A 57,671-nucleotide genomic window follows, 5' to 3' on the forward strand; every position below is an offset into this window, starting at 1 on the left:
CTCATTGCCACTCACGACCCCCTCGCCAAAGGTGCATGCCAGCATGAAACGGACATTCTACAGCCGGAAAGTGTCCCTTGTGGACAGATGAACCCAAGTCCGTGAAGGCCTCCTTGAGGGACCCAGAGTCCCTCAAGGAGGCATTCACGGACGGGCACTCAGGGCTTGCGGCCTCATGAGTGGCGGACACCATCGCGGGGAAAGCGCCCTTCAGCTCCCAGCTACGAAAGGGTTTCGGCGACCTTCGTGAGTGTCGCGGCATCGCCCCGCAGAAGCAGCGTGGTCACCACGGTCTCCTCCCACGCGGCCAGTTCGTCACGGATCTTCTCCGCCGGTCCGATCAGCGACGTGTCCTCCACCAGCGACGTCGGGATCGCGGCGGTCGCCTCGTCCTTCCGGCCCGCCAGGTACAGCTCCTGAACCTTGTCGGCGACGTCCTCGTACCCCATCCGGGCGAAGACGTCGTGATGGAAGTTGACCGATTTCGCGCCCATGCCGCCGATGTAGAGCGCGAGCGACGGCTTGATCCAGCTCGCGGCCTCCTCGACGTCGTCGTGGACGAGCACCGGCACGGACGCGGCGACCTCGAAGTCGTCGAAGCCGTGCCTGGCACCGGGGCGCGAGAAGCCTTCTTGCAGCGCTGTCCGGTAGAAACCGTCGCTCTTGGGCGAAAAGAACAGCGGGAGCCAGCCGTCGCAGATCTCCGCCGAAAGCGCCACGTTCTTCGGCCCTTCCGCGGCGAGGAAGATCGGGATCTCCTTGCGGAACGGGTGCACCGTGGACTTCAGCGCCTTCCCCAGCCCCGTCCCACCTTGCAGCGGCAACTGGAAATGCCGACCGTCGTGGGTCACCGGCGCCTCCCGCGCGACGACCTTCCGCACGATGTCGACGTACTCGCGGGTGCGCGCCAGCGGCTTCGGATACGGCTGCCCGTACCACCCCTCGACCACCTGCGGTCCGGACGCGCCGAGCCCGAGCACGAACCGGCCGCCGGACAGGTGGTCCAGCGTCAGCGCGTGCATGCCCGTCGCCGTCGGGGTGCGCGCCGACATCTGGACGATGTTGGTGCCGAGCTTGATCCGGCTCGTGGACGCGCCCCACCAGGCGAGCGGGGTGAACGCGTCCGAGCCGTAGCCCTCGGCGGTCCACACGGAATCGAAGCCGAGTTCTTCGGCCCGCAACACCGCGTCCAGCGCGCCTTCCGGCGGGGCGGAGGACCAGTAACCGAGGTGGTAACCAAGCTTCATCGAGGCTCCTAATCAGACGTTCGGTGAGTAGTGCTCGGGTTTGCCCCGCTCCGAAAGCGGCGGAAGGTTCCTCGCCGGAGTCTCGACCAACGGCGCGTCCGGGGCCAGTTCGCCACGCTCACGACGCCAGCCCGCCCTGGCCCGAGGGTGGTAGCGGCGGTCTCGCGGGACCAGCTTGAACGCCGCGTTGATCAGCTTCCCGACCCGCCGGTGCCGTCGCTCGTCGCGATCGGTCCAGGTGTAGCCGAGCAGTTCGCGGATCGGCGGGTCGTACAACCCGACCGTCAGCCAGACGAAGTTCCGCGCCACCTGCCCGCCCACGAGGTTCCACGCGAAATCCGGCAGCCACGGCAGGAAATGCGGCTTCGCGAGGTCCTTGATCTCCAGCACGTCGCGCGTGGCCTTGTTGTCCTCCAGGACGTCCTCGCACATCCGCTTCCAGTACAGCTGGAAGTCCTCCCACGTCCGGGGCACCGGGCGCATGCTCATGCCGTACATCTCGTACCACTGCACGTGCTCGTCGAACAGCTTCCGCTTCTCGGCCTCGCCGATGCCGCCGACGAAGTTGTCGGCGATGAGGATGGCGCTCATGAAGAACGTCGAATGCGCCCAGTAGAAGGTGTCCGGGTTGAGCGCGTGGTAGCGCCGCCCGTGTTTGTCGACGCCCTTGATCCGATCGTGGTAGCCGCGCACCTCCAACGCCGTCTGTTGGGCGCGCGGGCCGTCGTAGATGACTCCCCCGATCGGGTACAGCGAGCGGAACAGCCGCTGCCAGCGCTCCTCGAAGAACCGCGAGTGTTCCTCCACGCCCGCGCCCAGTTCGGGGTGCATGTTCTGCATGGACCCGGCCCAGAGCGCGATGAGCAGCCCTCGCCAATCGCCGAAGTACTTCCAGGTCAGCGAATCCGGTCCCAGCGGCCGCGGCTGTGTCATCCCCGGTCTCCTCAATGAGCTGGTTAAATTGACCACAACTGTTGTCAGGTTAAAGTTGACAACAGCCGTAGTCAACTGTTGCATTCAGGACGAGGAGCCGATCATGGCCGGCCGGAGCTGGGCAGGCACGACCCTGGACGACCGCAAGGCCGCGCGACGGGAACAGCTCGTCGAGGCGGGACTCGACCTGCTCGGCACCCAGGGCAGTGCCGGGGTGAGCGTCCGCGCGGTCTGCCGTCACGCCAAGCTGACCGAGCGGTACTTCTACGAGAGTTTCACCGACCGCGAGGAACTGGTCGTCGCGGTCTACGAGCACATCGGCGAGCAGGCGCGGCAAGCGCTGGTCGACGCCGTCAGCCACACGGCCGAACCCGCCGAACGGGCGAAGGCCGCCGTCCGCGCCTTCGTCGGATTGATGCTCGACGACCCGCGCAAGGGCCGCGTGCTGCTGCTCGCGCCGATCACCGATCCCGCGCTGACCACCCGCGGGATCGCGCTCCTCCCCTCCTTCGCCGAACTGGTCAGCGGGCAGTTGTCCCACGGTGACGCGGCGGAACGGCAGATGACGTCGATCGGGCTGGTCGGCGCGCTGAGCAACGTCTTCATCGCCTACCTCGACGGCTCGCTCAAGGTGAGCCGCGACCGCCTGATCGACCATTGCGTCCGCCTCGTGCTCGGGGCCGACCGTCAACCCTGATCGCGTTCGGCGACCAGCTGAAGAGCGATGTCGATGATCATGTCCTCCTGTCCGCCCACGTACTTCGCGGCGCCGACGCGGTAGAGGATTTCGTGCGCCGGGACGTCGTAGCGCTCGGCGGCACGCTCCGCGTGCAGCAGGAAACTCGAGTACACGCCCGCGAAACCCTGCACGATCGACGACCGGTCCATCACCGGCAGCCGGGTGATGTAGGGCTTCACGACGTTCTCGGCGGCGTCCATCAGCACGTCCTTGTCGACGCCGGTGCGGATCCCGAGCCGTTCGAACGTCGCCGCGAGGACCTCGGTCGGCGAGTTGCCCGCACCGGCCCCGAGCGCCACCAGCGAACCGTCGATCTGCCGGGCACCGGCCCGATACGCGAGCACCGAGTTCGCGACGCCGAAGCTCAGGTTCTGGTGCCCGTGGTAGCCGACCTGCGCCTCGTCGCCGAATTCCGCCACGAGCGCGGCGACGCGTTCGCCCGCGTCCTCCAGGATCAACGCCCCGGCGGAATCGACGACGTACACGCACTGGCATCCGGCGTCGACCATGATCCTGCCCTGCTTCGCCAGCGCTTCCGGCGTAGACATGTGGGACAGCATCAGGAATCCGACCGTCTCCAGCCCGAGCTCCCGCGCCGCGCCGAAGTGCTGGACGGAGACGTCGGCCTCGGTGCAGTGGGTCGCGATCCGGACCGCGCCCGCGCCGAGATCGGCCGCCACCTTCAGGTCGCCGACCGTGCCGAGGCCGGGCAGGAGCAGTACCGCGATCTTCGCCCGTCGTGCCTCGTCGACCGCCGCGGCGATCAGCTTCCGCTCGTCGACCAGGGAGAACCCGTAGTTGAACGTCGAGCCGCCGAGCCCGTCGCCGTGACTGACCTCGATCAGCGAGACCCCGCCGTCGTCCAGCGCCCGGACGGTGTCGCGCACGTTCTTCTCGGTGAACTGGTGCGCCATGGCGTGGCTGCCGTCGCGCAGGCTGGTGTCGACCAGCCGGACCTCACGGTCGATCCCGTCCCACTTCACGCCGCCACCTCCTGGGTCGCCAGCAGCTCGCCGACGCGGGCGGCCGCGGCCGTCATGATGTCGAGGTTCCCGGCGTACTTCGGCAGGAAGTCCCCGTTCCCGGCGACCTCGAGGAACACCGCGACCCGTGCCTGCCCGCTCCAGCCCGGCCGGGGCGGGTCGTACTGCGGATCCGCTTTGAGCGTGTAGCCCGGCACGTAGGCCTGGACGGTCTCGACCATCCGGTGGACGGATTCGGTCACCGCGGCGAAGTCCGCGTCCGGGTCGATCGCGCAGAACACCGTGTCGCGCATGATCATCGGCGGTTCGACGGGGTTGATGATGATGATCGCCTTGCCGCGGCTCGCTCCCCCGACCAGTTCGATCCCGCGCGCCGTCGTCGCGGTGAACTCGTCGATGTTCGCCCGCGTGCCCGGCCCGGCCGACCGCGACGAGACGGACGCGACGATCTCGGCGTAGGGCACCGGCGTCACCCGGGACACCGCGTGCACGATCGGGATCGTGGCCTGGCCGCCGCAGGTGATGAGGTTGACGTTCGGCACGTCCAGCCGTTCCGGCAGGCCGACGGCGGGGCAGGTGAACGGGCCGACCGCGGCCGGGGTCAGGTCGATCGCGCGGATCCCCGCGGCGGCGTAGCGCGGCGCGTTCGCCAGATGCGCCTTCGCCGAAGTGGCTTCGAAGACCAGGTCCGGCAGCTCGTCGCGGGACAGCAGCCAGTCGACGCCGCCGGCGGAGGTCTCCAGCCCCAGCTCGGCCGCCTTCGCCAGCCCGTCCGACTCGGGGTCCACGCCGACCATGTACCGCACCTCGACGTGATCGCTGCGCCTCAGCTTCGCGAGCAGGTCGGTGCCGATGTTCCCGGGACCGACGATCGCGGCCACCGCTTTCCGTTGCGCCATGTCAGGTGACGCTCCCCGAGCGGATAGGGCACACTCAACCCATGCGTGCCGCTGGGCGGAACGACGACCCGGAACGAACCGGAGCGGACGGCCTCGTGGCCGCCCGCGTCACCGCGCTGCTCTCCGCCTTCCGTCCGGGCGACGACGCGCTCGGCGTCTCCGAGCTCTCGCGGCGGACCGGGCTGGCGAAGTCGACCGTCCACCGGCTCACCGGGCACCTGGTCGCGACCGGACTGCTCGAACGCGAGGGCGCGGCACTGCGGCTCGGGCTGAAACTGTTCGAGATCGGCCAACTGGCGGTGCGGCGCCGCGGACTGGTCGAAGCGGCGCGTCCGTATCTCGCCGATCTCCGCGAGGCGACCCGGAACACCGTGCATCTCGCGGTGCTGGAAGGCACCGAGGTCGTCTATCTCGACATTCTCCGGGGACCCGACGCGCCGTCGTTGCCGTCCCGGATCGGCGGCCGTTTTCCCGCGCACGCCACCGGTGTCGGAAAGGCCATTCTCGCGTTTTCCCCGGATTCCGTGGTGACAGAGGTGATCGACGCGGGATTGCCCAGGGTCAGCGTCCGGACGATCACCGCCGCCGGCCTGTTGCGGCGCCAGCTCGCGAAGGTCCGCGACGAGGGAATCGCGTTGGAGCGCGAGGAATCCGGTGTCGGCGTCGTCTGCGCCGCGAGCCCTTTGCTCGACTCACAAGGCGTCGCGGTGGCGGCCTTGTCGATCTCCGGCTGGGCGAATCGCATGCACACCAACCGGGTCGCGCCCGCGGTCCGGACCGCCGCATTGGCGCTCTCTCGTACCCTGTAAGAAACTATCCGTTGATTTTCACGTGATCGAAAGAATGTCGTCAATTCAGCCGTGTCCACCGCGAATTTCCGGGGCTACGCTTCGCGAGTGGTTCCCGTCGATGTCAACGGACGCCGCCTGGTAGGGACGGCCGCCATCCGGCTGCTGTCGATCGACGTCGTGCTCACGCTTCTCGTGATCACCGGTGGCGCGCGCGTGCTCAACCTGGCCTCACCGACGCCGTCTCCCGCCACCGAGCCGGCGACGGTCGCGCATGTCTTCGCCTTGAGTCACCTCACTTCCTTCACTGACACCGGCGTCACCGGGACGTCGCCGTTCGGCTGGGCGCAGCTGGCCGGGTACGCGCTGCTCTCGCGGACGTTCGACCGGACCACCGTCCCGGTCATGGCGGTCCGCGAGACGACGGTGCTCGCGGCCGTGCTGTGCGCGGTCCTGCTGTGGCTCCTCGCGCGACGGCTGGGGCTGCCGTTCTGGGCGGCCACCATGGCGGTCGTGCTGATGGCGGTGTCGCCGCTCGCGATCGGGATGCAGCGGGTGGTGCTCGTCGAGCATCTCGCGGTCGCCTGGATCCTCGCCGCGCTCGTCCTCGCCGCGACACGGCGTGATCGGGCGCGGCCGTGGCACGACGTCCTCGTCGCGGTGTGCCTTCTCGCGGGTGTCCTCACGTCGCCACTGGCCCTGCTCGCGCTGCCGGCGGCGGGCTGGCTGCTCGCCCGGCGGCGGGAGGCGTCCCGCGTCGCGTTCACCGCCGTGGTGTTCACGCTCGGGCTCGGTATTGCTTTCGGCCCGGCCGGTCCGGTGCTGCGTCCGGAGCTGCCCGGGCCGCGTCCGCCGGGCATCGCCGACTGGGTCGTGCTGGACCCCGTGTTCGTCGTGCTGTCGATGGTCGCGATCGTCGCCGGGATGGTCCTGCCCCGGACACGGCCGCTCGCCGTTTCGGCGTTGCTGATCGCCGCCGTCCTCGCTTTCCCCGCGATCCCCGTCGAACTCCCGCTCGCGCTGTTGATCCCGCTGACGCCGCTGCTCGTCGCCGAAGTCGCGGCCACGGTCGCGGCGGGCGCCCCGGCCGCCGGTCATCGCCTGGTCCCGGCTCGCCGTCCCCTGCCCGCCATCGTGCTGGCGACGGTGCTGACCCTCGTCTCCGTGGCGGGCTGGGCGCACGGATTCGGCAGGCTGGCGCCGGGACCGTCCGCCGAGGCCTCGCTCACCCAGGCGCGGGAATGGTTACAGGACAACGCTTCCGGCGCCGTCGTCCTGGTCGACGACGCGAGCTGGACCGAACTCGCCGCGGACGGCTGGCCGACCGGTTCCCTGATCCCGGTCGGCTCGTGCGCGGTCACCTGCGCTGTCCCGGAATGGGCGGTACTGACCGCTTCCGGACAGCGCGAACAGGCGCGTTTCCCCGCCGCGGCCGCGGTTCTCGTCGGTGGCACCAAAGTCGCCGTCTTCGGTTTCGGTGAGGACACCGTCACCGTCTCCCGCTTCGGCGAGCCTCCGGATTCACCCGGTGAGACCGAGGAATCCGGAGCACGTTCGCGTGCCGGTGCGGCCTTGGCGGCCTCGGAGCGGATCCAGTGCGAAGGGCGCACCCGGGACGCGCTGATCGCGGGCGAGGCCGATCCCCGGCTGATCGCCACCGCCGCCGCGCTCGCCACCCTCCATCCGATCCGGCTGGTCGATTTTCCCTCCGTGCCAAGCGAAGCCGCCGCCGGTCAGCCGCTGCGCCGGCTGGTCGTCTCCGGTAACGACGAAGCCGCCATCGCCGACTTCTTCACCGGTCAGCGCGCCACGTTCCAGCCCGCGTCCGTCACCCGGGTGCCGGGCGGAGTGCTGGTGACGTACCCGTTGTTCCCACCGTCCGGACTGCTCACGCCGTTCTCGTCACCCTGATCCCCGGCAAGAAAGGTCCTCACCATGCGTCTCGTCACGGCCCTGATGAGACCCGCCGGCGTCGTCGCCGCCGCTTTGGTCCTGTTCGGCGGCCTGTCGCTTCCCGCACACGCGGCGCCCGGCCCCGGCGTCGGCTGGATCCGCGTCGGGCACCTCTCCCCCAAGGTCCCGCCGGTCGACATCTACTTCGCCACCTTCGGCAAGCCCGAAAAGGTCGTCATCCGCAAGGCCGGCTACGGCGCGGTGACGCCCTACTCCTCGGTGACCCCCGGCGCGTACACGGTTTCGATGCGGCCCGCCGACGCGGCCGCGTCCTCGCCGCCCGCGCTGAGCGCGACGATCGAGATCAAGGAGGAGAGCGCGTACTCACTGCTGGTGTTCGCGAACGGGCCCGGCGCGGGTTTGCGGGGTGAACTGGTCCAGGACGATCTGACCGCGCCCGCGGCCGGGAACGGACGGGTCCGCGTCGTCCAGGGCTCGGCCGCGCTGACCCCGGTGAGCGTCACCGGGCAGGACGGGAAATCCGTGGTGAACGGCGCCACGTATGGTTCGACGACGCCGTACACGGAACTCCCCGAAGGACGCTGGTCGCTGAAGATGACCTCCGGCGGCACGACTTCGGAGTCCACAGTGGACATCAAAGCCGGATCGACGACCAGCCTGCTGGTGACCGAGAACGGCACCGGGTTGAAGACCGAGGCGATCGCCGACGGCGCCACCCTGCCGAACCCGCCGAAACTCGGGGTCGAGACCGGTGGCGGCGGGACCACCCCGAAGTCCCTGCCGTGGTGGCCTTTCGCCGCTTTGCCCGCGCTGGTCCTGATCGCGGTGCTGGTGGGCAGACGACGTCCGGCGCATGATCGCTGACCGCGCCGCGTTCGTCCTTTCAGGACTTCTGGCGCTCACCGCTTGCGCGCCCGCTCCGGCGCCTCTCGCCCCGGCGGGAGCGGTCGCGCCGGCCGTGCCCGGTCCGCTTCCGCTTCCCGCCAGGGCGAAGGCGGCGCCGAACCGGCTGACCATCCCGGCGATCGGCCTCGATCAGGCGGGACTAGTCCCGCTCACGCTCGGAGCGGCAGGCGAACTCCAGGCACCCGGCCGGTTCTCCGACGTCGGCTGGTACGAGGACGGGCCGGTGCCGGGCGACCCCGGCCCCGCCGTCCTCGCCGCGCACGTCGACTCGCGCTCGGGACCGGCGCCGTTCTTCCGGCTGCGCGAACTGCGGCCCGGCGACGAGGTACGCGTCGCGCGATCCGACGGCGCCGACGTCGTGTTCCGTGTCGACTCCGTCCGGCGTTACCCGAAGGACGAATTCCCGACGCAGGCTGTCTACGGTCCCGCGCCGGGCAGCGCGCTCAGGTTGATCACCTGCGGCGGAAGCTTCGACGCGGCGAAACGGTCCTATCGGGACAACGTCGTCGTGTACGCCTCACAGCGCTGGGACTAGAACGCGGCAGGATTAGAGGACAGGCGCAACGGGTAGCACCAGGTATGGCCGCTCAGAAGATCTTGATCATCGTCACCAACGTCCGGGAGTACGAGAAGGCCGGGATGCGAACCGGGCTGTGGCTGGGCGAGTTGACTCACTTCTACGACTACGCCGAGGAGCACGGCTTCGAGCTCGACATCGCCAGTCCGGCGGGTGGCTACGTGCCGATCGACCCCGAAAGTCTGGCGCACGACGTGCTCGGAGAGTTGGGCACGGACCGGCGTTACCGCGACCGCGACTTCATGGACCTGCTGAAGGACACCAAAAAGGCAAGCGACGTGAAAGCCGAGGACTACGACGCGATCTATTTCACCGGTGGCCACGGGGTGATGTTCGACTTCCGCGACCAGGCTCTGGCCGGGTTGACGGCCCGGTTCCACGACAGCGGGCGGATCGTTTCCGCGGTTTGCCACGGCCCCGCCGGCCTGCTGGAAGTCACCCTGGAGAACGGCGACCCGCTGCTCAAGGGCAAGAACGTCACCGGGTTCTCCTGGCCGGAGGAGGAAGCCGCCCAGCGCGCCGACGTGGTCCCGTTCAGCCTTCAGGATGAACTGAAGAGCCGCGGAGGGAATTACACCGTCGCCGACCAACCCTTCGATCCGTACGTGGTCACCGACGGACGGCTCATCACCGGGCAGAATCCCGCCAGCGCTCGCGCTGTCGCCGAGGCCGTGGTCGCGGCCGTGAAGAATCGGTGACCAGGACCGCCTAGACGTGCAGGCCGCGGCGGATCAGCTCCGGCCGGACACCTTCGCCGAACCAGTACGCCTCCTCCAGATGCGGGTATCCGGAGAGGACGAACTCCTCGATGCCGTGCGCGTGATACTCCTCGATGAGATCGGCGACCTCCTGGTGGCTGCCGACCAGAGCCGTGCCCGCGCCGCCGCGCACCAGGCCGATACCCGCCCACAGGTTCGGGTGGATCTCCAGCCCGCGCACGCCACCGTCGGTTTTCCCGCCGTGCAGTGCGGCCATCCTTTGCTGGCCGACGGATTCACTGGCGGACAGCTGCTTCTGGGTGTGGGCGATCCGCTCGGGGTCGATCGCTTCCAGCAGTTTCGCCGCCTCCGCCCAGGCTTCGGCCGACGTGTCACGGGACAGGGTGTGCAGCCGGATGCCGAAGCGGACCTTCCGGCCCTGTTCCTCGGCGAGCTCGCGGACCTTGGCGATCTTCTCGGCGACCTGCGCGGGCGGCTCGCCCCAGGTCAGGTAGACGTCGGCGTGTTTCGCCGCGATCGGCAGCGCCGCCGGCGAGGAACCTCCGAAGTAGATCGGCGGTACCGGATCGGGCGCCGCGCGCGTGGTCGCGCCCTCGACCTTGAGATGCTCGCCGTCGTAGTCGAACGGCTTGCCGCTCCACACCCCGCGCACGATTTCGAGGAACTCGCCGGTGCGGGCATAGCGCTGGTCGTGGTCGTGCCGGTCACCGAACCGGCGCTGCTCGACAGCGTCGCCGCCGGTGACGACGTTGAGCAGCACGCGCCCTTGAGAGAGCCGCTGGAAGGTCCCGGCCATCTGAGCGGCCAGCGTCGGCGAGATCGTCCCGGGCCGGAACGCGACCAGGAACTTGAGGCTTCTCGTCTCCCGGATCAGCGCCGCCGTCGTCAGCCAGGCGTCCTCGCACCAGGTCCCGGTCGGTGTCAGTACGCCTTCGAAACCGTTGGCTTCGGCGGCGCGGGCGACCTGGGCGAGGTAGTCGAGGCTCGGCTCACGGGCGGCGGACGCCCCGGCGGCGCGACTGGCGTGGAAGTGCTCCACGATCGTGCGGCCGTCGCCGGTGGTGGGCAGGAACCAATGCAGCTTGAGCGTCACGCTTCCGAGCTTCGGCTTCCCGGGCGGGGCGGGTCAATCGGCGGGCTCCGCGTCCCGCGATCTGGACGCCTCCCCCGCGTTCAGAGGACTGAACGCGGAGGGGTCCGGCGCTGCGGGCACAACGCGGGGTGGCTCGCCGGGTCGGTCCCTGCGCCCTCACGCAAGGTGTGAAACGCGGTCAGCCGCCGAACATCAGCCGCCATTGGTCCAGCGACTTCGGCTGGAACACGAAGTTCGTGTCCTTCACGCGCGAGAGGTTCGCCGACGGCTCGGCCGAGTACTGGTGCCCCGGGTAGACGACCGGATCCCCGTCCAGCCCGGCCAGCCACTGCAGGCTCCGGTAGATCGCGTCCGCGTCACCGCCCGGGAAATCGGTGCGGCCACAGCCTTCGAGGAACAGCGTGTCGCCCGAGACGAGCTTTCCGTCGACCAGGAAGCACTGGCTGCCCGGGGTGTGCCCCGGCGTGTGCAGCAGCCGGATCGGCACCGCGCCGACCTCGAGGACGTCGTCGTGTTCGTGCGAGCGCAGGTCGGTCCCGGAGACGCCGGTGATGCGACGGACCCATTCGGCCTCGGCGCCGTTGACGTGGATCGGCACCTGCTCGCGCTCCAGCAGTTCCGCGATCCCCGGCAGCGAGAAGCCCATCATCTCGCCGCCGACGTGGTCCGGATGGTGGTGCGTCGCGAGGACACCGGTCAGCCGCATGCCGTCGGCTTCCAGCAGGTCGAGCAGATCGCCGACGGCGTACGCCGGGTCGACGACGACCGCCTCGTTCGTCTCCCTGTCGCCGATCAGATAGGCGAAGTTGACCATCTGCGTCGCGACCGGATCCCCCACCGCGAAGTCACGGCCCGCGAGCAACTGCCGGAAGTACAGCCTGTCAGCCATGCGGACACCTTACGGCCCTACTCTCCCGTGGCGCCGTCGGCCAGCTCCCGCAGGATGTCCAGATGCCCGGTGTGCCGCGCGGTCTCCTGGAGCACGTGCGCGAACACCCACCGGACGGTGAACTTTCCCGACCGGCGCGCACGATCGTCCGGCGAGACCCCGGCCAGCGACGACTCCGACAACGCCCACTCCGCGCGGTACGCCGCCACGACCGAACGCGGGTCGTCGTCCTCGGTCAGGTCCCAGCTCGGATCCGGTGAGCCTTCCCACAGCGACGGCAAGTCGGCGCCGCCCGCTTCGATCGAGAGCCACCAGCGTTCGACCGCGGTCAGATGCTTCAGCAGCCCCAGCGCGCTCATCCGCGGCGACGATGGCATCGGCGTCGCGACCGCCTGTTCCCTGGTCAGCCCGGCGACCTTGTTCACCGCGGTGGCCCGGAGGAAGCGCAGGAAGTCCCACTGGATCCCGGCTTCGTCCTCGGCGATCCCGGCGGGCCAGGCCCGGTCCACCGGCTCGGCGGCACTCGAACTCGTGTTCGACATCCCGCCACCTTACACATCGGGCAGGACTAGGCTGACGCTTCATGTGGTGGGGACTGATTTGCGCGCTCTTCGCGGCGTGTGCGTACGGCGTCGCTTCGGTGATGCAAGCGATAGCCGCGAAGGCGACTTCAGGCACTGAAGACCGTGTCGATCCCCGGCTTCTCGTGCGGGTGCTGCGGCAGTGGAAGTTCGTCGCGGGCCTGGCGCTGGACGTCGTCGGGTTCGTCGCCCAGGTCGCCGCCCTGCGCGTGCTGCCGCTGTTCATGGTCCAGGCGGCGCTGGCGGGAAGCCTCGCCGTCACCGCGGTCGCGGCGCGGGTGCTCGGTGTCCGGTTGGGACGTCGCGAGTGGACGGCGGTCGCGGTCGTCTGCGCCGGGCTCGCCCTGCTCGGGATGTCCGCCGAAAGCGAGGGCTCGGACGCGACCGGGCTGGGCTTCCGGCTCGTGCTGGTCTGCGCGGTGGTCGTCCTCGGCACGGCCGGGATGTTCGCCGGCCGCGCGTCGCGGCGGATCCGGACACCGGCGCTGGGCCTGATCGCCGGGCTGTGCTTCGGCGTGGTCGCCCTGTCCGGCCGTGTGCTCACCAGCCTCGCCCCGCTGGACCTGTTGACGGACCCGGCCACGTACACCCTCGGCGTGGCGGGCGCGCTGGCGATGTTGTTCTACGCCACCGCGCTGCAACGCGGCAGTGTCACCACCTCGACCGCGATGATGGTGATCGGCGAGACCGTCTTCCCTTCCCTGATCGGGGTTCTCGTGCTGGGCGACACCACCCGGCCCGGGTTCGCGGCCGTGGCGGCGGTCGGTTTCGCGCTCGCGGTCTCGGCGGCGCTGGCGCTGGCCCGTTTCGGCGAGCCCGCGCCGATCGAGCCGGTCAGCGCGCAGCCCGGCTGACCCCGCGCCGGGAAACCAGCAGCCAGGCCAGGTACAGCCCGCCGATGGCGCCGGTCACGAGACCGACCGGCAGACCGGCCAGGAACCGCTGGGTGACCAGATCACTCACCACCAGCAGGAGCATGCCCATCAGCGCGGCCGCGGCGAGCCCGGGCCCGGAAGACCGCGTGAGCCGTTTCGCCAGCTGAGGCGCGGCGAGGGCCAGGAACGCGATCGGTCCGGCGGCCGCGGTCGCGATCGAGCACAGTCCGACGCTGACACCGAGAAGCACGACCCGGCTCCGCTGGACGGGCACGCCGAGTCCCATGGCCGAGTCGTCGCCCATCTCCAGCAGGGAAAGCCTCCGGCCGTAGACGAAGGCCGGCGGGACCAGGACGGCGATGGCGATCGCGACCGGGACGACGTGCTCCCATCCGCGCCCGTTGAGGCCACCGACCAGCCAAGCCTGTGCGGCGAGGCCGTCCTGCTGGGCGGCCCGGGTGATCAGGTACGAATTGAACGCGATGAGCATCGCGTTGACGCCGATGCCGACCAGGATCAGCCGGAAGGTGTGCACGCCGCCCTTGAACGCGAGCAGCGCGATCAGCGCCGCTGTCGCGACGCCGCCGACGAGCGCGCCGAACGAGACCTGGAGCATCCCGCCGTGCACCACGATGATCGTCAGCAGCGCGCCGGCGGCCGCGCCTTCGGTGAAGCCGATGAAATCGGGGCTGCCCAAGGGATTCCCGGACAGGCTTTGCAGGATCGCGCCACTGACCGCGAGCGCGCCGCCGACCAGCAGCGCGGTCAGCAGCCGCGGCAGCCGCAGCGTGGTCACGATGAACTCGGTGGCCCGGTCGCCGAAGCCGAACAACGTCTGGATGACCTCGCCGACGCTCAGCGGGTAGTCGCCGGTGGTCATGCTGACCGCGCCGGCGAAGAACACGGCGACGGCCAGCAGCACGACGACGATCGCCGCCCGAGGGGTGACGCGCAGCGACAGCCCCCCGCCCGGGGTGCGCAGGACGCGGGTGGTCATCGGTGGGCGCTCCTTGATCGCGGTCCCCTTGTCGCCTGATGTCACAGCCGGGCCAGCTTCCTGCGCCGGCACAGCGCGATGAACACCGGCGCACCGAGAAACGCGACGACGATGCCCGCCTGCAGTTCCTCCGGCGGGTTCAGCACGCGGCCGACGATGTCGGCGCCGATCAGCGCGATCGGCGCGAGCAGCATCGAATATGGGAGCACCCAGCGCTGATCCGGGCCGACCAGCAGGCGCGCGGCGTGCGGCACGGCGAGCCCGAGGAACAGGACCGGCCCGATCGCCGCGGTGCCCGCGCCGCAGAGGAGCATCACCACGATCGCGCCCAGCACCCGGGTGCGGCCCACGTGGGCACCGAGCGCCTTGCCGGTCTGGTCGCCGAGCGCGAGGACGTTGAGCGGCCGGGCGAGCAGCAGCGCGATGATCACGCCGATCACGACGAACGGCGAGATCTGCAGGAACACGTCCCATTTCCGGCCGCTGAGCGAGCCGACGTTCCAGAACCGGAACTGGTTGAACGTCTCGGGCATCAGCAGCAGCACGCCGACGATGTAGGCCTGGAGCACCGCCATGACCGCGGAACCGGCGAGCACGAGACGGTCCGGCGTGGCGCTGCGGCCCGCCGAGCCGAGGACGTACACCACGACCGAGGCGATCGCCGCTCCGGCGAACGCGAACCAGATGTAGCCGAGCACGCTCGTGACACCGGCGAACGCGATCCCCGAGACGACCGCCGCCGCGGCGCCGGTGTTGACCCCGAGCAGACCGGGATCGGCGAGCGGGTTCCGGGTGAGTGCCTGCATCACCGCGCCCGCGAGGCCCAGCGCCGCACCGACGACGAGTCCCAGCAGGGTCCGCGGGATACGGAGGTCGTGGATGATCACCGCGTCGGTCGAGCCGTCGTTGTGCCACAGCACCGACCAGGTGGAGGTGAACGGGATGCTCTTCGACCCCACCCAGATGCTGAGCAGGAACACGAGCCCCAGCAGGGCGAGCCCGAGCACCAGACCGCCGGCGCGGAACGTCCGTGCCGCCGCGCTCGGCGGGGACGCCGCGGCGGGCGCGCGTTCGGTGACGACCACGAAACCTCCTTCGAGTGAGGCGAGGCTAACCGAACGCCGGAGTTCACCTCAACGAGCTACCTACTTAGACTAGCCTTACCTTCCCCACTTTCGAACGGAGGCGCCGGTGCCCGCAACGGCCACCACCAGCCGGAGCGTCCTGCGCCAGGCGATCTCCGGACAGCGACGCCAAGTCACCCTCGCGTCCGTGCTCGCCGCCGGTCATCAGGGCGGTGAAGCACTCGTCCCGGTGATCATCGGCGTGGTCATCGACCAGGCCGTCGACGGCGGTTCGGCGGGCACGCTCGCGTTCTGGCTCGCCGTGCTCGGCGTGGTCTTCGCGGGACTGTCCTACAGCTACCGGTTCGCCGCGCGCGCGGCCGAAGGCGCCTCTCTCCGTGCCGCGCACGACCTGCGCATCGCGATCAGCAGGCGCGTCCTGCATCCCGGTGGCGGAGCCGAAAACGGCAAGCTGGCCGGCGAACTGGTCAACATCGGCACCAGCGACGCGCAACGGGTCGGCGTCGTGAACGCGGCACTGCCGTTCGGGATCGCCGCGCTGGCCGGGGTCCTGGTCAGCGCGGTCGCCCTGCTGCGCATCTCGCTGCCGCTGGGTCTTCTCGTCCTCCTGGGCACACCGCCGCTGCTGTATCTCGCCCACCTCATCGGCAAGCCACTGGAGCGCCGCAGCGAAGCCGAACAGGAACGTTCAGCGCACGCTTCGGGCGTCGCCACGGATCTCGTCTCCGGCCTGCGGGTGCTGAAAGGAATCGGCGCCGAACCGGCCGCGGTCGCCCGCTACCGCGACACGAGCCAGAACTCGCTCAAGGCGACCTTGCGCGCCGCGCGAGCCAAGGCCTGGCACGACGGCGCGGTGCTCGCGCTCACCGGGATCTTCATCGCGATCGTCGCCCTCGTCGGCGGAAACCTCGCGGCGTCGGGATCGATCAGCGTCGGCGATCTCGTCGCGGCCGTCGGGCTGGCGCAATTCCTGCTCACGCCGTTCCTGATCTTCTCTTGGGTCAACGGCGAGCTGGCACAGGGCCGCGCGTCGGCGTCCCGGGTCGCCGATCTGCTGACCACGCCGCCGTCGGTCGAAGCGGGCGACGGCGAACTCCCGTCCCCCGCCGCCGGGACCGTCCGGCTGACCGGGGTCTCGTACGGCAGTCTCCGCGGTGTCGACCTTGAAATCCCCGCCGGGCAGCTGATCGGCGTCGTCGCCGCCGATCCGGCTGCGGCGACCGACCTGCTCGATTGCCTCGGCCGGGCGGTCGACCCCACCGAAGGCGGGGTGCACGTCGACGGCGTCGATCTGTCCACTGTGGACCCGGACCGGGTGCGGGAGGTCGTCCTGGTCGCCGCGCACGACGCGGATCTGTTCGAAGGGACGCTGGCGGAGAACGTGGGGCCCGCTCCCGACGAGGCGCTGGCCGCGGCGGCGGCGGACGAGGTCGCGGCGGCGCTTCCGGACGGCACCGGGACCGCGGTCACCGAACGCGGCCGCTCCCTTTCCGGCGGTCAGCGACAGCGCGTCGCCCTCGCCCGCGCCCTCGCCGCGGACGCGCCGGTGCTCGTCGTCCACGACCCGACGACGGCGGTGGACACCGTGACCGAAGCGAAGATCGCCACCGGGCTCGCCCGGCTACGACAAGGACGGACCACGATCCTGGTGACCACGAGTCCCGCGCTGCTCGCCGTGACCGACCGCGTCGTCGTCCTAGACGGCGGCCGAGTCACCGGTGAAGGCGGCCACGCCGAACTTGCCCGCGATCGCGCCGACTACCGCGCGGCGGTGCTGTCATGACCCGGGAACTCCTCCCCACCGCCGACGGCAAGCGGATCCGCGCCGTCCTCGGCGAACTGCTCAGTACCTCGAAAGCCCGCGCGGCCGGAGCGCTCGTGACGCTCGTCGGCGCGACCGCGATCGGGCTGCTCACCGCCCGTCTGCTCGGCCACATCGTCGACCTCGTCATCGAGAAGAGGCCCGCGACCGAACTGACCACCCCCGTGGTGGGGCTGGTCCTGGTCGCCGTCACGCAGGCGATCGCGACGGCGGTGGGTGTCTCGCTGACCGCGAGGCTCGGCGAGACACTGCTGGCCGAACTGCGCGAACGGTTCGTCGACCGGGCGCTGAGCCTCCCGCTGGAACAGGTCGAACGCGCGGGCTCCGGCGACCTGACCGCCCGGGTCACCAACGACGTCACGGTGGTCGCGCGGGCGGTCCGCGACGCCTTGCCCGAACTGGGCCGCTCGGCGCTCACCATCGTGCTGACCCTCGGCGCACTCGCCGTCATCGACTGGCGGTTCCTCCTGGCGGCGCTGCTGGCGACGCCGATCCAGCTCCACACCGTGCGCTGGTACGTCCGCAACGCCGTCCCGTTGTACGCGAAGCAGCGAATCGCGACGGGTTCGCAGCAGCAGCAACTGCTCGACACGATCGGCGGCGCGAAGACCGTCCGCGCTTTCCGGCTCGCCGACGCGCACGTGGAGCGGGTCCGGCAGCGGTCCGAGGGCGCCATGGACCTGATGCTGCGCGGGGTCCGGCTGATGACGAGATTCTTCGCCAGGCTCAACCTCGCTGAGTTCGTCGGCCTCTCGGCCGTGCTCGCGGCAGGCTTCCTGCTGGTGGGCGCCGACGCGGTGACCGTCGGCGCGGCGACGGCGGCGGCGTTGTACTTCCACAGCCTGTTCGGTCCGATCAACACCGCGCTGGCGCTGGTGGACGACGCGCAAGCCGCCACCGCGAGCCTCGCCCGGCTGATCGGGGTCGCCGATCTGCCCGCGCCGCGTGAACCCGAACGGCCCGCGAAACCCCTTGACGCCTCGGTGAAGGCGGCCGGGATCTCCCATTCCTATGTGGACGGACACCCGGTACTGCGCGACGTCGAGCTGAGCCTCTCCCCCGGCGAGCGGGTCGCGCTGGTCGGCGCGAGCGGGGCGGGGAAGACGACGCTGGCGAAGCTGATCGCCGGGATCCACACCCCGGGCTCCGGCACGATCTCCGTCGGCGGGGTGCCACTCGACGAACTCGGGCCGTCCGGCACCCGGCAGGCGGTCGCGCTGATCAGCCAGGAGGTGCACGTCTTCGCCGGTTCGCTGGCGGACGACCTCCGGCTCGCCCAGCCTGGCGCGTCCGACGCGGAACTGCTCGCGGCACTGGAAAAGGTCGGCGCGCGCGGCTGGGCGGAGGCGCTGGGCGAAGGGCTCGCGACCGTCGTCGGCGAAGGCGGCCATCAGCTGACCGTCACCCAGTCCCAGCAGCTGGCCCTGGCCAGGCTGGTGCTGGCGGATCCGCCGATCGCGATCCTCGACGAAGCCACCGCGGAGGCCGGGAGCGCGGGCGCGAAAACCCTCGAAGCCGCCGCGGCAGCCGCCCTCGAAGGCCGGACCGGCCTGGTGGTCGCGCATCGGCTGACGCAGGCGGCGGCCTCGGACCGCGTCGTCGTGCTCGACGCGGGCGTCGTCGTCGAGAGCGGGACTCACGACGAACTCGTGGCCTCGGGTGGTCGCTACGCGACGCTTTGGGCGGCCTGGTCGGACAACCGTTCACGGACGTGACCCGGGACGCAGCGTCGCCGGTTGCAATCGGCCGTTCGGCGTCTTAGGTTAGGCAAACCTGAATCTCGATTAATCCGGCATTTCACCGGATCGCCGATCAAGAAGGACGGACGATGGCCCGAATCCCCACTCTCTCCGCCGTGCGCGGGCGCCTGAAGACCGCCGGCGTGCTGGCGTCCACCCTGGTGCTGGCCGCCTCGCTCACCGCGTGCGGAGGAGGCGGCGAGTCGGCCACCCCGGCCGCGCAGAACTCCGCCGGTTCGGCGGTCGACGCGAACGCGTTCCCGACGACCATCGAGCACAAGTACGGCAGCACCACCATCACCCAGGAGCCCAAGCGGGTCGTCACGGTCGGCCTGACCGAGCAGGACGCGTTGCTCGCGCTCGGCGTGGTCCCGGTCGGCGTCACCGAATGGCTCGGCAAGTTCCCCGGCACCATCGCCCCGTGGGCGACCGACAAGCTCGGCGGCGCCGCGCTGCCCGAGGTCCTCAAGGATGTCGACGGGCCGCAGTACGAGAAGATCGCCGCGCTGAAGCCGGACCTGATCATCGCGCTGTATTCGGGGCTCACCAAGGAGCAGTACGACAAACTGGGCCAGATCGGCGTCCCGGTCGTCGCGCAGCCCAAGGAGTACAACGACTACGGCATCCCGTGGCAGGAGGCGACCAAGAAGGTCGGCCAGGCCGTCGGGCGCGCGACCAAGGCCGACGAACTGGTCAAGGGCGTCGAGGACAAGTTCGCCCAGGTCCGCAAGGAGCACCCGGAATTCGAAGGCAAGTCGGCCCTGATGGCGTCGACCTACGAGGGCTACTTCGTTTACGGCAGCCAGGACCCGCGCTCGCGGATCCTCGAATCGCTCGGCTTCAAGCTGCCGGCCGACCTCGACGCCGCCATCGGTGACAAGTTCGGCAAGAGCCTCAGCGCGGAGCGGACCGACCTGCTCGACCGCGACGCGCTCGTCTGGCTGATCGACACCCCGGCCAAGGCGCAGGAGATCCTCGGCAAGGACGCGCTCTACACCGGTTTGAAGGTGGCGAAGGAAAAGCGCGAGGTCTTCATCGAGAACGAAGGCACCTATGGCAGCGCGGTGTCCTTCGTGACCGTGCTGAGCCTGCCTTACGTGCTGGAGCGGATCGTCCCGCAGCTCACCGCGGCGGTCGACGGCGACCCGAAGACCGAGGTCAAACCGGCCGGCTGAGCCGTTTTGGGAAAGGAACGGGGTCGCGGGCTTTTGCTCGCGGCCCCGTTTTCGTCTCGGGGGCAGCGCGACTCCGGCCGGTACGTCGCGAAAGCCACTTTCGGGCACGGTTCTGAGCGCCGGGTCCGTGAAGGCCTCCTTTCCTACCCTGAAGGTAGGAAAGGAGGCCTTCACGGACACTCAGCCCAGGAACTCGACCTCCGCACCCCGCCGTTCGGTCCGGGTGATCGCGAGTTGGCGATTCGGGCTATTCGAGGGTAAGGCGAAGGTGCCTTGTTCGCTTACCGGCGTGTCTGCTTGGGATGTTGCGAAAGTGGCTTTCGCAACACCGCCGACCCGGCAGGCCGCACCGAGCCAAGGTACGCAGCCTGCCGGGCCGTCTGTTCCCAATGTGGCATTGGAGACGCTGAGCGTCTCCAATGCCACATTGGGGAACAAACCGCCACCGCGCGCGGGGCAAATACCGCTCCGGTCAGAACCCCGGGTCACCACTCACGGCCCGCCGCACCGACGCGGGACCGGACTCGTGGTCAGTGCGGGAATCCCCAGGAGTCGTGCAAGGGAACGGTGATCTGCTTCAGCCAGGTCTTGCTGGTGAAGTCACGGGCCTTGATGACCACCGAGCCGGGCGAGACCTCGACCTGCAGCCCCTGGTTGAACGCGCCGCCGAGCGACACTTCCCCGCCCTTGCCGTCGTCCGTCCAGCCGGTCTGGACGGCGGCGGTGTTGACCACGGTGAAGCCTTCGAGGTTGCCGGTGCCCGGAACGACCCGGCGCACCACCCAGTCCGAAAGGTTCAGGTCCCAGTGCGTGTGCCCGGAGAACAGGAACACGTCCCGGTAGCGGCCGAGGATCGAGAGCAGCCTGTCGGGCTGGAGGTAGTCGGACCGGTAAAGCTTGTTGTGCGTACCGGAAACGGTGTTGGGCAGCGGGTGATGGGTCAGCACCATCACCGGGCTGCGCCGGATCGACCAGTACTTCAGGCGCTGTTCGAGCCAGGTGAACTGCCGGTCGCTCATCCAGACCTCGTCCCACAGCTTGAGGTCGTGGTACTTGGCGTACCGCTCGGTTCCGAGACACAGCACCGGAACCCCGCCGAACGACGTCTCGTTGTAGACGGTGTTGCGGCCCGCGAACCGGTAGAAACTGCGGAACAGCGAGTCCTCGGTCGTGCCGTTGGGCCAGGTCTCCTGGGCGAGCGTGTCGGGATCCCGCCATTTCGGGACGTAGAACTCGTGGTTGCCGATGGCCCAGGCGACCTCGCGCGGATGCCGGTGCTTGTCGAAGGTCTGGCGAAGCTGGGCGTACTCGAAGTCGTATCCGCGCGGGGTGAGGTCACCCGCGATACCGAGTCCCGCACTGCCCGGGTTGATCGCGTGCAGATCGTCGAGCGCGCTGCCGAAGTCGGTGAGATCGCCCTGGATGTCACTGAGGATGTTGAACCGGACGACCGGCCACTGTGGACCCCACTTCGCCTGCGCCTGGGGCTGCGCCTCCGCCTGACCCGGCAGCATCGCCACCCCTGCCGCCGCGGCAGGGGCGGTCACCATAAATGCTCTTCGATCCATAATGTGAACGCTACTCACGTTTTATGGCCGAATCCGGTCGCGAAGCTGAACAACGCAAGTCCGTGAAGGACTCCTTGAGGGACTTGAATCCACGCAGTGGCGCGCAGCGCCTCCGTTGAGGGTGGCGGCGGGGGCATGGATGGACTCTCAAGGAGTCCTTCACGGACTTGACGAGAAGCGGGTCAGGACTCCATGGCCTTGACCAGCGAGGCCGGCCTCAGGTCCGTCCAGTTCGTCTCGACGTATTCGAGGCACTCAGGACGCGAGGCCGGGCCGAACTTCGTGGTCCAGCCCGCCGGGACCTCGACGAACTCGGGCCACAGGCTGTGCTGGTTCTCGCCGTTGACCAGCACCAGGTACGTGCCGTCGGGGTTCTCGAACGGGTTCGTCATGCCTTGTTCTCCTTTGGTGTATCCGGTGTATCAGCCCGGCGCGTCAGCGCGTCGAGCGCGGCGAACCAGTCCTCCGCCAAGTCCCGTACCGACTCTTCGGTCAGTACCGCGTCCGGCCAGGACCACTGCGCGCCCAGCTCGGGGCCGCCGGGGCGGTCCTCCGTCCGGGCGTTGATCGTCAGCGCGTGCGAGACCGGCATGTCTTCGTCCGCCCCGATTTCGGCCGCCTCGGCCTCGGCCGCGTACGACCAGTCGGTCGCTTCGGGGACGCCGATCCGGCCGAGGTAGTTGAACTCGATCTGCGGCTTCGCGAACTTCGCGAGTTCAGGGCCGGTCCGAGGGTCGAGATACCGGAGCAGACCGTGCCCGATCCCACCGTCCGGCAGCCCGTCCAGGTGCGCCTTGACCCGCCCGAGCGCGACGCCGGCGGCGGCCCCACCGGCGAACGCGTCGTCCAGATCGAGATCGCCCAGGTCCAGGCACACCGGCACGACACTGGTGAACCAGCCGACCGTCCGCGAAAGGTCCGCACCACCGGCCAGGTCCTCTTCACGGCCATGCCCCTCGACGTCGACCAGCACCGCCTGCCCCCCATCACGGCGCCATCGGGCGACGGCCAGCGCGAGCCCGGTGAGCAGGACGTCGTTGATCGTCGCCCCGTACGCCGACGGCACCCGGGACAGCAGCGGCGCCGTCCGGGAGGCGGGCAGCGTCAGCGTCAGCTTCTTGACCGTTCCCAGGACGTCCCGAGCCGGGTCGAGCGGCCGGTCCAGCACAAGCGGATCCGCACCGCCCAGCACCGTCTTCCACCGGTCCAGCTCGCCACCACGGTCCTGAGTGGACAGGGCTCGCGACCATCGCCGGAACGACGTCGGCACCGAGGGCAGCTCCGGCGTCTCTCCGCCGGCGACGGATTCCCACGCGGAAGCGAGGTCCGGCAACAGGATCCGCCACGAGACACCGTCGACGGCCAGGTGATGGATCATCAGCAGCAACCGTCCCGGCCCGGCCGATCCCGCGTCGAACCACGTCGCGCTCAGCATCACACCGGCGTCCGGGTCCAGACGGGACCGCGTCGGCTCCGCGTGCAGCTCGATCATCGCGAGCAAGTCGCCGGCCGAAACATCGACGCGTTCGATCACGACCTCGACGGATCCGGGCACCCGCAACACCCAGCCATCCGCCGGTCGATCGAGCCGCGCACGCAGCATGTCGTGCCGGTCGACGACGGCGCCGAGCACCGTCTCCAGCTGCTCGCCGGTCATCCCGGACGGCGTCCGGAGCAGCGCCGCCTGGTGGTAACCCGCGATCGGCCCGCCGAGTTCGCGGAGCGCGTGCATGATCGGCGTGAGCGCGATGGCCCCGTCGTCCTCCAGGCTCTCGGCGACCTCGGCCAACGCGGCGACCGTCCGGCGCGCGAACACCTCGTGCGGCGTGATCTTCAGCCCGGCCGCGCGTGCCCGGCCGACCAGCCGCATCGCGACGATGCTGTCCCCGCCGAGGGCGAAGAAGTCGTCGTCGGCACCGAGTTCCGGCACGTCGAGCACCTCCGCGAAGAGCGCGCACAACGTCCTCTCGAGAGCGGTCTCGGGCGCCCGGCCGCCGGTCAGCTCGGCGTAGTCCGGAGCGGGCAGCGCCTTGCGGTCCAGCTTCCCGTTGGACAACACGGGAAGCGCGTCGAGCGTGACGAACGCCGCCGGGACCATGTACTCCGGCAACGTCTCGGCCGCGAACCGCCGCAGCTCCGCGCGATCCACAGTGGACACCACGTACGCCACCAGCTGTTTGACCCGCGGCCGGTCCTCACGCACCAGGACGACCGCCTGCGCGACGCCGTCGTGCCGTTCGAGCACGGCTTCGATCTCGCCCGGCTCGACCCGGAAACCGCGGATCTTCGCCTGGTCGTCGGCGCGACCGCCGAAGTCCAGCCGACCGTCCGCGGTCCAGCGGGCGAGGTCGCCGGTCCGGTACATCCGGGCACCCGCCGGGCCGAACGGATCCGCCACGAATCGTTCCGACGTCAGCGCCGCCCGACCGAGGTAACCCCGGGCGAGTCCGGAACCGGCGAGGTACAGCTCACCGGTGACCCCGGGCGGCACCGGCCGCAGTGACGCGTCCAGCACATAGGCGCGGGTGTTCGCGACCGGACGGCCGACGAGCGGCTTGTCGCTGTCACCGATCCGCGCCACCAGGGCGTCCACTGTGGATTCCGTCGGCCCGTACAGGTTGAAGGCCTCGGTTCCGTCCAAAGTCGCCAGAAGTCGCCAGAGACTCTCGGGCACCGCCTCCCCGCCGACGCCGATCACGGCGAGCGGGCACCGGTCGCCGTCGAGCAGACCCGCCTCCGCCATCTGCGCGAAGAACGACGGCGTGACCTCGATGAAGTCGAAGCCGTCCCGTTCGATCATCGCGGCCAGGAGCTCGGGATCCCGCCGGGTCTCCTCGTCCACGATGTGCACGGCGTGCCCGTCGAGCAGCCACAACTGCGGCTGCCAGGACGCGTCGAAGGAGAACGACCACGCGTGCCCCACCCGCAGATGCGGCTTGCCGGTGGCCTCGACCGCGGGCCGGTGCAGCGTGGTGCGATGGCTGTGGAACAGGTTCACCACACCGCGATGCGGGACCACGACCCCCTTGGGCGTCCCGGTCGAACCCGACGTGTAGATCACGTACGCCGGATGCTCCGGGCCGAGCGGGCGGACACGGTCCCGGTCGGTGAGGTCGTGCACCGGCCGGTCTTCGGTGACGAGCGCGCACAACGCCAGCGTCTCGATCTCGGTCCGCGGCAACGACTCCAGCAGCTCGGGCTCGGTCAGGATCACCTTGGGCCACGCGTCGGCCAGCATCGCGGCCAGCCGGTCCGCCGGGTAGTCCGGGTCGAGCGGCAGGTACGCCGCCCCCGCCTTGTGGACCGCGAGGATCGCCAGCAGGACGTCCGCCGAACGCGGCAGTGCCAAGGCGACGAAGTCCTCCGGACCGATCCCGTGCGCGACCAGCGCCCTGGCCAGCCGGTTGGCGCGCTCGTTCAGCTCGGTGAACGACCAGGCGACCTCGCCGGACACCACCGCCGTCGCGCCGGGCGAACGCCGGACCTGCTCATCGAACAGACCGGCCACAGTGGACGGTTCGACGTCGAGCGCCGTCCCGTTCCACTCGCGCAAGATCAGGTCGAGATCGGCGTCGGCCAGGATGCCGATCCTGCCGACCCGAATGTCCACATCGGACACCATCGCGGCCAGCACCCGTTCCATCGCCGGGAGAAGCCTTTCCGGCAGTCCGGCGTCGAACAGGTCGACGCGGTACTCCGCGGTGAGTTTCAGCCGCGTTCCCGGTTCCACCGCCCACGTGAGCGGATAATGCGTGGAGTCCTCGTGGCGCACGATCTCCCCGCGCAGCCCCGCCCCGGTCTCGTCCTCGTCAGCGCCCGGATAGCTCTCGAACACCATCAGCGTGTCGAACAGCTCCCCCAGCCCGGCGCCGCGCTGGATGTCGGCGAGCCCGAAGTGCTGATGCGCCAGCAAACCGGACTGCTCGTCCTGGACCCGGTCGAGGAGCGCGCCCAGTTTCTCGGCGGGGTCGACCGCGATCCGCACCGGGATCGTGTTGATGAACAGGCCGATCATCCGCTCGACCCCGGCCAGCTCGGGCGGGCGCCCGGCGACCGTCGCGCCGAACACGACGTCCGAGCGGCCGGTCAGCCTGCCGAGCACGATGCTCCACGCGGTCTGGACGAGGGTGTTCAACGTCAGCCCGCGTGAGCGCGCGAGTTCGGACAGCGCGCCGGTCGCCTGTTCCGACAGCTCCAGCGACAGGCGTTCCGGCAGCGCCGGGACCCGCTGGGGGTCGTGCGGGACGAGGTGCGTCGGCTCGCTCAGCCCGTCGAGCGCCTGCCGCCAAGCGGCTTCCGCCGCCTCACGATCCTGCTCCCCGAGCCAGCCGAGATGGTCGCGGTACTGGCGGGCCGGCGCCAAGTCGGCACCGGCGTACAGCTGCGACAGCTCCGCGAACAGTTGCGGCACGGACCAGCCGTCGAGCAGGACGTGCTGGTGGGTGAACACCAGCCGGTGCCGCCCATCGGGCAGAGCCACCAGCAGGAACCGCGACACCGGCGCGGACGCCGGATCGAACCGGCGCCGGTCGTGGGCCAGCTCCGCCTCGACGTCCGTGGAGCCTGTGGAGCCTGTGGAGTCCACGAAGCGCCAGGGGACGGTGACCGAGCGCGCCACCAGCGCGACCGGACGGCCGGAGGCGAGGTAGCGGTAGCCCGTCCTCAGGACGGCGTGCCGGTCGACGAGTGCCTGTGCGGCATCGCGCAAGCGGGCCGGGTCGAGCGGTCCTTCGAGGTCGAAGGACACCTGCACGGTGTAGACGTCGGGCCCGTCGCCGTCCATCGTCGCGTGGAAGAGCAAACCTGCCTGCAACGGCGTCAGCGGCCACACTTCCACCGTGTCCGGCGCGAGGTCGAGGATCTCGGCGCGTTCGCCCGCGTCGAGCTCCACCAACGGCTTCCCGCTCTCCGGCGTGGGCGCGTCGAGCCGCACCGAACTGACCTCGGCGAGCGCCGCGACGGTCCGGTGCCGGAAGACGTCCCGCGGGCTGAGCAGCAGCCCGGCCCGCCGCACGCGCCCGACCAGCTGCATCGCGACGATGCTGTCCCCGCCGAGACGGAAGAAGTCGTCGTGGACGCCGACCTTCTCCAGCCCGAGCACGCCGGCGACGAGCGACGCGAGCAATTCTTCTCGTGGTGTCCTCGGAGCGTCGTCGGAGACCGTGAACTCCGGGGCTGGCAACGCCTTGCGGTCGAGCTTCCCGTTGGGAGTCACCGGGAACGCGTCCAAAACCACGAACGCCGACGGCACCATGTACTCCGGCAAGGCCGCCTCGGCCAGCCGCCGCGCTTCCTCGACGTCGGCTTCCCCTGCCAGGTACGCGACGAGCCTGCCTTCCCGCAGGACCACCCGCGCCGAGAGCACGGCCTCGATCTCGCCCAGCTCGATCCGGAACCCGCGCAGTTTGACCTGGTCGTCGGCACGGCCGAGGTAGTCGAGCGCGCCGTCGGCACGCCACCGCGCGAGGTCGCCCGTGCGGTACATCCGCTCCCCCGTCGCGAACGGGTTCGCCACGAACCGCTCGGCGGTCAGCCCGGCACGGCCGAGGTAGCCACGCGCGAGTTGCGCCCCCGCCAGGTACAGCTCGCCCGTCACCCCCGGCGGGACCTGCCGGAGCCGGGCGTCCAGCACGTGGACCCGGGTGTTCCACACCGGACGTCCGATGGGGACGGTGTCGTCGACGACCGCCCAGGAAGTCACGTCCACCGAGGCCTCGGTCGGGCCGTAGAGGTTGTGCAGCGGGACGTCCACGCGCGCGGCCAGTTCCGGCGGCAGCGCCTCACCACTGCACAGGACCCGGCGGACGTCGTGCCACCCGGGTTCTTCGGCGAGGAACGCTTCCAGCATCGACGGGACGAAGTGCAGGGTGGTGATCCGCTGCTCACGGATCAGCTCTTCGAGGTACCGCGGATCGCGGTGACCGTCCGGTTTGGCGACGACCAGGGTCGCGCCGGTGATCAACGGCCAGAAGAACTCCCACACCGACACATCGAAACTCGATGGCGTCTTCTGCAAAACCCGGTCATCGGCCGCGAGGTCGTACTCGTCCTGCATCCACAACAGCCGGTTCACGATGCCCGCGTGAGGAACCACAACGCCCTTGGGACGCCCGGTCGAACCGGACGTGTAGATCACGTACGCCGACGACGACGGATCCACCGCCGTGCCCAGGTTCTCGGCCGAGTAGCCCTTCAGCGCAGGCAGCTCGTCGAGAACGACCACGGGTGAAGCGTCTTCGAGCATGAAGGCCAGGCGGTCGGCCGGATAGTCCGTGTCGAGCGGCAGATACGCCGCTCCCGCCTTGTGCACCGCGTAGAGCGCGACGACCAGGTCAAGCGATCGCGGCAGTGAAACCGCCACCACCGATTCCGCGCCCACACCCTGCTCGACCAGCCATCGCGCCAAACGATTCGCCCGCCCGTTGAACTCGGCATACGACAACTCCGAGCTCTCGAACACCACAGCGGACGCGTCCGGAGTCCGCGCCACCTGCGCCTCGAACAACTCCGGCAACGTCGCCGCCGGGACGTCGTGCGCCGTGTCGTTCCACCGGACGAGTAACGCGCGCTCGTCTTCGCCGAGGATGTCGAACGCGCCGACCGGGATCGCGGGGTCGGCGGCGACCTGCTCCAGCACGGCGACCAGGCGCCGTGCGAACCCCTCGGCCGTGCTGTGGTCGAACAGGTCCGCGCTGTACTCGATCGCGCCCGAGATCCCGCCGTCGTTCTCCAGGAACCCGAATTCGAGGTCGAACTTGGCGACGCCCTGCGCGAAGTCCTCCTGCTCCGCGCGCAGACCGGGCAGCACCGGCCCGTCGCCGGATTCGGGCAGGTAGACCACCATCACCTGGAACAACGGGTGCCTGGCCAGCGAACGCTCCGGATTGACCGCGTCGACCAGCCGCTCGAACGGCAGGTCCTGGTGCTCGAAAGCGGCGAGGTCCGTCGCCCGCACTCGCGCCAGCAGGTCGGTGAACACCGGATCGCCGGACAGATCGGTACGCAGGACGAGCGAGTTCACGAAGAACCCGACAAGCGGCTCCAAACGTTCGTCGGTACGGCCGGAACTCGGCGCGCCGAGCGGGATGTCGTCCCCGGCGCCGAGCCGGTGCAACAGGACCGCGACCGCGGCCTGCGCCAGCATGAACATGCTGACGTCGTGCCGCCGCGCCGTCTCGCGCAGCCGTTCGGTGAGTACGGCGTCGACCGGGAAGGTGACGAGACCGCCGCGGTGGCTCGACTCGGCCGGACGCGGCCGGTCCGAGGGCAGCGCCAGCTCGTCCGGCAGGCCCGCCAGGGCCTCTTGCCAGAACTCGAGGTGCCCGGAGGCCGTCGAGCCGAGCAGTTCCCGCTGCCACAGGGCGTAGTCCGCGTACTGGACGGGCAATTCCGTCCATTGTGGACCATGACCGGCCAGGCGAGCCTCGTACGCCGTGGCGAGGTCGGCCATCAGCGGTCCCTGCGAACCCTCGTCCGTGGCGACGTGATGCAGCACCAGCAGCAGGACGTGTTCACGCGGCGACACGGCGAAGACCGCGGCCCGGATCGGGAGTTCCTCGTCGAGGGCGAACCCACGGCCGGCTTCGGCGGACAGCTGCGAGGGCAGATCCACGGCCTCGGCGAACACCACGTCCGGGCGCGCGTCGGTGAGGATCCGCTGCGCGACGACGTCGCCTTCCTCGGTGAACACGGTCCTGAGCGTTTCGTGCCGATCGACGACGTCGCCGATCGCCGCACGGAGCGCGTCCGCGTCCAGCTCACCGTGCAGACGCCAGGCGAGCGGGATGTTGTAGGTGGGCGTGACCCCTTCGAGCCGGTACAGGAACCACAACCGTTGCTGCGCCGGTGAAAGCGGCAGCAAGTCCGGCCGGTTCCCGGCGCTCAAGACCGGGAGGGCCGACGGTTCCGCGAGCCTCTCGGCCAGCGCCGCGACGGTCGGCGCGTCGAAGACGTCGCGGACCGACACGGTGGCGTCCAGGCTCGCCGAGATCCGGCTGACCAGGCGCATCACCAGCAGCGAATGCCCGCCGAGGGTGAAGAAGCCGTCGTCGATCCCGACCCGCTCGACGCCGAGCACGTCGGCGAACAGCGCGCACAGGGTTTCTTCCCGGGCGTTCCGCGGCTCGCGGCCGTTGGTGGTCGCGAACTCGGGAGCGGGCAGTGCCTTGCGATCGAGTTTGCCGTTCGGGGTCAGCGGGATCTCGTCGAGCACGACGAAGGCCGACGGCACCATGTGCTCGGGCAGCTTCGCGGCCAGCGCGTCCCGCAGTCCGTCATCCGAACCGACGACATAGGCGACCAGCCGGTCCTCACGAGCGACGACCACGGCACGAGTGACCGACGCCGACGCGATCAACGCTGCCTCGACCTCGCCGAGTTCGACCCGGAAGCCACGGATCTTGACCTGGTCGTCGACGCGGCCCAGGAACTCCAGCACGCCGTCGTCCGACCAGCGGGCGAGGTCCCCGGTGCGGTACATCCGCTCCCCCGGTTCGCCGAACGGGTCGGCGACGAAGCGCTCGGCGGTCAGCCCCGGCCGGGCCAGGTATCCGCGCGCGAGCTGCGTACCCGCGAGGTAGAGCTCACCCGGGACCCCCGGCGGGACCGGGTTCAACCCGGCGTCCAGCACGTAGGTCCGGGTGTTCCACACCGGACGACCGATCGGGACGGACGGCGTCGTTTCGGCACCGGCCTGCCAGGCCGTGACGTCGACGGACGCTTCGGTCGGGCCATAAAGGTTGTACAGCGGCACGTCCACACGGGCGGCCAGTTCGGACGGCAGTGCCTCACCGCTGCAGATCACTCGGCGCAATCCCGTGCACTCCGCGGTCTCCAGGAACAGCGCGAGCATCGACGGGACGAAGTGGACGGTGGTGATCCCGGCCGTGCGGATCAGTTCGGCGAGGTACGCCGGATCCTTGTGCCCCTCGGGTTTGGCGACCACCAGGGTCGCACCGGTGATCAACGGCCAGAAGAACTCCCACACCGACACATCGAAACTCGACGGCGTCTTCTGCAAAACCCGGTCATCGGCCGCGAGGTCGTACTCGTCCTGCATCCACAACAACCGGTTCACGATGCCCGCGTGAGGCACGACAACACCCTTGGGACGACCAGTCGAACCGGACGTGTAGATCACGTACGCCGGTGACGACGGATCCACGGTCCGCCCCAGATTCTCCCCGGAGTAGCCGTCCAGATCGGGCAACTCGTCGAGAACGACGGCGGGCGAGGCGTCTTCCAGCATGAACGCGACGCGATCGGCCGGGTAGTCGCGATCGACCGGCAGGTAAGCCCCACCGGCCTTGTGCACCGCGTACAACGCGACGACCAGATCGAGCGATCGCGGCAGCGAAACCGCCACCACCGACTCCGCCCCCACGCCCCGCTCGACCAGCCACCGCGCCAGCCGATTCGCACGCGCGTTGAACTCGGCATACGACAACTCCGAGCCCTCGAACACCACAGCGGACGCGTCCGGAGTCCGCGCCACCTGCGCCTCGAACAACTCCGGCAACGTCGTGGCCGGGACTTCACGGGCGGTGCGGTTCCATTCGGTCACCCGCGCGAGCTCGTCGCCGACGAGGACTTCGAGCAGGGCGACCGGCCGGTCCGGTTCGTCGGTGACCTGCTCCAGCAGCGACGTGAGCCGGGCCAGCAACCGCCCGGCCGTCGCCTCGTCCGCGAGGTCCTCGGCGTACTCCAGCATCAGCGTGGCGGTGTCGCCGTCGTCGACCATCGTGAAATGCAGGTCGAACTTCGCCATGCCGGTGTCCATCTCGAACCACTCGGCGGGCAGGCCGAGCACTTCGGACGCGTCCGCCTGCCGGTGGTAGCCGACCATCACCTGGAACAGCGGGTTGCGCCCCGGCACCCGGGGCGGGTTCAGCTCCTCGACGACGCGCTCGAACGGCAGGTCGCCGTGGGAGAACGCGGCGAGATCGGCCTCGCGCACCCTGTCCAGCAGCGCGGTGAACGTCGGGTCGCCGGACAGATCGGTCCGCAGCACCAGCGTGTTCACGAAGAACCCGACGAGATCGTCGAGCGCCGCGTCGGTCCGTCCCGCGATCGGGGCACCCAGCGGGATGTCGTCCCCGGCGCCGGTCCGGTGCAGCAACGCGGCCACCGCCGCCTGGAGCACCATGAACGGGCTCGCACCGGCTTTCGCCGCCAGGTCGCGCACGGCGGCCGAGAGCTCTCCGGACAGCGGGAACCTCACCTTTCCGCCCCTGCCGGTCGGCCGGAGCGGACGCGGGCGGTCCAGCGGCAACGTCAGCTCGTCCGGCGCGCCGCGCAAGGCGTCGGCCCAGAACGCGACTTGAGCGGCGCCGCGCTGATCGAGGAAGTCCTTCTGCCACAACGCGAAGTCGGCGTACTGCACCGGGAGGTCCGTCCACAAGGGACTTTCACCGGCGATCCGGGCTTGATACGCGGAGGTCAGATCGCCCAGGAACGGGCGGTCGGACCATTCGTCGGTCGCGCTGTGATGCAGGACCAGCGAGATCACCTGATCGCTCTCGCCGATCCGCAGCACCCGCAGCCGGACCGGGATCTCGCGCGAAAGGTCGAACGGTGTCCGTGAGAGCGTCGCGATCCGGGCATCCAGCCCGGCTTCGTCGCACTCTTCGACCCCGAATGGGACCTCCGGCGTATCGAGGACGCGCTGGTACGGCTCGCCGTCGTGCTCGTCGAAAACGGTCCGCAGGACGTCGTGCCTGCCGAGTACGTCTCCCAGGGCGGCACGCAGGGCTTCGAGGTCCAGCTGCCCGAGGAGCCGGAAGGTCAGCGGGAAGTTGTACGCGACCGCGTTCGCGTCCATCCGATCGACGAGCCACAGGCTGCGCTGGGCGGCCGAAAGCGGGATCCGTTCAGGACGTTCGACGCGGACCACCGGCGGCCGCGCCGGTTCGCCGCCGCCCGCACGCGCGGCCAGCTCGGCGACCGTGGGCGCCTCGAACAGGTCACGGATGGCCAGTTCGGCGCCGAGTTCGGTCCGGGCCCGGCTGATGAGCCTGGTGGCGAGCAGCGAATGCCCGCCGAGATCGAAGAAGTTGTCCTCGACGCCGACGTCGTCCAGTCCGAGTACCTCGGCGAAGAGCGCGCACAGCGTCTCCTCTTCGGCGGTCTCGGCAGGACGGCTTTCGGCGAGCCGCACCGCCTGATCGGCCTCCGGCAGCGCCCGCGTGTTGAGCTTGCCGTTGTCGGTCAGCGGCAGGGCGCCCAGTGTCACGAACGCGGCCGGGACCATGTAATCCGGCAGTTCCGTCTTGAGCCTGTCGCGCAGGCGTTGCACCAGTTCACCGCCACCGCGGGCGGCGGTCGGGCTTGTGGCGTACTTGGCCAGGTTCGCGCTGAGCGAGACCGGCTGGTGCACACCGGTGACCAGCGCGTCCATTTGTCCCTTGTGGACGAACACCGCCTCGAAGGCGCCGTCGGCGGACCAGGTGCAGTACACCCGGAAGCCGAGCCGCTCCCCGAGTTCGTGCACGTCCTCCGGCTCGATCCCGGTGGGGGCGCGGAACAGGTCCAGCACGTCGATGAGCGGCGCGCCGGCGTCCAGCGCGCGGGTCGCCTCGACCTCGGGGGCCTGCCGGGCGTCCGGGATCCGGCTCACCCGCAGCGTTTCCGCACCGGTGAGCTGCTCCTCCAGCACGGTCAGAGAACCGACTTCCTCCCAGCTCAGGCGTGGCGCCTGCGCGACGGCCAGGGTTCCGGCCGGTTCCTTGACCAGGACCGCGTCGTAGCGGTACCGGCTCAGCTCGTTGTGCAGCCGGGCCCGTTTGATCCGGACCTGCGCGGCGACCTCGGGAAGCTGCCGCGCGAGCGCGGTGAAGTAGTCCGGGTCGATCAGGAGTTCCTTCTCCAGCGCGGCACCGCGTTCGATCGCCCGCCGTACCTGGGCGACGTCGGAGGTCGCGTCGGCGCGGGTCAGCTGGATCGCGGTGTGGAAGGCCCTGGCTAGCCGCAGGTCCCGGACGTCGCCGACGAACAGCGCTCCGCCGGGCGCGAGCAGGCCGATCGCCTTCGTGATGACGTCGGTCAGGTAGTCGACGCTCGGGAAGTACTGGATGACGGAGTTGATCACGATGGTGTCGAACCGCCCGGCGGGCAGGCCGTCGAACACGTGCGCCGGCTGGGCGCGCAGGTTCACCTTGGCCGCCAGCTCCGGGTCCTGTTCCAGCTCGCGGTTCAGTTTCGCGATCACCGGGGCGGCGAGGTCGGTGCCCCAGTACTCCCGCGCGAGCGGCGCGATCTGACCCATCAGCAGACCGGTGCCGACGCCGATCTCCAGCACTCGTTCCGGCTTCAGCTCGGCGATCCGGTCGACCGTCGCCTGCCGCCATTCCCGCATGTGCTCCAGCGGGATCGGGTCGCCGTCGTAGCTGGAGTCCCAGCCCGCGAAGTCCTCGGTGAACAACGCCGTCGGGATCTCGGTGTACTCGTCGGAGTAGATCTGCCGCCACTCGCCGACCTGGTCGGCCTCCGCCTCGGCGCGCGCGTCCCCGCTCAGTTCGGCCGGGACGACGTAGCCGATGAGCCGTTGCAGCCCGGGCGCCGACGGGTCCGGCCGCGCGATGACGGCGGCCTGCGCGACCTCCGGGTACCGGCTGAGCGCGGTCTCGATCTCGCCGAGTTCGACGCGGTAGCCGCGGATCTTGACCTGGTCGTCGGTGCGGCCGAGGAAGTCGAGGTTCCCGTCCGCGCGACGGCGCACCAGGTCACCGGTCCGGTACATCCTCCCGCCACCGGGGACGAACGGGTCGGCGACGAACCGTTCCGCGGTCAGGCCGGGACGACCGAGGTAACCCCGGGCCAGCCCTTCACCCGCGATGTAGAGCTCTCCCGCCACACCGTCGCGGACCGGCCGGAGCCAGGCGTCCACGATGTAGGCGCGGGTGTTCCAGATCGGCTTGCCGACGGTGGGGGTGTCGCTGTCGGTCGTGCCGCCGCCGAGGGTGTTGATCGTGTACTCGGTGGGGCCGTACAGGTTGTAGCCGTAGGTGCCGTCGGTGTCCCGCAGCCGGCTCCACACCGACTCCGAAACCGCCTCCCCACCGAGCAGCACGAGCGCGGGCCGGTGACCCTCCAGCAGCCCTTCCTCGATCAGCAGGTGCGCGTACGTCGGCGTCACGTTGACGACGTCGACCTCGTGCTCGTCGCAGTACGCCACCAGCGCCCGCGCGTCACGCCGCAGTTCCTCGTCGCAGACGTGGACCTCGTGCCCTTCGACGAGCCACAGCAGCTCTTCCCAGGACATGTCGAAGGCGAACGACACGGTGTGCGCGATCCGCAGCCGCCGTCCGCCCGCCGACGCGATGGCCGGGGCGAAGATCGCGCCCTGATGGTTGAGCTGCATGTTCGTCAGGCCGCGGTACGGCGTGACGACGCCCTTGGGCTTGCCCGTCGAGCCCGACGTGTAGATGACGTAGGCCGGGTGTTCCAGGCGGTCCGCGCGACCTCGCGCGAACAACGGGCGTTCGGCGTCGGAGATCGGGCCGTCGCCGAACGCCCTGTCTTCGTGATCGTCGACGAAGACCCGCGGCGTGGCGTCGGGCAGCGTCGCCGAAACGTCCTTTGTGGTGACCAGGCACAACGGCCCGGCGTCCTCCAGCATCACCGCGAGCCGGTCGGCCGGGTAGTCGAGCTCCAGCGGGAGGTACGCGGCGCCGGTCCGCAGCACGGCGAACAGCGCGACGACCATCTCGATCGACCGCGGCAGGCCGAGCGCGATCACCTGCTCCGGCGCGGCCCCCTTCGCCAGCAGCAGCCGGGCCATCCGGTTGATCCGCGCGTCGAGTTCGGCGTAGGTCAGTTGCTCTTCGCCGAAGACCACGGCGGTCGCGCCGGGAGTCCGCTCGGCCTGGGCGGCGAGCAGGTCGGCGATCGTGTCTTCGACGACCGGGTGCTCGGCCTCGGCCCAGCCAGCCTCCAGCGCGGCTCGGTCCTCAGTGGACACCGTCGCGAGCGAGGCGACCGGTTTCGCCGGGTCGTCGATGATCTGCGTGACCAGCGAGGTGAACCGCCCCAGCACCGACGCGGCCTCGTCCGCGTCGATCACGTCGTCCCGGTACGACAGGGTGATCCGGATTTCCTCGCCCGGCGTCACCACCAGCGTCAACGGGTAGTGCGTCGCGTCGATGTTGAGCAGATCGGTGATGCCGTGCCGGTGGCGGAGACCGTCACGTCGTTCGTCGCCGTCCGCGTTGCGCAGCACGAACAGCGTGTCGAACAGGACGCGATGCCCGGCCTCCCGTTGCAGGACACCGAGGCTCATGAACTCGTACGGAGTCAGGTCCATCCGCTCGGACTGCAGGCGCCGCACCAGATCCAGGACGGACTCGGCCGCGTCGAGCCGCACCCGCGTGGGCACGGTGTTGAGGAACAGCCCGATGGTGTTCTCGATCTCGGGCACGGCGGCGGGCCTGCCCGCGACAGCGGCACCGAAGACGACGTCGTGGCGTCCGGTCATGGTCGACAGGACCAGACCCCAGGCCGCGTTGAGCACGGAGTTGACGGTCAGGCCGTGGCGGCGGGCCTGTTCACGCAGGCCGCGGCTGAGGTCGCCGGGCAGGACGGTGTCCAGGTTGACCGGGGTGGCGGGGACCAGGTCCCGGCCTTCCGGTCCGATGACGGTCGGTTCCGCGAGGCCGGACAGCGCCTCGCGCCACGCTTCCGTGGCCGCCTCGATGTCCTGCCGGTCCAGCCAGCGCAGGAAGTCCACATAGGACCCGGCGGCGGGCAGCGTCCGGTCGTCCCCGCCGAGGTCGTACAGCGCGAACAGCTGCTCGATGAACAGCCAGGCCGACCACCCGTCCCAGAGCAGCAGGTGCCGGTTCAGCACGACGCGGTCGCGCCCGTCCCCGAGCCGCACCAGCTTCAGCCGGAACAAGGGCGGGGCACCGAGGTCGAACCGTGTGGCGCGGTCCTCGGCCATCAGCTCGTCGAGCCTGACCCGACGTTCGTCTTCGGGCAGCGCCGAAAGGTCCACTTCGGACAGTGGGGGTTCGACCTCGGTCGCCACGAACTGGACCGGTCCTCGCAGGCCTTCGCTGGTGAACCCGGCCCCGAGGCTGGGAATCCGGCGGAGCAGCGCGGACACCGCCGCCTCGAGTCGTGCGGCGTCCAGGCGGTGATCGAAGTCGATCGCCTCCTGGATGGTGTAGATGTCGACCCGGTCGGAGTTGTAGCTGGAGTGGAAGAACAAGCCTTCCTGGAGCGGCGACAGCGGCCAGACATCGGCGACCGGCGCCGGGCTGGACCGCTCGACGCGGACGATCTCCTCCTGGGTCAGCGACACCAGTTCGAGGTCGGACGGCGTGAGCCCGATCCGCGCGCCGGTGCCCGCCGCCGCGAGGTCGCCCAACGCGGTGGCCCAGCGGTCGGCCAGTCCTCCGGCCGGGCCCGCCAACGTCGCCGTCAGCCTCGGCCCGTCCTCGGTGTCCTCGCAGGCGACGCCGATCCGCAGGACGTGGTCGCCCGCCGGGGGCACCGCCGCGTACCCGGCGACCTGCCACTCCCCCGCGCCGGCCGGGATCCGGCCGTCGTACCGGAGAGCGATCCGCGATTTCGCGAGCCCGGCCAGCAGCGGTCCGGCCTGGGCGTTGAGATAGCGCAGCGGACCGTAGCCCGCGGGCGTCCTCCGGACGGTCTCCTTGACCGCCTTGAGCATCGCGAGCGGTTCGCCGGTCGCGGTGATCCGCACCGGGCGGATCGACGTCAGCGCGCCGACGGTGTCCGCGGGATCCACTCGCTCGTGGAGGTCGACGAGGAGGTCGCCGTCGACAGCGGTCTTCAGCGCCGTCAGGAGGACGTCGGTCACTTCGCCGTGGACGGCGAGGAGCTTCCGGGTGTCATCGACGGACAGGGTGATCCTGCGTAGGACTTCGCCGTCGGCCGGGATCTCGAAAGCACCGGGCGCCAACGTGTCGGCCCAATGCTCGATCTCGCCGAGCAGCGCGGGATCCTGCGCCGTTTCGGTGACGCGGCGCGCGATGGTCCGCAGCGAGGTCCGCACCGGTGTGAACACCGGCGGGTGGCCGCCGGCCACGGCTTCCCACGCGATCGCGAGGTCGGCCGCCAGGATCGTCAGGCTCCGCGCGTCCAGCAGGACCGGATGCGCGACCAGGAGCAGCCTGCCCGGTTCGTCGAACCAGACGGCTTGCAGCAGCTTGTCCGTCAGCCTGTCCACCGCGGCCCGGTGTTCGGCCTCGACGGACCCGGTCGCGTGCCGGAGCAGGTCAGCGGCCTGGACGGTCCCTTGTGGACGGATTTCGAGCGACCACAGCACCGAGGCGACCCGTGTCAGGTCGAGCCGCAGGCCGTCGTGGTGGTCGAGCACGAGTTGCAGGGCGGCGGCGAGGGTCTCCACGTCGGCCCCGGACGGCACGGTCAGCAGCACGGACTCCGGCTGTACCGCGTCGCCCAGTTCCCGAAGCCGGAGCATTTCGGGCAGGAGCGGGAGCGCGCCGATGCCGTCGGCGTCGGCCACCGGCTCCGCCGGGGTGGCGGAAGCGGCGAGCGCGGCCGGGGTCCGGAGTTCGAACACGTCCTTGGGGCTCAGTTCGAACCCCGCGCGCCGGGCACGGCTCGACACGGCGATCGACGAGATGCTGTCGCCGCCCAGCAGGAAGAAGTCGCCGTGCGCACCGACGGTGTCCAGACCGAGGACGTCCGCGAAGATCCGCGCGAGGGCGCGCTCCCGGTCGTTCCCCGGCATCGCGGCAGACCGCTCGATCGAGGGCGCGGGCAGCGCCCGGACGTCGAGCTTTCCGCTGGGCGTCAACGGGAACTCGTCGAGGACCACGAACGACGACGGGATCATCGGAGCGGGCAACGCCTCGCTCACCGCGGCTCGCAGCCGCTCAAGGTCCGCGCCACCGGCCACGTAGCCGACGAGCGCGCCGTCCTTCGCCACGACAGCGGCGGCCGTGACCTCCGGCTGCGCGGCGAGGACCGCTTCGATCTCGCCGAGCTCGATCCGGTTGCCGCGGATCTTCACCTGCCGGTCGGTGCGGCCGAGGTACTCGATCTCGCCGTCGGCGCGGCGCCGGACGAGGTCACCGGTGCGGTACAGCCGCTGTCCCGGTTCGCCGAACGGGTCCGCGACGAACCGCTCGGCGGTCAGCCCTGGCCGACCGTGATAGCCACGGGCCAGCTGGACACCGGCGAGGTACAACTCGCCCGCAACACCGTCGGGCACCGGGCGGAGACAGGCGTCGAGGACGTGCGTCCGGGTGTTCCACACCGGACGTCCGATGGGGACTCCCCCGCCCTCGGCCGCGGTGGTGTCGAAGAAGGTCACGTCCACGGCGGCCTCGGTGGGGCCGTAGAGGTTGTGCAGCGGGACACCGGTGAGCGAACGCCAGCGCGCGACGGTCTCGCCGGTCAAAGCCTCGCCGCTGGAGAAGACCCGGCGCAACGACCCGAGATCATCGGGAGCGGGCTCGCTGCCGAGGAACGCGGCCAGCATGGACGGGACGAAGTGCAGCGTGGTGATCTCGCGCTCCCGGATGAGCCGCGCGAGGTACGCCGGATCGCGATGGCCGTCCGGTTCGGCCAGCACCACCGTGGCGCCTTCGCAGAGCGCCCAGAAAAACTCCCAGACGGACACGTCGAAGCTCGACGGCGTCTTCTGGAGAACCCGGTCCGAGGCCGTGAGCCGGTACTCGTGCTGCATCCACGCGAGCCGGTTGACGATCGCGCGATGCGAGACGGCCACGCCCTTCGGCCGTCCGGTCGATCCGGAAGTGTAGATCAGGTAGGCGGCGTTGTCCGGCCCGGCGGCCACGCCCGGGACGTCGTCGGTGGCGGACTCGCCGGTCACGGAGACCTGGGTCAGCCCGGCGACGGAGGGGATCCGCGAAGCCGTACCGGGTTCGGAGAGCACAAGACGCGCGCCGGAGTCGGCGAGCATGAATTCGAGCCGCTCGGCCGGATAGTCGAGGTCGATCGGCAGGTACGCGGCCCCGGCCTTGAGGACGGCCAGGAGCGCGACCATCAGTTCGGCCGACCTCGGCACGGCGACGGCCACGATCCCGTCGGGACCGGCACCGAGGGAACGCAGCCTTCGGGCCAGCCGCTCCGCGCGGTCGTCGAGGTCCGCATAGGACAGTTCGGTGTCTTCGAACACCACGGCCGTGGCGGACGGCGTCTTGCGGACCTGTTCGGCGAAGGCCCCGGCGAGTGTCCGCTCCGGCACCGGATGCGACGTCGCGTTGAGCTCGGCGAGGCGGCCGCGTTCGGCGGGCGAGAGCAGGTCGACGGCGGCGACCGGCAGGCCGGGGTTCGCGGTGACCGTCTCCAGAAGCCGCGCGAACCGTTCCGCGACATGCCCGGCCGCGACCGCGTCGATCCGGGCGGCGTCGAACTTGAGGCTGAACGCCAGGTCCTCCCCAGGTGTCGCGATCATCGCGACGGGGAAGTGCACCGCGTCGGTGACCTCGACGCCGGTGAGCCGGATGGCTCCGGAAGCGCGCTCGTCGTCACGCGGGAAGTTCTCGACGACCACGAGGGTGTCGAACAGGTCTTCCTGCCCGGCGCCGGCGAGGCGCTGGAGTTCGCCGAGGCCGAGATGCCGGTGGTCCAGCAAGGTCGCTTGCTCGTCCTGCAGCCGCCGCAGCACGGCGGCGACGGTTTCGGACGGGGTCCAGCGCAGCCGCACCGGCACGGTGTTGATGTACAGGCCGACCGCCGATTCGAGGCCGTCGGCGCCGGTGTCGCGGCCGGAGACCGTGCTGCCGAACAGGACGTCGTCCCGGCCGATGAGCCCGCCGAGGAGCAGCCCCCAGGCGCCGTGCAGGACGGTGCCGAGGGTGAGTCCGTGCGCTCGCGCCATGGCGGACAGCTCCGCCGTGGCCCCCGCGCCGAGGTTCAGGTGAACTCGCGACGGCCGCCTTTCGGCCGCGAGCCCTCCCTCGATCAGCCGGGTGGGTTCGTCCACTCCGGACAGCGCGTTCCGCCAGGCTTTCCGGGACGCCTCGTGATCGCGCGAAGCGAGCCGCCGCAGGTGGTCCGCGCGGGTGGCCGGTTCCGGCAGCGGCGCGCCCGCTCCCGCGTATCCCGCCAGCAGCTCGCGGAGCAGCACCACGACCGACCAGCCGTCGGCGATGATGTGGTGGAACGTGAGCGCCAGCCTGGCACGATTCTCTCCGGCCCGGACGAAGGTGGCTCGCAGCAAAGGCGGCCGGGCGAAGTCGAACCGGCGCGCGCGATCGGCCTCGAAGGCGTTCGCGGCGTCTTCGGCGGCCACTTCGCGCCAGGGCAGTTCGGCGTGCCGGGGCACCGTCTGGACGACCTGGCCGCCGTCGAGCTGCCGGAACCCGGACCGCAGCGACGAGTACCGGTCCAGCAGCGCCTGCACCGACTGGCGCAGCGCGTCGGCGTCGACGTCGCCTTCGAGGTCCAGGATCTCCTGGACCGTGTAGATGTCGGCGGCCTGGCCGCCTTCGAACTCCGCGTGGAAGAAGAAGCCTTCCTGCAACGGCGTCACGGGCAGGACGTCGGCGTATTCGGCGAGCGACGCGCGTTCGGCGCCGGTCAGCTCCAGCAGCGGCCGGTCGTCCACAGTGGACTCGGCGATGACAGTCTCCGCGCAGGCGGCGAGAGCCTCGGGAGTCCGGTGCTGGAACACCTGCCGTGGCGTGATGGCGAGCCCGTTTTCCGCGGCGCCGAGCACCAGCCTGATGGACAGGATGCTGTCGCCGCCGAGGGTGAAGAAGTCGTCGTCGGCACCGGCCGAGGCCAGCCCGAGGACCCGCGCGACGACGTCGCACAGAATCCGTTCCCGCTCGGTGCGCGGCGCGCGGCCGGTGGCGGCGGCACCGAAATCGGGCAGGGGTAACGCCGTGCGGTCCAGTTTGCCGTTCGGCATGATCGGCAGCCGGTCGAGCGCGAGGAACGCCGACGGCACCATGTAGTGCGGCAGCGCCGTTTCCGCGTGGGCGCGCAGGTCCTTCAGCAGCGACGGCGATCCGTCCGTCTCCGGGACGACGTACGCCACCAGGCGCCGGTCCCCCGCCTTGACCTCACGCGGCACGACGGCGATCCGCTCGACCCCGGGATACGCGGCGAGCGCGGATTCGATCTCGCCCGGTTCGATCCGGAACCCGCGGATCTTGACCTGGTGATCGGTGCGGCCGAGGAAGTCGAGGTTCCCGTCCGCGCGCCAGCGGACCCGGTCACCGGTGCGGTACATGCGCTCGCCACCGCCGGTGAAGGGATCGGCGACGAACCGCTCCGCCGAGAGCCCCGGACGTCCGGCGTAACCCCGGGCGAGGCCTCGGCCGCCGACGTACAGCTCACCTTCGACGCCGACCGGGACCGGCCGCAGGGCGGTGTCGAGGACGTAGCATCGGGTGTTCGGATCCGGCCTGCCGATCGGGATGGGCCCGGTCCAGCCGGGCTCCGCCGCCCAGAGCGTCGAGTTCACCGTCGCTTCGGTGAGGCCGTACGCGGCGACGACCCTCAGGTCCTCGGCCCAGCGCGCGATCAGTTCCGGTGGGACGGTCTCGGTGCCGACGATCAGCACCGCGCCCTTCGGCAGTTCGCAGTCCTCCGGCAGGGCCGCGACCAGTGACGGCGGCAGGATCATGTGCGTCGCCGCGTTGCCGGCGATGTAGCCGGTGAGTTCGACGCCCGCGACCCGGCGGTGCGACGGCACCACGATCAGCGTCCCGCCGACGCACAGGGACATGACCAGATCCCAGACCGTCACGTCGAACCCGGTCGAGGCGAACTGCACCACCCGGCTGTCCTCGCCGATGCCGATCCGCTCGGTCGCCGTGCTGATCAGGCTGCCGATCCCGTCGTGGGTCAGGACGACGCCCTTCGGCTTGCCCGTCGAACCCGATGTGTAGATGACGTACGCGGCCCGGTTCAGCGCTATCCCGCTGACGTCCACAGGGGACGCGCCGAGCTCCGCGAGTTCGGCCACGACGGCCGGATCGTCGAGAAGGACCCGGTCGACGCCCGCGCCGGACGGCAGCTGCGCGGCTTCGTCCTCTGTGGACACCACGATTCCCGCGCCCGCGTGGGAAAGCATGTACGCGAGGCGATCCTCGGGGTGGTCGAGGTCGAGCGGGAGGTACGCGGCCCCGGCCTTCATGACGGCCAGGAGCGCGACGACGAGATCCGCCGAGCGCGGCATGGCCACGGCGACGACGTCCTCGTCACCGACACCGCGCTGTCGCAACAGGCGGGCGAGACGGTTGGCGGCGGCGTCGAGCTCGGCGTAGGTCAGCCGGACGTCCTCGCAGACGACGGCCTCGGCGTCCGGTTTCCGCGCCACGATCCGGTCGAACGCCTCGGGCCAGGACACCTCGGGCGAATCCGCCACCGCGGTCCCGAGCTCCAGCATCCGGGCCCGTTCGCCGGCCGGGAGCAGGTCGATCGCGGCCAGCGGCAGTTCGGCCCCCTCCACCAGCGCGTCCAGCACCGCGGCGAACCGGTCGCGGTGCTCGGCGAGCTCGTCGTCGGTGGAAACGGCCGCGTCGGCGTCGAAGTCGAGGCGGAGGCCCCTGCCCTCACCGGCGTCGTACACGGCGATGGCGACGTCGCTGATCGGCCCGAGTTCGAGGTTGTGCACCGTGGCGCTCGCGTCGCCGAACGCGAGTTCGCCGTCCACGGCCATGAAGTTGACGCTCAGCCCGACGAGTTCGTGCACCCCGCCACTCGCGCCGAGTTCGCGCGCGAGATCCTCGCCGCGATACCGGCTGTGTTCCAGCAGCGCGGAAACCTTCTCCGCCACCTGGGCGACGAGCAGCGCCGGTGTCGTCTCGGGCCGCACTGTCAGCCGTAGCGGCAGGACGTTGGAGACCATGCCAGGCTGTTCGCGCAGGGCGCGGGTGGCGCGCGCGGTGACCGGCAGGCCGAGCACGAGGTCTTCGGCGCCGGTCACGCGGTGGGCGTACGCCGCCACGGCGGCGATCGCGACGCGGGACAGCCGCGTTCCCGAGTCCAGCGCGAACTTCCGCAGACGGCCGGTCTTCGCCGCGGGCAGCTCCCACGAGTGCCGCCGCAGCCGGATCAGGCCGGACGACGCGCGGCCGAGCAGCCGCACCGGATTCGGCCTGCCCTCGAGTTCACCCAGCCAGTACTCGCGGTCGGCTTCATCGGCTTCCGCGGCCTCGACCAATCCGGAGAGCGGCCAGGAGACTTCCTCTTCGGTACCCGAGTACAGCGCTGCCGCGCGACGGGTCAGGACGGCCTGTCCGTGCGCGTCCATCACCAGGTGGTGGTAGCGCTGGAACCAGCGGACCCTGTCCTCGGCGAGGATCAGCAAGGCTTGCCCGGTGAGGGGGCCCCGGCCGAGGTCGGCCACCACGGCCAGTTCGGCCCGCGCCCACTCGTCGGCCGCGCGCTCCGGATCCGGCTCACCGGTGAAGTCGAGAACGGCGACCTCGCCGGGAGTGACCGGGCGCTGGACCGGCGTGTCGCCGTCCAGCCCGACCGTCACGTGCAGGCATTCGGCCTCGGCGACCGCCCTCCGAACGGCGTCACCCAGCCGGGTGACATCGATGTCGCCACGCAGCTCCGCGACCCAGCCGATCGTGTAGACCGGATCGGCCGGGTCGAGCTGCTGCGCGAGCCAGATCCCCTGCTGTGCCGGGGTCAGGGGAAAGCCGCGGTTCATCGGGGTTGCCTCCACCGTTCGCAAGCGCTGGGATCGTCAGGCCGGTCCGGTACCGCTCACGGCGTACTCCGGCCGGGACGCGCCGGCGGCGCGGCGGTCCACAACGGACTGGAGGATCTCGCCGACCCGGACCGCGGTGTTGGACAGCAGTGACGACGTGATGCCGTGGGTGTGCTCGGTGCCGCCCTGGAGGTAGACCCCGCCGTCCAGCGGCGGTTCGGTGACGATCCGGTAGTCGCGTTCGACGCGGAGCCTGCCCTCGTCGTCGCGTTTGCAGGCGGACGCGAGCTCGCCGAGCAGCGGCGTCGGGTCCGCCGGGCCGTACCCGGTGGCGTACACGACGAAATCGGCGTCGAGCGTGGTCCGCTCCCCGGTCTCCAGCGCCTCGATGGTGACCCGGACCTCGGATCCGGTGTCGGTGACTTCGGTGGGGCGGGAGACGTTGATCAGCTTCAGCCGCTCGACCCCCTGCACCTTCTCGCGGTAGACGCGCCGGTACAGCTCGTCGATCAGGTCGATGTCCACGGCCGAGTAGTTGGTCGCGCCGTGGTAGCGCATCAGCCGGTCCTTGACCTCTTCCGGCGCCTCGTAGAACCGCCCGACCGCCTCGGGGTCGAAGATCCGGTTGGCGAACGCGCTGTCGTCGGCGGGGCTGTAGCCGTATCGCGCGAAGACCGCGCACACCTCGGCCCGCGGGAAGCGATCGTGCAGCAGCGCGCTGACCTCCGCCGCGCTCTGCCCGGCACCGACGACGACGAACCGGCGGGGCTCCTCGGCGGCCATGCCCTCCACGCGATGCAGCAGTTCGCTGTTGTGCCAGATACGCGCGCCCGGCGTCACGCCTTCGGGGAGGTTCGGCCGCAGTCCGGTGCCCATCACCAGATTGCGGGCACGCAGGTTCACCAGTTCACCGTCGGTACGGGCGTGGACGTCGAAGAACACGATCTCGTCACCGTCGAAGACCGGCGTGACCGAAAGCACTTCGGTGCCATACGAAACCAGGTCGTCGACCTTTTCCGCCGCCCATTCGAAGTAGTCGTGGAACTCGATCCGCAACGGGAACAGGTTCTTGTGGTTGATGAAGTCGACCAGCCGGTCCTTGCTGTGCAGATACGAAAGGAAGCTGAAGGAGCTCGTCGGGTTCCGCATCGTCGCCAGGTCCTTGAGGAAGGAGACCTGCATGGTGGCATTGTCGATCAGCATCCCGCGGTGCCAGCCGAACCGGGGCTGGCGCTCGAGGAAGTGGGCGGTGACGGTCTCGGCTCCGGGCGCGGCGTTGTGCTCGGTGACCGCGATGGCGAGCGCCAGGTTCGAGGGACCGAACCCGACCCCGACCACGTCGTAGACCGGAACCCGTTCACCGACCACTGCTCGTGCCATCTTGAACCCCTAGCGCGGCTCAGCCGCATCTCGGTACTTCGTTACAAAGACCAGGGAACCCTAACCTAAGTTAGGTGAGGCTCAACTAGTACTTTCAGTGGTGATGTTCATCCCTCGACCAGGAGGAGGCCGGTCCCATGCGGGTCGCCATGTTCGGATACCAGACCTGGGGACACCGCACCCTGCGGGCCTTGATCGACGCGGGCCACGACGTCGCCCTCGTCGTCACCCACCCGAAAAGTGACCACGCCTACGAGAAGATCTGGGCCGACTCGGTCGCGGATCTCGCCGAGGCCAACGGGATCCGCACCCTGCTGCGCCAGCGTCCCGACGACGCGGAACTGCTGGCGGAGCTGAAGGAAGCCGATCTCGACCTGATCGTCGCGAACAACTGGCGCACCTGGCTGCCGCCCGAGATCTTCGAGATGCCGCGCCACGGCACGCTGAACGTCCACGACTCGCTGCTGCCCGCCTACGCCGGGTTCTCGCCGCTGATCTGGGCGCTCATCAACGGCGAGAAGGAAGTCGGGCTCACCGCCCACATGATGGACGCCGACCTCGACGCGGGCGACATCGTCCTCCAGCGTTCGGTCGAGGTCGGCCCGAAGGACACGACCACCGATCTCTTCCACCGGACGGTCGATCTCATCGCGCCGATCACCACCGACGCCATCGAGCTGATCGCGAAGGGGAACTTCACCCCGGTCAAACAGGACAGGTCGAAGGCCAGCTTCTTCCACAAGCGTGCCCTCGAAGACAGTCTCATCGACTGGTCCTGGCCCGCCGACGAGATCGAGCGGCTGGTGCGCGCGCAGTCCGACCCGTACCCCAACGCCTTCACCCACCACCGCGGGAAGCAGCTGCGCGTCGTCCGCTCCTCGGTGTCGGACGGTCTCTACGGCGGCACCCCCGGCCGGATCTTCATCCGGGAGGGTGAGGGCGTCGTGATCGTCGCCGGTCCCGAGGCCCGCCGCGGGCGTTCGCACGGGCTCGTCATCGAGCGCGTCCGGACCGAGGACGGTACCGAACTCGCCGCCACCGAATACTTCCGGACCATGGGCGGCTACCTCACCGCCCGCCCCTGACCTGCGGTTTCAGGGTCCCGCGAAAAAACTCGTCGCGGGACCGATGAGTTCTCGCGAAGGGCGCCGTTACATCGGGTAAGAACACTCGATGGGAGGCGCCATGACCGAAACGATCGCCGCAGCGAAGGCGGGAGACCAAACCGCCTTCGCCGCGCTCACCGGACGGCACCGGCGGGAGCTGCACGTCCACTGCTACCGGATGCTGGGCTCGTTCGACGAGGCGGAAGACGTCGTCCAGGAGGCACTGCTCAACGCCTGGCGGGGGCTGGACACCTTCGACGGCGGGAACTTCCGCGCGTGGCTGTACCGGATCGCCACCAACGCCTGTCTCGACGCGATCCGCAAGAACGAGCGGCGGGTGCCGTCGCTGCGCTCGTTCGCCGAAGTCCCTTGGATCCAGCCGTATCCGGACCGCCTGCTCGACGAGATCGCGCCGTCCGAAGCCGAACCGCACGCGCTCGCCGTCGCCAGGGAGACCATCGAACTCGCCTTCCTCGCGGTCTTGCAGATGCTGCCGCCGCAGCAGCGCGCGGTGCTGATCCTGCGCGACGTGCTCGGCTGGCAGGCCGCCGAGGCCGCGTCCCTGCTCGACCTCTCGGTCGCCGCCGCCAACAGCGCCTTGCAGCGCGGCCGCGCGACCCTGCGTGAACGCCTTCCGCAGCAGCGCGGCGAATGGTCGGTCGCGGAGGCACCGTCCGAAGAGGAGCGGGCACTGGTGCGCCGGCTCATCGAAGCCCACGACAACGGCGACTTCAGCACGATGAGCAGCCTGGTCCGCGACGACGTCCGCCACACCATGCCGCCGGAGCCGAACTGCTACGTCGGTCTCGAACACCTCGCCCGGCACGGCAGGATCGCCGAGGAGATGGGCGAATGGCGCGCGGTCGCGGTCGACGCCAACCGGATGCCCGCGTTCGCCTCGTACCTGCGCCGCCCCGGCGACACCGTCTTCCGCGCCTTCAAGCTCGACGTCCTCCGTGTCGTCGAGGGCAAGGCCGCGGAGTTCACCACGTTCGACAGTCACCTGTTCCCGGCCTTCGGCCTGGACGCCGTTCTGGAGGGAAAGTAATGCCGGAGAAGATGACCGACGAGCAGCGCCGCGCGTTTCTCGCCGAAGGCACCCGCACCGCCGTCTTCGCGACGGTCCGCCCGGACGGGCGGCCGCACGCTGTCCCGGTCTGGTTCGCCGTCGACGGGGACGACATCCTGGTCAACCTGGGCGCGGACACCGTCAAAGGCAGGGCCCTCAAGGAGAATCCCCGCGTTTCGGTGGTCGCCGACGATCCGCGTCCGCCGTTCTCGTTCGTGAGCGTCGAAGGCGTCGCGGAGATCGTTTCCGACCCCGACGGGGTGCGGGCGGGTTCGTCGCTGATCGCCGAGCGTTACCTGGGGGAGGCCGGACCGGAGGCGACCGAGGGCTGGATGGCTTACGCGACGTCACCGGGGAAGGTGATCGTGCGGGTGCGGCCGGAGAACATCGTGGCGATCGCGAAGGTCGGCGGTTGACCGGCGATCCGTGACTCGCGTGCTCGGGGCCGGAACTCGCGTGACTGGACCCGGAACTCGCGTGCTTGGGGCCGGAACTCGGGTGTGCGGCCTCTGATCACGCGAGTTCCGTCTCCAAGCACGCGAGTCCCGTGCTCACGCACGCGAGTCCCGTCTCTGATCACCACCCGATGTACCGCCGAGCGGGAGCCACTTGGCCGCCGCCGGGATTCGACGTCAGGATGGCGGCGTGGCAGAGATCGTTCACGACGCGAGCACCCGGTCCTGGCTCATCCGCACCGCGGCCACGAGCTACGCGCTACGGCTGACCGAAGACGACACGCCCTCCCACGTCTACTGGGGCCCGGCGCTCACCACGGACCAGCTCGCCGACGTCCTCCCCAGCACCAAGGAACGCTGGGACGCGTTCAACGACCCCAACGAGGGTCTCGACGAACTCGCCGCGGACGGCGGCACCCGCTACTGGACCCCCGCCCTCCAGCTCCGGTTCGCCGACGGGACCCGCGCCCTCGAATGGCGCCACCTCTCCCACGACATCGACGGCGGACGGCTGCTCGTCCACTTCCGCGATCGCCACTACCCTCTGCGGATCACGCTGGGCTACCGCGTCCCGGCCGGCACCGACGTCATCGAACGGTGGACCGAGCTCACCCACGACGGCCCGGACGGCCCGATCGAGGTCATCCGCGCCGACTCGGCGACCTGGGTCGTGCCGCCCCGGCCGGACTACCGCGTCAGCCACGTCACCGGACGCTGGGCCGCCGAGAGCCAGCTGCTCCGCGAGCCTGTCCCCCACGGTGAGACCACGTTCGGCAGCAGGCGCGGCATCACCAGCCATCACGCCAATCCGTGGGTGATGCTCGACGACGGCGAAGCGACCGAACGGCACGGAGAGGTCTACAGCGCCGCGCTCGCGTGGAGCGGTTCCTGGCGGATCACCACCACCCGTTCGTCCACCGGCAGGCTCACCGTCACCGGTGGCTTCGGCCAGGACGGCGTCGTCCCCCGGCTCGCCCCCGGTGAAACGCTCGCCACGCCGGTTTTCGCCGGGCTGTACACCGACGGCGGGTTCGGCGCCGCGAGCCGCGCCTGGCACGCGTACACCCTCGGCCACGTCCTCCCGCATCCCGGCGAACTCCGGCCGGTGCTCTACAACTCTTGGGAGGCAACGGGTTTCGACGTCACCGAGGCCGGGCAACGCGAGCTGGCCGAGAAGGCCGCGGCACTCGGTGTCGAACTGTTCGTGATGGACGACGGCTGGTTCGGCGCCCGCGACGGTGACCACGCCGGCCTCGGTGACTGGCACGTCAATCGAGACAAGTTCCCCGATGGCCTCGAACCCTTGGTCGCCGAAGTGCACCGGCTGGGCATGAAGTTCGGGCTCTGGGTCGAACCCGAGATGGTCAACCCGGACAGCGAGCTGTACCGCGCGCACCCGGACTGGGTCCTGCACCATCCACAGAGGACACGCTCGGAGCTGCGACGGCAACTGGTGCTCAATTTCGCCCGCCCGGACGTCGCCGAATGGGCGTTCGACACGCTCGACGCTCTCGTCGGCGAGCACGGGATCGATTTCCTGAAATGGGACATGAACCGCCCGTTCAGCGAGGCGGGCTGGCCTGGCGACGGCGACCAGGACCGGCTCTGGGTGGAGCACACCCGCGCGGTCTACGGGATCATGGACCGCTTGCGCGCGGCCCATCCCGGGTTGCGGATCGAGGCGTGCAGCGGCGGCGGCGGGCGGATCGACCTCGGCGTCATGGCCAGGACGGACCAGGTCTGGACCTCCGACAACACCGACGCGCTCGACAGGCTCGTCATCCAGCACGGCTACGGCCAGGTGTACCCGGCGCGCGCGATGTCGGCGTGGGTCACCGACGATCCCAACTTCGTCACCCGCCGGTCCACCCCGCTGCGTTTCCGGTTCCATGTGGCGATGGCGGGGGTGCTCGGCATCGGCGGCGACATCGTCGAGTGGTCCGAGGAGGACCTCGGCTACGCGCGCGAACAGATCGCGCTGTACAAGGAGATCCGGCCGGTCGTCCAGCACGGCACGCTCCACCGGCTGGTGCCGCCCGCCACCGATGGCGTGTCCGCGGTGCAGTACGTGGCGGACGACGGTGGGCGCACGGTGGTGTTCGTGTTCCGGCAAGCGGCACATTTCCACACTCCCGAACGACCGATCCGGCTCGACGGCCTCGATCCCTCCGCCCGGTACCGCGACGAGGACACCGGACAGGTGCGGCACGGCGCCGCGCTGCTGGCACACGGCCTGTTCCCAGGCCTGCCGGACGGCGATTTCGCCAGCGCGGTGATCCGGCTCGCGAAGCTCTGAGTGCCAGAATAGATCAGATGTATGACCCCATTTCGCCACCAAACGACGCATCCGACCGCTTGACATCGCCTTAGACATCCGATCGAATGCCGTCGTCTGTGCGACGCCGCGAGAAGGGTGACTGGGGCATGAGAAGGTCCTTCGCGTTGGGAGCGGCGCTACTCCTCGCCGCGAGTCTCACCGGCTGCACGGTCGGCGGCGGGACGAGTGCCTCCGGCGGCGAGATCACTTTCCTGACGTTCGAAACGCCGAACCTGCCACCGTCCTATTGGGACTCCGCCATCAAGCGCGTCACGGAGCGGAGTCCCGGCGTCAGGGTGAAGAAGCTGGTCGCCCCGTCCACCGATCGCACCGGCTACGCCAAGCAGCTCCTGCAATCCGGTCAGTTCCCCGACGTCGCGATCGCCGTCGACTCGGCCGGATTCGCCGAATCGGGCAACCTCTACGCGTGGACGCCCGAGGAGCTCAAGGACTTCCAGTTCCCCGGCGCCAACCCGATCAAGGGCGGACACCACCAGCTGCCCGCCAACACCCAGACCATCCCGCCGATCTATTACAACAAGAAGCTCTTCGCCGACGCCGGGATCACAGCGGCGCCGTCGACCTGGAACGAACTGCTCGCCGTGTCGGAGAAGCTGAAGGCGAAGGGCGTCACGCCGTTCACCATCGGCGGCGGCAAGGAGGGGTTCCCGTCCGCGATGCTGCTGGACGGCCTGGTCAGCGTCGAGGTCTACGGCAAGACCCCGGACTGGCTTTCCCAGCGTCGCGCCGAAAAGGTCAAGTTCGCCGACCCTGCCTTCCAGCAGGCGTTCGGCAAGTTCGCCGACCTGGTCGCCAAGGGCTACGTCGACAAGACCCAGGTCTCGCGCGACTACTCGGCGACCGAGGCGGCCTTCCTCAACGGCGAAGGCGCGATGTACCCGATGGGCAACTGGTTCGCCGCCAGCGCCGACGCGAAGAAGCCGCCGTTCGAGATCGGTGTCTTCAATTTCCCGTCCGAGGACGGGAAACTCGTCGTTCCCGCCTATACCGGCGGCGGCATCGTGGTCAACGCCAAGTCCCCGAACCTCGACGCGGCACGGAAGTTCGCGCTCGCGTTCCAGCTCGACAAGGAGCAGATCGACGCCTCGGTCAAGGCCGACGGCCTGTTCCCCGCGATCAAGGGCTACACCCCGCCTTCCGACGTCGGCCCGGTCTTCAAGGCAGGCTACGACCTCTACCAGGAGGCCGTGGCGAAGAACGCCGTCGTGAACGCGTTCAGCTGGGAAACCGCGGACGACGGACTCCTGCCGGGGATGAAGGACAAGGTCTACCAGGCCGCGCAGGACGTCATCACCGGCCGCAAGACGGTGGCCGACGCGTGCGCGTTCCTGGACTCCGAGTGGGCGAAGGCGCGCTGACCCCGCGATGGCGAGAAAACCTATGTGGGCGCGGGTGTGGCATTTCGCCTCGTTCGGCGCCCCCGGCGTCGTCATCTATCTCTGCTTCGTCATGGCGCCGATCCTCATCAGCTTCGGCTACAGCCTGACGAACCACAATCCGTTCAACCCGCCCTCGGAGTTCGTGGGGCTCGAGAACTACAAGCTGCTCTTCCAGGACGAGCAGTTCCTGACCGCGCTCCGGGTCACCACGATCCTGACCCTGATCGTGGTGGTCGTGCCGAACGTGCTCGGTCTCGGTGTCGCGTTGCTGCTCGACCGGAAAGGCTGGCTGTACAACGCTTTGCGGAGCGTGTTCTTCACGCCCGTGATCCTCAGCTCGGTCGTGGTCAGCATCGTCTGGACGAAACTGCTCGACGACCGGGGCCCGGTCAACGACGTCCTCCGCGCCCTCGGCGTCGAGCATCCGCCGGGCTGGCTTTCGGACCCGGACCTCGCGCTGTACTCGGTCGCGTCGATCGTGTGCTGGCAGATGCTGGGGTTCTGCGTGGTCGTCTACCTCGCGGGCCTGCAAGGCGTCCCGGCCGAGCTGCTGGAAGCGGCGGAGATCGACGGCGCCGGACCGGTCCGGCGCTTCCGCGCGGTGACCTGGCCGCTGCTCGCGCCGTCGCTGACGATCAACACCGTCGTCCTGCTGATCTCGGCGTTCAAGACCTACGACTACGTCAAGGTCGTCACCAACGGCGGGCCGGGCTCGGGGACCACCGCGACCATCGCGTTCAACGTCCTCGCCACCGGCCTCGACGCGAACCACGTCGGCTACGCGTCCGCGATGGCCGTGGTGATGCTGGTGATCGTGGCGACACTGACCACGATCGTGCTGCGCTTCCTGCGGCGGCGGGAGGTGGACCTGTGACCACAAAGGACGGTTCGTGGCTGCGGCCCACCGTGGCGATCTTGGCGAGCGCGATCTTCTTCGTCCCGCTGTACTACGTGCTCGTCAACGTCTTCAAACCCGGAGACCTGATCGCCCAGGAGCCGGCGTCCGTCCCGCTGCCACCGACGCTGACCAACATCCACGCCGTGCTCACCCGGCCCGACGGCCTGTTCTGGGTGAGCTTGGCGAACAGTTTGCTCGTCACCCTGCTGTCCATCATCGTGTTGACGGTGCTTTCGGCCATGCTGGGGCACTACCTGGCGCGCTCGGACAGACGATGGACCAAGGTGCTCGCACTGATCCTGCTGGCAGGCTTGATGATCCCGCCGCAGGTGATCCTGATCCCGGTCACCGAGGTGCTGCGGCTGACCGGGTTGATGGCGACGGTGCAGGGCCTGGTGCTGTTCAACGTCGGGTACTACGTGCCGTTCGGCGTCTTCGTGTTCACCGGGTTCATCCGCGGGGTGCCGATGGAACTCGAGGAGGCCGCCCTGCTCGACGGCGCGAGCCGGGCCCAGGTGTTCTGGCGGATCGTGTTCCCGTTGCTGCGCCCGGCCACCGCGAGCGTGCTGATCTTCCTCGGGGTGTGGATCTGGAACGACTTCATCGACCCGCTGATCATCCTCGGCCCCAGCCAGGGCACCACGATCACCACCGGGATCTACCGCTCGATCGGCCAGTACCAGGCTGACCTCGGAAGCGTGTTCGCGCTGATGTTCCTGGCGACGCTGCCGGTGCTGATCTTCTACCTGGCGTTGCAGAAGCAGTTCGTGAAGGGACTGACCGGCGGGGCGACCAAGGGCTGAGTCCCGTCTCTTCGCCTATGTCATAAAAGGGGCTTTCAAGACGTTTTTCGTCCTGAAAGCCCCTTTCATGACATCCGGAGCAGGCCGCTCAGAGCTCGGTGACCTTCCCGTCGGCCACTTCCAGCCGCCGCGTCGTCGCCACCGCGTCCAGCATCCGCCGGTCGTGCGTCACCAGCAGCAGCGTCCCCGGATAGTCCGACAGCGCCGACTCCAGCTGCTCGATCGCGGGCAGGTCGAGGTGGTTCGTCGGCTCGTCGAGCACCAGCAGGTTCACCCCGCGCGCCTGCAACAGCGCCAGCGCCGACCGCGTCCGCTCCCCCGGCGACAACGTGGCCGCCGACCGCAGGACGTGCGCGGCCTTCAGCCCGTATTTCGCCAGCAACGTCCGCACGTCGGCGTCGGCGAGTTCCGGGACCTCGCGGGCGAAGGCCTCGACGAGCGGGAGGTCGCCGAGGAACAGCTTCCGGGCCTGGTCGACCTCGCCGACCACGACACCCGAGCCGAGGGACGCGCCACCCTCGTCGACCGGCACCCGGCCGAGCAGGGCGGCGAGCAGGGTCGACTTCCCGGCTCCGTTGGCCCCGGTGATGGCGACCTTGTCCGCCCAGTCGATCTGCAGATCCACCGGACCGAGGGTGAATCCGCCCCGCCGCACCACCGCGCCGCGCAGGGTCGCCACGACCGCGCCCGCCCGGGGCGCGGCGGCGATCTCCATCCGCAGTTCCCATTCCTTGCGCGGTTCCTCGACGACGTCGAGCCGTTCGATCATGCGGTCGGTCTGGCGCGCCTTCGAGGCCTGCTTCTCCGTCGCCTCGCTCCGGAACTTGCGGCCCACCTTGTCGTTGTCGGTGGCCTTGCGCCGGGCGTTCTTGACGCCCTTCTCCATCCACGAACGCTGCATCGCGCCACGGGCTTCGAGCGAGGCCTTGGTGTTCGCGTACTCCTCGTACTCCTCGCGGGCGTGCCGCCGCGCGACGGCGCGCTCCTCCAGGTACGACTCGTAGCCACCGCCGTAGGTCCGCACCTGCTGCTGGGCGTAGTCGAGTTCGACGACGCGGTCCACGGTGCGGGCGAGGAACTCCCGGTCATGGCTGACCAGCACGGTCCCGGCACGCAGCCCGGTCACGAACCGCTCCAGCCGTTCCAGGCCGTCGAGGTCGAGGTCGTTGGTCGGCTCGTCGAGCAGGAAGATGTCGTACCGGCTCAGCAGCAGCGAGGCCATCCCCGCACGGGCCGCCTGCCCACCGGACAGCGAAAGCATCGGCTGGTCGAGGTTCACCGTGAGCCCGAGGTCCGCGACGACCTCGCCCGCCCGGTCGTCCAGATCCGCTCCGCCGAGCGCGAGCCAGCGGTCGAGCGCCACACCGTAGGCGTCGTCCGCGCCGGGTTCACCCGCGGTGAGCGCCTCGGTGGCGGCGTCGAGCGCGGCTTGCGCGGCGGTGACGCCGGTGCGGCGCGACAGGAACGCGCGGACGGACTCACCCTCGCGGCGTTCCGGCTCCTGCGGGAGGTGACCGACGGTGGCCGTGGGCGGGTTCAGCCGGACACTGCCTTCTTCCGGCGGGACGAGGCCGCCGAGGGTCTTCAGCAGGGTCGATTTGCCCGCGCCGTTGACACCGACGAGACCGATCACTTCGCCCGGGGCGACGACCAGGTCGAGACCGGAGAACAGAACACGGTCGCCGTGGCCGGCGGCGAGATCCTTGGCAACGAGTGTGGCGCTCATGAGATCGGTAAGTCTACGGGGACCGATTGAACAGCTCGTGGTCCCTCGGAAGAGTGGCAAGTATCCAAGCGATCACGGAACGTGGGTAGCCTGGACGTTCTTCTGGACCCGAACGAATCCCCCGAGCATTGAGGTCGGTGACAGCAAATGGCGGACTCCGCCACCCCGGTCCCCGTCGTCCACCAGCAGAAAGGCGGTACCCGCAGGCCGACGCTGAGCAGGCGGCGCGAAGTCAGTCATGCCAGCGCGCGGTCGCTGCTGATGACGATCCTCGGCGAGTACGTCCTGCCACGTGACCAATCCATTTGGACATCGACGCTGGTCGAAGCACTGCGAGTGCTGGACATCGAGGAGAAGTCCGCCCGGCAGGCGCTGGCCCGGTCCTCAGCCGAGGGCTGGGTCGTTTCGGAACGCGTCGGGCGAAGAGTGCGCTGGTCGCTCACTCCACCAGGCAGACGGCTCCTCACCGAAGGCGCTGAACGGATCTACGCCTTCGGTAACGAGGAGAAGGCCTGGGACGACCGCTGGCTGATGCTCATCGTGTCTGTCCCCGAGGCGAAGCGGGATCTCCGGCACCGGCTCCGCACCCGCCTGACGTGGGCGGGCTTCGGTTCACCGGTGGCGGGAGTCTGGGTCAGCCCGGACCTCAGCCGCCAGCGGGAAGCCCAGCAGATAGTGCAGGAACTCGGCCTCGACGCGCAGGCGATGTCTTTCACCGCCGCGTACGGCGAAGTCGGCGATCAGGAGACGATGGTCGCCCGGTCCTGGGATCTCAGCGATCTGAAGGACCGCTACGAGGATTTCATCGACCGCTTCACCGGAACCCATCCGTCCGGTGAGCACGGTGTCTTGCGCGCGCAGACCGAATTGGTCCACGAATGGCGCAGCTTCCCGTTCCTGGACCCGCGTCTTCCGCTAAAACTTCTGCCGGACGGTTGGAGCGGCGTGCGCGCGGCGGACCTTTTCCACCGCAAGCACGTCGAATGGCGACCAGAAGCACAGGCGCAATGGGACGAACTCGCGGCGACCTCCGGCTAGGGTCACGGGAAAACGACCTACCGGGAGGTAACCCGCCTTGGCCACCTCGATCCGCCTCGACCGTGAAGACGGCCTCGCCGTCCTGACCATCGCTTCGCCGCCCCTGAATCTCTACACGGCGGAACTCCAGCACGAACTCGGCGAGACGATCGGCGAACTGGAAGCCACGCCGCCACGCGCGGCCCTGATCCGGGCCGAAGGCAAGATCGTCAGCGGTGGCGTGGACGTCTCCCTGTTCGACGCCCAGACCGACGCCGCCGAGGCCAAGGTGCTCTTCGACGAGATGCTGGCGATCCCGGACCGGATCGCCGCACTCCCGTTCCCCACCGTGTTCGCCGCTCACGGCCTGTGCCTGACCTGGGCCTTCGAAGTCGCGGTCGCCTGTGACATCATCCTCGCGAGCGAGAAGGCCAAGTTCGGCCTTGTCGAACGGGTCGTCGGCCTGACCCCGACCATGGGCGGCACGCAGCGGCTCGCCGCCCGGGCGGGCGTCGGCCGCGCCAAGGAGTTCGTGATGACCGGCGCGACCTACGACGCCGCGACCCTCGAACGGTGGAACGTGGTGAACCGGGTGCTCCCGGTGGACGGCTTCGACGAGGCCGCACGTGCCTTCGCGACCGACCTCGCGCAGGGGCCGACCCGGGCGCACGCCGCCACCAAGAAGGTCCTCGAGCACTACGAGCACGGCGGCGTCGCCGAGGCGAACGAGCACATCACGACGATCGCCGCCGGACTCTTCGACACCGAGGACCTGCGCGGCGCGGTGAAGTCGTTCCTCGCCGACGGGCCCGGCAAGGCGACCTTCACCGGCCGCTGATCCGCTACGGCCGCTGACCGACCGCGTCCACCACCCCGGACGCGGTCACGGCGGTCCCGTTCCCGCCCAGGTACAGGAACGTGTCAGCGGCGAAGACGATCATGGTCGGTTTCGCCACCTTGGGGTCGTCCCCCGGCCCGAGCGGCCAGGTGATGCCCACACCGGGCCTGCCCGCCGCGTCCTTGACGTCGTCGACGGCGCGAAGACCGGGCACCTTGGCCGCCGCGCCGTACAGGGCCGCCCGGACGGCAGGCGGAAGGTAGGTTTCGTTCGCCAGCGCCAAGACGTCCTTGCCCATCGCGTTGTAATCGCCCTTCTCACCGCTGTGGTCGGCGTTGTCGCCGTTGAGGTGGGCGAACATCGCGTCCACGTCGGTGGGGAGATCCGCCCGGTAACCGGGCCGCGGTGTGCACGGCTCCGTGACGCCCTTGAGCGGTTCGGCGCCCTTGTACACCTGCGCGCGCCCGTTCCGGCAGCCCGGAACCAGATCGGCACTGCCGTCC

Annotated in this window: 34 protein-coding genes (1 of these 34 running past the window's edge); 19 read left to right on the forward strand and 15 right to left on the reverse strand. The window is 69.9% G+C overall.

Translation table 11 applies throughout. From position 1 onward, the window contains the following. Positions 1-221 precede the first annotated feature (221 nt). Positions 222-1,247: an LLM class F420-dependent oxidoreductase gene (locus CFP71_RS02060; protein ID WP_093932112.1), complete on the reverse strand. Its 1,026-nt coding sequence runs from the start codon at positions 1,245-1,247 to the stop codon at positions 222-224. 12 nt (positions 1,248-1,259) lie between these two features. Continuing rightward, entirely contained in the window at positions 1,260-2,180 is a 921-nt protein-coding gene (locus tag CFP71_RS02065) for an oxygenase MpaB family protein (RefSeq protein WP_093932113.1), read from the reverse strand. A 103-nt stretch (positions 2,181-2,283) separates the two neighbouring features. Here CFP71_RS02065 and CFP71_RS02070 point away from each other — a divergent pair, with 103 nt between their 5' ends. Continuing rightward, entirely contained in the window at positions 2,284-2,877 is a 594-nt protein-coding gene (locus tag CFP71_RS02070; protein WP_093932114.1) for a TetR/AcrR family transcriptional regulator, read from the forward strand. Here the strand turns inward: CFP71_RS02070 and dmpG are convergent. Further along, entirely contained in the window at positions 2,868-3,902 is a 1,035-nt protein-coding gene (gene dmpG / locus CFP71_RS02075; protein WP_093932115.1) for a 4-hydroxy-2-oxovalerate aldolase, read from the reverse strand. The two genes, CFP71_RS02070 and dmpG, sit on opposite strands and share 10 nt — an antisense overlap. Further along, the gene (locus CFP71_RS02080) at positions 3,899-4,801 is read right to left on the reverse strand and encodes an acetaldehyde dehydrogenase (acetylating) (protein ID WP_093932116.1); all 903 of its coding nucleotides are present in this window, start codon (positions 4,799-4,801) and stop codon (positions 3,899-3,901) included. The genes dmpG and CFP71_RS02080 overlap by 4 nt, the downstream gene beginning before the upstream one ends. Positions 4,802-4,842: 41 nt before the next feature. Between CFP71_RS02080 and CFP71_RS02085 the strand changes: the two genes are divergently transcribed. The 5 genes from CFP71_RS02085 to CFP71_RS02105 all read left to right on the forward strand — a co-directional run bounded on the left by CFP71_RS02085 (position 4,843) and on the right by CFP71_RS02105 (position 9,684). Continuing rightward, positions 4,843-5,610, forward strand: a complete 768-nt coding sequence (locus tag CFP71_RS02085; RefSeq protein ID WP_093932117.1) for an IclR family transcriptional regulator — start codon at positions 4,843-4,845, stop codon at positions 5,608-5,610. An 87-nt stretch (positions 5,611-5,697) separates the two neighbouring features. Next, positions 5,698-7,500: a phospholipid carrier-dependent glycosyltransferase gene (locus CFP71_RS02090; RefSeq protein WP_093932150.1), complete on the forward strand. Its 1,803-nt coding sequence runs from the start codon at positions 5,698-5,700 to the stop codon at positions 7,498-7,500. Between the two features lie 24 nt (positions 7,501-7,524). Then, entirely contained in the window at positions 7,525-8,367 is an 843-nt protein-coding gene (locus CFP71_RS02095; RefSeq protein WP_093932118.1) for a DUF4397 domain-containing protein, read from the forward strand. Next, positions 8,357-8,944 (forward strand): class F sortase, encoded by a 588-nt coding sequence (locus tag CFP71_RS02100; protein ID WP_093932119.1) that lies wholly within the window; start codon positions 8,357-8,359, stop codon positions 8,942-8,944. Before CFP71_RS02095 ends, CFP71_RS02100 begins: the two co-directional genes overlap by 11 nt. 44 nt (positions 8,945-8,988) lie before the next feature. Beyond that, positions 8,989-9,684, forward strand: coding sequence for a type 1 glutamine amidotransferase domain-containing protein (locus tag CFP71_RS02105; protein WP_093932120.1), 696 nt, complete (start codon positions 8,989-8,991; stop codon positions 9,682-9,684). A gap of 10 nt (positions 9,685-9,694) precedes the next feature. On the opposite strand, the gene CFP71_RS02110 is transcribed toward CFP71_RS02105, so the two are convergent. From CFP71_RS02110 to CFP71_RS02120, 3 genes are all read right to left on the reverse strand, one after another. Beyond that, the gene (locus CFP71_RS02110) at positions 9,695-10,798 is read right to left on the reverse strand and encodes an LLM class flavin-dependent oxidoreductase (protein WP_093932121.1); all 1,104 of its coding nucleotides are present in this window, start codon (positions 10,796-10,798) and stop codon (positions 9,695-9,697) included. A gap of 178 nt (positions 10,799-10,976) precedes the next feature. Then, positions 10,977-11,687 (reverse strand): MBL fold metallo-hydrolase, encoded by a 711-nt coding sequence (locus CFP71_RS02115; RefSeq protein ID WP_093932122.1) that lies wholly within the window; start codon positions 11,685-11,687, stop codon positions 10,977-10,979. A gap of 17 nt (positions 11,688-11,704) precedes the next feature. Further along, positions 11,705-12,229 carry a DinB family protein gene (locus tag CFP71_RS02120; RefSeq protein WP_093932123.1) on the reverse strand — a complete coding sequence of 175 codons (525 nt, stop codon included), beginning with the start codon at positions 12,227-12,229 and terminating at the stop codon, positions 11,705-11,707. Positions 12,230-12,270: 41 nt separating this feature from the next. Between CFP71_RS02120 and CFP71_RS02125 the strand changes: the two genes are divergently transcribed. After that, positions 12,271-13,122 carry a DMT family transporter gene (locus CFP71_RS02125; RefSeq protein ID WP_093932124.1) on the forward strand — a complete coding sequence of 284 codons (852 nt, stop codon included), beginning with the start codon at positions 12,271-12,273 and terminating at the stop codon, positions 13,120-13,122. On the opposite strand, the gene CFP71_RS02130 is transcribed toward CFP71_RS02125, so the two are convergent. Continuing rightward, positions 13,103-14,140: a FecCD family ABC transporter permease gene (locus CFP71_RS02130; protein WP_093932151.1), complete on the reverse strand. Its 1,038-nt coding sequence runs from the start codon at positions 14,138-14,140 to the stop codon at positions 13,103-13,105. The genes CFP71_RS02125 and CFP71_RS02130 overlap by 20 nt on opposite strands. A gap of 41 nt (positions 14,141-14,181) precedes the next feature. Further along, positions 14,182-15,225: a FecCD family ABC transporter permease gene (locus CFP71_RS02135; RefSeq protein WP_093932125.1), complete on the reverse strand. Its 1,044-nt coding sequence runs from the start codon at positions 15,223-15,225 to the stop codon at positions 14,182-14,184. A 106-nt stretch (positions 15,226-15,331) separates the two neighbouring features. On the opposite strand from CFP71_RS02135, the gene CFP71_RS02140 reads away from it, so the two are divergent. The 3 genes from CFP71_RS02140 (at position 15,332) to CFP71_RS02150 (ending at position 19,961) form a co-directional block, all read left to right on the forward strand. Beyond that, the gene (locus CFP71_RS02140; protein WP_093932126.1) at positions 15,332-17,008 is read left to right on the forward strand and encodes an ABC transporter ATP-binding protein; all 1,677 of its coding nucleotides are present in this window, start codon (positions 15,332-15,334) and stop codon (positions 17,006-17,008) included. Beyond that, a complete protein-coding gene (locus CFP71_RS02145) occupies positions 17,005-18,762 on the forward strand; it encodes an ABC transporter ATP-binding protein (RefSeq protein WP_093932127.1) in 1,758 nt (585 codons plus the stop codon). Before CFP71_RS02140 ends, CFP71_RS02145 begins: the two co-directional genes overlap by 4 nt. Positions 18,763-18,875: 113 nt before the next feature. Then, entirely contained in the window at positions 18,876-19,961 is a 1,086-nt protein-coding gene (locus tag CFP71_RS02150; protein ID WP_093932128.1) for an iron-siderophore ABC transporter substrate-binding protein, read from the forward strand. Positions 19,962-20,491: 530 nt separating this feature from the next. Here the strand turns inward: CFP71_RS02150 and CFP71_RS02155 are convergent. The 4 genes from CFP71_RS02155 to CFP71_RS02170 form a co-directional block, all read right to left on the reverse strand. Beyond that, on the reverse strand, positions 20,492-21,511 hold the full coding sequence (locus tag CFP71_RS02155) for a metallophosphoesterase family protein (RefSeq protein ID WP_093932129.1): 1,020 nt from the start codon (positions 21,509-21,511) through the stop codon (positions 20,492-20,494). 200 nt (positions 21,512-21,711) lie between these two features. After that, complete coding sequence (locus CFP71_RS02160) at positions 21,712-21,921, reverse strand: MbtH family protein (RefSeq protein WP_093932130.1); 210 nt, start codon at positions 21,919-21,921, stop codon at positions 21,712-21,714. Further along, positions 21,918-44,174 carry a non-ribosomal peptide synthase/polyketide synthase gene (locus CFP71_RS02165; RefSeq protein ID WP_279629203.1) on the reverse strand — a complete coding sequence of 7,419 codons (22,257 nt, stop codon included), beginning with the start codon at positions 44,172-44,174 and terminating at the stop codon, positions 21,918-21,920. The genes CFP71_RS02160 and CFP71_RS02165 overlap by 4 nt, the downstream gene beginning before the upstream one ends. Positions 44,175-44,195: 21 nt before the next feature. Beyond that, entirely contained in the window at positions 44,196-45,539 is a 1,344-nt protein-coding gene (locus CFP71_RS02170) for a lysine N(6)-hydroxylase/L-ornithine N(5)-oxygenase family protein (protein WP_093932132.1), read from the reverse strand. 137 nt (positions 45,540-45,676) lie between these two features. On the opposite strand from CFP71_RS02170, the gene CFP71_RS02175 reads away from it, so the two are divergent. The 7 genes from CFP71_RS02175 (at position 45,677) to CFP71_RS02205 (ending at position 53,587) form a co-directional block, all read left to right on the forward strand. After that, positions 45,677-46,624 (forward strand): methionyl-tRNA formyltransferase, encoded by a 948-nt coding sequence (locus CFP71_RS02175; protein ID WP_093932133.1) that lies wholly within the window; start codon positions 45,677-45,679, stop codon positions 46,622-46,624. A gap of 100 nt (positions 46,625-46,724) precedes the next feature. After that, positions 46,725-47,693: an RNA polymerase subunit sigma-70 gene (locus tag CFP71_RS02180; RefSeq protein WP_093932134.1), complete on the forward strand. Its 969-nt coding sequence runs from the start codon at positions 46,725-46,727 to the stop codon at positions 47,691-47,693. Continuing rightward, positions 47,693-48,130, forward strand: coding sequence for a PPOX class F420-dependent oxidoreductase (locus CFP71_RS02185; RefSeq protein ID WP_093932135.1), 438 nt, complete (start codon positions 47,693-47,695; stop codon positions 48,128-48,130). Before CFP71_RS02180 ends, CFP71_RS02185 begins: the two co-directional genes overlap by 1 nt. 229 nt (positions 48,131-48,359) lie before the next feature. Further along, on the forward strand, positions 48,360-50,465 hold the full coding sequence (locus tag CFP71_RS02190) for an alpha-galactosidase (protein ID WP_093932136.1): 2,106 nt from the start codon (positions 48,360-48,362) through the stop codon (positions 50,463-50,465). Positions 50,466-50,593: 128 nt separating this feature from the next. After that, the gene (locus CFP71_RS02195; protein ID WP_093932137.1) at positions 50,594-51,865 is read left to right on the forward strand and encodes an ABC transporter substrate-binding protein; all 1,272 of its coding nucleotides are present in this window, start codon (positions 50,594-50,596) and stop codon (positions 51,863-51,865) included. A gap of 7 nt (positions 51,866-51,872) precedes the next feature. Next, positions 51,873-52,760 carry a carbohydrate ABC transporter permease gene (locus CFP71_RS02200; RefSeq protein ID WP_244199527.1) on the forward strand — a complete coding sequence of 296 codons (888 nt, stop codon included), beginning with the start codon at positions 51,873-51,875 and terminating at the stop codon, positions 52,758-52,760. Further along, positions 52,757-53,587 carry a carbohydrate ABC transporter permease gene (locus tag CFP71_RS02205; protein ID WP_093932138.1) on the forward strand — a complete coding sequence of 277 codons (831 nt, stop codon included), beginning with the start codon at positions 52,757-52,759 and terminating at the stop codon, positions 53,585-53,587. The genes CFP71_RS02200 and CFP71_RS02205 overlap by 4 nt, the downstream gene beginning before the upstream one ends. A gap of 88 nt (positions 53,588-53,675) precedes the next feature. Here the strand turns inward: CFP71_RS02205 and CFP71_RS02210 are convergent, their stop codons facing one another. Next, complete coding sequence (locus CFP71_RS02210; protein WP_093932139.1) at positions 53,676-55,313, reverse strand: ABC-F family ATP-binding cassette domain-containing protein; 1,638 nt, start codon at positions 55,311-55,313, stop codon at positions 53,676-53,678. A 147-nt stretch (positions 55,314-55,460) separates the two neighbouring features. On the opposite strand from CFP71_RS02210, the gene CFP71_RS02215 reads away from it, so the two are divergent. Together CFP71_RS02215 and CFP71_RS02220 are read left to right on the forward strand one after the other, a co-directional pair. Further along, positions 55,461-56,351, forward strand: coding sequence for a PaaX family transcriptional regulator (locus CFP71_RS02215; RefSeq protein ID WP_093932140.1), 891 nt, complete (start codon positions 55,461-55,463; stop codon positions 56,349-56,351). A gap of 37 nt (positions 56,352-56,388) precedes the next feature. Further along, positions 56,389-57,168 (forward strand): enoyl-CoA hydratase/isomerase family protein, encoded by a 780-nt coding sequence (locus tag CFP71_RS02220; RefSeq protein ID WP_093932141.1) that lies wholly within the window; start codon positions 56,389-56,391, stop codon positions 57,166-57,168. Between the two features lie 4 nt (positions 57,169-57,172). Here CFP71_RS02220 and CFP71_RS02225 read toward each other — a convergent pair whose 3' ends face one another. Beyond that, a protein-coding gene (locus tag CFP71_RS02225) for a CU044_5270 family protein (RefSeq protein ID WP_093932142.1) crosses the window boundary here: on the reverse strand, positions 57,173-57,671 show its 3' portion. The gene runs 410 nt beyond the window's last position; the window shows 499 of its 909 coding nt (coding positions 411-909); its start codon lies beyond the right edge, outside the window; the stop codon is at positions 57,173-57,175.

Source organism: Amycolatopsis thailandensis (genome assembly GCF_002234405.1).
Taxonomy (GTDB): Bacteria; Actinomycetota; Actinomycetes; order Mycobacteriales; family Pseudonocardiaceae; genus Amycolatopsis; species Amycolatopsis thailandensis.

Bases quoted from the DNA above. Each gene is read 5' to 3' on its own strand.
- CFP71_RS02060 (WP_093932112.1), bottom strand. From the start codon at position 1,247: ATGAAGCTTGGTTACCACCTCGGTTACTGGTCCTCCGCCCCGCCGGAA.
- CFP71_RS02065 (WP_093932113.1), bottom strand. From the start codon at position 2,180: ATGACACAGCCGCGGCCGCTGGGACCGGATTCGCTGACCTGGAAGTAC.
- CFP71_RS02070 (WP_093932114.1), top strand. From the start codon at position 2,284: ATGGCCGGCCGGAGCTGGGCAGGCACGACCCTGGACGACCGCAAGGCC.
- CFP71_RS02080 (WP_093932116.1), bottom strand. From the start codon at position 4,801: ATGGCGCAACGGAAAGCGGTGGCCGCGATCGTCGGTCCCGGGAACATC.
- CFP71_RS02085 (WP_093932117.1), top strand. From the start codon at position 4,843: ATGCGTGCCGCTGGGCGGAACGACGACCCGGAACGAACCGGAGCGGAC.
- CFP71_RS02095 (WP_093932118.1), top strand. From the start codon at position 7,525: ATGCGTCTCGTCACGGCCCTGATGAGACCCGCCGGCGTCGTCGCCGCC.
- CFP71_RS02100 (WP_093932119.1), top strand. From the start codon at position 8,357: ATGATCGCTGACCGCGCCGCGTTCGTCCTTTCAGGACTTCTGGCGCTC.
- CFP71_RS02105 (WP_093932120.1), top strand. From the start codon at position 8,989: ATGGCCGCTCAGAAGATCTTGATCATCGTCACCAACGTCCGGGAGTAC.
- CFP71_RS02115 (WP_093932122.1), bottom strand. From the start codon at position 11,687: ATGGCTGACAGGCTGTACTTCCGGCAGTTGCTCGCGGGCCGTGACTTC.
- CFP71_RS02120 (WP_093932123.1), bottom strand. From the start codon at position 12,229: ATGTCGAACACGAGTTCGAGTGCCGCCGAGCCGGTGGACCGGGCCTGG.
- CFP71_RS02125 (WP_093932124.1), top strand. From the start codon at position 12,271: ATGTGGTGGGGACTGATTTGCGCGCTCTTCGCGGCGTGTGCGTACGGC.
- CFP71_RS02130 (WP_093932151.1), bottom strand. From the start codon at position 14,140: ATGACCACCCGCGTCCTGCGCACCCCGGGCGGGGGGCTGTCGCTGCGC.
- CFP71_RS02145 (WP_093932127.1), top strand. From the start codon at position 17,005: ATGACCCGGGAACTCCTCCCCACCGCCGACGGCAAGCGGATCCGCGCC.
- CFP71_RS02150 (WP_093932128.1), top strand. From the start codon at position 18,876: ATGGCCCGAATCCCCACTCTCTCCGCCGTGCGCGGGCGCCTGAAGACC.
- CFP71_RS02155 (WP_093932129.1), bottom strand. From the start codon at position 21,511: ATGGTGACCGCCCCTGCCGCGGCGGCAGGGGTGGCGATGCTGCCGGGT.
- CFP71_RS02160 (WP_093932130.1), bottom strand. From the start codon at position 21,921: ATGACGAACCCGTTCGAGAACCCCGACGGCACGTACCTGGTGCTGGTC.
- CFP71_RS02170 (WP_093932132.1), bottom strand. From the start codon at position 45,539: ATGGCACGAGCAGTGGTCGGTGAACGGGTTCCGGTCTACGACGTGGTC.
- CFP71_RS02175 (WP_093932133.1), top strand. From the start codon at position 45,677: ATGCGGGTCGCCATGTTCGGATACCAGACCTGGGGACACCGCACCCTG.
- CFP71_RS02180 (WP_093932134.1), top strand. From the start codon at position 46,725: ATGACCGAAACGATCGCCGCAGCGAAGGCGGGAGACCAAACCGCCTTC.
- CFP71_RS02185 (WP_093932135.1), top strand. From the start codon at position 47,693: ATGCCGGAGAAGATGACCGACGAGCAGCGCCGCGCGTTTCTCGCCGAA.
- CFP71_RS02195 (WP_093932137.1), top strand. From the start codon at position 50,594: ATGAGAAGGTCCTTCGCGTTGGGAGCGGCGCTACTCCTCGCCGCGAGT.
- CFP71_RS02200 (WP_244199527.1), top strand. From the start codon at position 51,873: ATGGCGAGAAAACCTATGTGGGCGCGGGTGTGGCATTTCGCCTCGTTC.
- CFP71_RS02210 (WP_093932139.1), bottom strand. From the start codon at position 55,313: ATGAGCGCCACACTCGTTGCCAAGGATCTCGCCGCCGGCCACGGCGAC.
- CFP71_RS02215 (WP_093932140.1), top strand. From the start codon at position 55,461: ATGGCGGACTCCGCCACCCCGGTCCCCGTCGTCCACCAGCAGAAAGGC.